The 56,724-nt window shown below is 71.1% G+C and carries 53 protein-coding genes and 2 pseudogenes (1 of these 55 only partly in view); 31 read left to right on the top strand and 24 right to left on the bottom strand.

What is annotated here, in order from left to right; all coding sequences use genetic code 11:
• A protein-coding gene (locus QSK03_RS25375) for an FMN-binding glutamate synthase family protein (protein WP_285657939.1) crosses the window boundary here: on the bottom strand, positions 1-1,073 show its 5' portion. Its footprint begins 502 nt before the window's first position; only the first 1,073 of its 1,575 coding nucleotides appear in the window; it begins with the start codon at positions 1,071-1,073; the stop codon falls past the left edge of the window.
• Between the two features lie 236 nt (positions 1,074-1,309).
• On the opposite strand from QSK03_RS25375, the gene QSK03_RS25370 reads away from it, so the two are divergent.
• From QSK03_RS25370 to QSK03_RS25355, 4 genes are read left to right on the top strand one after another with little or no spacing between them, the layout of a single operon-like run.
• Positions 1,310-1,780 (top strand): peroxiredoxin family protein, encoded by a 471-nt coding sequence (locus tag QSK03_RS25370; RefSeq protein WP_285657938.1) that lies wholly within the window; start codon positions 1,310-1,312, stop codon positions 1,778-1,780.
• 46 nt (positions 1,781-1,826) lie between these two features.
• A complete protein-coding gene (locus tag QSK03_RS25365; RefSeq protein WP_285657937.1) occupies positions 1,827-1,997 on the top strand; it encodes a hypothetical protein in 171 nt (56 codons plus the stop codon).
• The gene (locus QSK03_RS25360) at positions 1,994-3,304 is read left to right on the top strand and encodes an outer membrane protein assembly factor BamB family protein (protein ID WP_285657936.1); all 1,311 of its coding nucleotides are present in this window, start codon (positions 1,994-1,996) and stop codon (positions 3,302-3,304) included. The genes QSK03_RS25365 and QSK03_RS25360 overlap by 4 nt, the downstream gene beginning before the upstream one ends.
• 48 nt (positions 3,305-3,352) lie before the next feature.
• Complete coding sequence (locus QSK03_RS25355; protein ID WP_285657934.1) at positions 3,353-4,708, top strand: mycothione reductase; 1,356 nt, start codon at positions 3,353-3,355, stop codon at positions 4,706-4,708.
• A gap of 25 nt (positions 4,709-4,733) precedes the next feature.
• Here the strand turns inward: QSK03_RS25355 and QSK03_RS25350 are convergent, their stop codons facing one another.
• On the bottom strand, positions 4,734-5,426 hold the full coding sequence (locus QSK03_RS25350) for a TetR/AcrR family transcriptional regulator (protein ID WP_285657933.1): 693 nt from the start codon (positions 5,424-5,426) through the stop codon (positions 4,734-4,736).
• Positions 5,427-5,576: 150 nt separating this feature from the next.
• Entirely contained in the window at positions 5,577-6,152 is a 576-nt protein-coding gene (locus QSK03_RS25345) for a TetR/AcrR family transcriptional regulator (RefSeq protein ID WP_285657931.1), read from the bottom strand.
• Between the two features lie 679 nt (positions 6,153-6,831).
• Between QSK03_RS25345 and QSK03_RS25340 the strand changes: the two genes are divergently transcribed.
• The 3 genes from QSK03_RS25340 (at position 6,832) to QSK03_RS25330 (ending at position 9,373) form a co-directional block, all read left to right on the top strand.
• Positions 6,832-7,515 carry a response regulator transcription factor gene (locus QSK03_RS25340; protein WP_285657929.1) on the top strand — a complete coding sequence of 228 codons (684 nt, stop codon included), beginning with the start codon at positions 6,832-6,834 and terminating at the stop codon, positions 7,513-7,515.
• A complete protein-coding gene (locus QSK03_RS25335) occupies positions 7,512-8,549 on the top strand; it encodes a sensor histidine kinase (RefSeq protein WP_285657928.1) in 1,038 nt (345 codons plus the stop codon). Before QSK03_RS25340 ends, QSK03_RS25335 begins: the two co-directional genes overlap by 4 nt.
• 170 nt (positions 8,550-8,719) lie before the next feature.
• Positions 8,720-9,373, top strand: a complete 654-nt coding sequence (locus QSK03_RS25330; protein ID WP_352232041.1) for a DUF4383 domain-containing protein — start codon at positions 8,720-8,722, stop codon at positions 9,371-9,373.
• Positions 9,374-10,275: 902 nt separating this feature from the next.
• On the opposite strand, the gene QSK03_RS25325 is transcribed toward QSK03_RS25330, so the two are convergent.
• The gene (locus QSK03_RS25325; protein ID WP_285657926.1) at positions 10,276-10,695 is read right to left on the bottom strand and encodes a group I truncated hemoglobin; all 420 of its coding nucleotides are present in this window, start codon (positions 10,693-10,695) and stop codon (positions 10,276-10,278) included.
• 80 nt (positions 10,696-10,775) lie between these two features.
• Entirely contained in the window at positions 10,776-12,446 is a 1,671-nt protein-coding gene (locus tag QSK03_RS25320) for a purine-cytosine permease family protein (protein ID WP_285658110.1), read from the bottom strand.
• Positions 12,447-12,579: 133 nt separating this feature from the next.
• On the opposite strand from QSK03_RS25320, the gene QSK03_RS25315 reads away from it, so the two are divergent.
• On the top strand, positions 12,580-12,975 hold the full coding sequence (locus QSK03_RS25315) for a hypothetical protein (RefSeq protein WP_285657923.1): 396 nt from the start codon (positions 12,580-12,582) through the stop codon (positions 12,973-12,975).
• A 5-nt stretch (positions 12,976-12,980) separates the two neighbouring features.
• Here the strand turns inward: QSK03_RS25315 and QSK03_RS25310 are convergent, their stop codons facing one another.
• On the bottom strand, positions 12,981-14,102 hold the full coding sequence (locus QSK03_RS25310; protein ID WP_285657921.1) for a substrate-binding domain-containing protein: 1,122 nt from the start codon (positions 14,100-14,102) through the stop codon (positions 12,981-12,983).
• A gap of 126 nt (positions 14,103-14,228) precedes the next feature.
• On the opposite strand from QSK03_RS25310, the gene QSK03_RS25305 reads away from it, so the two are divergent.
• The 9 genes from QSK03_RS25305 (at position 14,229) to QSK03_RS25265 (ending at position 22,546) form a co-directional block, all read left to right on the top strand.
• Positions 14,229-14,711: a MarR family winged helix-turn-helix transcriptional regulator gene (locus tag QSK03_RS25305; RefSeq protein WP_285657919.1), complete on the top strand. Its 483-nt coding sequence runs from the start codon at positions 14,229-14,231 to the stop codon at positions 14,709-14,711.
• A gap of 131 nt (positions 14,712-14,842) precedes the next feature.
• On the top strand, positions 14,843-15,877 hold the full coding sequence (locus QSK03_RS25300) for an aliphatic amidase (protein WP_285657918.1): 1,035 nt from the start codon (positions 14,843-14,845) through the stop codon (positions 15,875-15,877).
• A gap of 140 nt (positions 15,878-16,017) precedes the next feature.
• On the top strand, positions 16,018-17,580 hold the full coding sequence (locus QSK03_RS25295) for a hypothetical protein (protein WP_285657916.1): 1,563 nt from the start codon (positions 16,018-16,020) through the stop codon (positions 17,578-17,580).
• 8 nt (positions 17,581-17,588) lie between these two features.
• A complete protein-coding gene (locus tag QSK03_RS25290; RefSeq protein ID WP_285657912.1) occupies positions 17,589-17,888 on the top strand; it encodes a hypothetical protein in 300 nt (99 codons plus the stop codon).
• A gap of 75 nt (positions 17,889-17,963) precedes the next feature.
• Entirely contained in the window at positions 17,964-19,619 is a 1,656-nt protein-coding gene (locus tag QSK03_RS25285) for an FtsZ/tubulin family protein (RefSeq protein WP_285657910.1), read from the top strand.
• A 112-nt stretch (positions 19,620-19,731) separates the two neighbouring features.
• The gene (locus tag QSK03_RS25280; RefSeq protein ID WP_285657907.1) at positions 19,732-20,868 is read left to right on the top strand and encodes a HoxN/HupN/NixA family nickel/cobalt transporter; all 1,137 of its coding nucleotides are present in this window, start codon (positions 19,732-19,734) and stop codon (positions 20,866-20,868) included.
• A complete protein-coding gene (locus QSK03_RS25275) occupies positions 20,869-21,336 on the top strand; it encodes an RNA polymerase sigma factor (RefSeq protein WP_285657906.1) in 468 nt (155 codons plus the stop codon). It abuts the gene before it with no gap.
• Positions 21,333-21,833 (top strand): hypothetical protein, encoded by a 501-nt coding sequence (locus QSK03_RS25270; protein WP_285657904.1) that lies wholly within the window; start codon positions 21,333-21,335, stop codon positions 21,831-21,833. The genes QSK03_RS25275 and QSK03_RS25270 overlap by 4 nt, the downstream gene beginning before the upstream one ends.
• On the top strand, positions 21,830-22,546 hold the full coding sequence (locus tag QSK03_RS25265; protein ID WP_285657903.1) for a (2Fe-2S)-binding protein: 717 nt from the start codon (positions 21,830-21,832) through the stop codon (positions 22,544-22,546). The genes QSK03_RS25270 and QSK03_RS25265 overlap by 4 nt, the downstream gene beginning before the upstream one ends.
• Here the strand turns inward: QSK03_RS25265 and QSK03_RS25260 are convergent.
• Positions 22,478-22,891, bottom strand: coding sequence for an ArsR/SmtB family transcription factor (locus QSK03_RS25260; RefSeq protein ID WP_285657901.1), 414 nt, complete (start codon positions 22,889-22,891; stop codon positions 22,478-22,480). The genes QSK03_RS25265 and QSK03_RS25260 overlap by 69 nt on opposite strands.
• A gap of 88 nt (positions 22,892-22,979) precedes the next feature.
• On the opposite strand from QSK03_RS25260, the gene QSK03_RS25255 reads away from it, so the two are divergent.
• Positions 22,980-24,908, top strand: coding sequence for a heavy metal translocating P-type ATPase (locus tag QSK03_RS25255; RefSeq protein WP_285657899.1), 1,929 nt, complete (start codon positions 22,980-22,982; stop codon positions 24,906-24,908).
• 183 nt (positions 24,909-25,091) lie between these two features.
• Positions 25,092-25,283: a DUF2795 domain-containing protein gene (locus QSK03_RS25250; RefSeq protein WP_285657898.1), complete on the top strand. Its 192-nt coding sequence runs from the start codon at positions 25,092-25,094 to the stop codon at positions 25,281-25,283.
• Positions 25,284-26,280: 997 nt separating this feature from the next.
• Here the strand turns inward: QSK03_RS25250 and QSK03_RS25245 are convergent.
• From QSK03_RS25245 to QSK03_RS25225, 5 genes and pseudogenes are all read right to left on the bottom strand, one after another.
• Positions 26,281-27,495, bottom strand: coding sequence for a PrsW family intramembrane metalloprotease (locus tag QSK03_RS25245; RefSeq protein WP_285657897.1), 1,215 nt, complete (start codon positions 27,493-27,495; stop codon positions 26,281-26,283).
• Positions 27,492-28,124, bottom strand: a complete 633-nt coding sequence (locus QSK03_RS25240) for a hypothetical protein (RefSeq protein ID WP_285657896.1) — start codon at positions 28,122-28,124, stop codon at positions 27,492-27,494. Before QSK03_RS25240 ends, QSK03_RS25245 begins: the two co-directional genes overlap by 4 nt.
• A gap of 60 nt (positions 28,125-28,184) precedes the next feature.
• Complete coding sequence (locus QSK03_RS25235) at positions 28,185-28,892, bottom strand: hypothetical protein (protein WP_352232040.1); 708 nt, start codon at positions 28,890-28,892, stop codon at positions 28,185-28,187.
• Positions 28,813-29,549 (bottom strand): annotated as a pseudogene (locus QSK03_RS25230) (phosphoketolase family protein); the annotation flags it as partial. The gene QSK03_RS25235 and the pseudogene QSK03_RS25230, both read right to left, overlap by 80 nt.
• A 125-nt stretch (positions 29,550-29,674) precedes the next feature.
• Positions 29,675-29,848: pseudogene (locus QSK03_RS25225) on the bottom strand (ATP-binding protein); the annotation flags it as partial.
• A gap of 840 nt (positions 29,849-30,688) precedes the next feature.
• Between QSK03_RS25225 and QSK03_RS25220 the strand changes: the two are divergent.
• A complete protein-coding gene (locus QSK03_RS25220) occupies positions 30,689-31,636 on the top strand; it encodes a helix-turn-helix transcriptional regulator (protein WP_285657894.1) in 948 nt (315 codons plus the stop codon).
• Here QSK03_RS25220 and QSK03_RS25215 read toward each other — a convergent pair.
• Entirely contained in the window at positions 31,633-32,622 is a 990-nt protein-coding gene (locus QSK03_RS25215; protein WP_285657892.1) for an alpha/beta hydrolase, read from the bottom strand. The genes QSK03_RS25220 and QSK03_RS25215 overlap by 4 nt on opposite strands.
• Before the next feature lie 26 nt (positions 32,623-32,648).
• Positions 32,649-33,494, bottom strand: a complete 846-nt coding sequence (locus QSK03_RS25210; protein ID WP_285657890.1) for an alpha/beta hydrolase — start codon at positions 33,492-33,494, stop codon at positions 32,649-32,651.
• Positions 33,495-34,472: 978 nt separating this feature from the next.
• Here QSK03_RS25210 and QSK03_RS33215 point away from each other — a divergent pair.
• Entirely contained in the window at positions 34,473-34,949 is a 477-nt protein-coding gene (locus QSK03_RS33215) for a transposase (protein WP_352232039.1), read from the top strand.
• Between the two features lie 170 nt (positions 34,950-35,119).
• On the opposite strand, the gene QSK03_RS25200 is transcribed toward QSK03_RS33215, so the two are convergent.
• Complete coding sequence (locus QSK03_RS25200) at positions 35,120-35,731, bottom strand: TetR/AcrR family transcriptional regulator (RefSeq protein ID WP_285657888.1); 612 nt, start codon at positions 35,729-35,731, stop codon at positions 35,120-35,122.
• A 426-nt stretch (positions 35,732-36,157) separates the two neighbouring features.
• Here QSK03_RS25200 and QSK03_RS25195 point away from each other — a divergent pair, with 426 nt between their 5' ends.
• The 3 genes from QSK03_RS25195 (at position 36,158) to QSK03_RS25185 (ending at position 38,588) form a co-directional block, all read left to right on the top strand.
• Positions 36,158-36,538, top strand: coding sequence for a nuclear transport factor 2 family protein (locus tag QSK03_RS25195; RefSeq protein WP_285657886.1), 381 nt, complete (start codon positions 36,158-36,160; stop codon positions 36,536-36,538).
• 55 nt (positions 36,539-36,593) lie between these two features.
• Positions 36,594-37,568 (top strand): quinone oxidoreductase family protein, encoded by a 975-nt coding sequence (locus tag QSK03_RS25190; protein WP_285657883.1) that lies wholly within the window; start codon positions 36,594-36,596, stop codon positions 37,566-37,568.
• 171 nt (positions 37,569-37,739) lie between these two features.
• Positions 37,740-38,588, top strand: a complete 849-nt coding sequence (locus QSK03_RS25185) for an alpha/beta hydrolase (protein ID WP_285657882.1) — start codon at positions 37,740-37,742, stop codon at positions 38,586-38,588.
• 17 nt (positions 38,589-38,605) lie between these two features.
• On the opposite strand, the gene QSK03_RS25180 is transcribed toward QSK03_RS25185, so the two are convergent.
• From QSK03_RS25180 to QSK03_RS25160, 5 genes are all read right to left on the bottom strand, one after another.
• The gene (locus tag QSK03_RS25180) at positions 38,606-39,076 is read right to left on the bottom strand and encodes a YflT domain-containing protein (protein WP_285657880.1); all 471 of its coding nucleotides are present in this window, start codon (positions 39,074-39,076) and stop codon (positions 38,606-38,608) included.
• The gene (locus QSK03_RS25175) at positions 39,073-39,324 is read right to left on the bottom strand and encodes a hypothetical protein (protein ID WP_285657878.1); all 252 of its coding nucleotides are present in this window, start codon (positions 39,322-39,324) and stop codon (positions 39,073-39,075) included. Before QSK03_RS25175 ends, QSK03_RS25180 begins: the two co-directional genes overlap by 4 nt.
• Positions 39,321-40,172, bottom strand: coding sequence for an SDR family NAD(P)-dependent oxidoreductase (locus tag QSK03_RS25170; RefSeq protein WP_285657876.1), 852 nt, complete (start codon positions 40,170-40,172; stop codon positions 39,321-39,323). Before QSK03_RS25170 ends, QSK03_RS25175 begins: the two co-directional genes overlap by 4 nt.
• Positions 40,173-40,224: 52 nt before the next feature.
• Positions 40,225-41,067: an alpha/beta fold hydrolase gene (locus tag QSK03_RS25165; protein ID WP_285657874.1), complete on the bottom strand. Its 843-nt coding sequence runs from the start codon at positions 41,065-41,067 to the stop codon at positions 40,225-40,227.
• Between the two features lie 72 nt (positions 41,068-41,139).
• The gene (locus tag QSK03_RS25160) at positions 41,140-43,170 is read right to left on the bottom strand and encodes a hypothetical protein (protein ID WP_285657872.1); all 2,031 of its coding nucleotides are present in this window, start codon (positions 43,168-43,170) and stop codon (positions 41,140-41,142) included.
• Between the two features lie 205 nt (positions 43,171-43,375).
• Between QSK03_RS25160 and QSK03_RS25155 the strand changes: the two genes are divergently transcribed.
• From QSK03_RS25155 to QSK03_RS25145, 3 genes are all read left to right on the top strand, one after another.
• The gene (locus QSK03_RS25155) at positions 43,376-43,852 is read left to right on the top strand and encodes a VOC family protein (protein WP_352232038.1); all 477 of its coding nucleotides are present in this window, start codon (positions 43,376-43,378) and stop codon (positions 43,850-43,852) included.
• Between the two features lie 191 nt (positions 43,853-44,043).
• Positions 44,044-46,818 carry a helix-turn-helix transcriptional regulator gene (locus QSK03_RS25150; protein WP_285657868.1) on the top strand — a complete coding sequence of 925 codons (2,775 nt, stop codon included), beginning with the start codon at positions 44,044-44,046 and terminating at the stop codon, positions 46,816-46,818.
• Positions 46,819-46,891: 73 nt separating this feature from the next.
• Complete coding sequence (locus tag QSK03_RS25145; protein ID WP_285657866.1) at positions 46,892-49,660, top strand: ATP-binding protein; 2,769 nt, start codon at positions 46,892-46,894, stop codon at positions 49,658-49,660.
• Here the strand turns inward: QSK03_RS25145 and QSK03_RS25140 are convergent.
• The 4 genes from QSK03_RS25140 to QSK03_RS25125 are packed head-to-tail and all read right to left on the bottom strand — an operon-like array spanning position 49,651 to position 52,967.
• Complete coding sequence (locus tag QSK03_RS25140) at positions 49,651-50,025, bottom strand: nuclear transport factor 2 family protein (RefSeq protein WP_285657864.1); 375 nt, start codon at positions 50,023-50,025, stop codon at positions 49,651-49,653. The genes QSK03_RS25145 and QSK03_RS25140 overlap by 10 nt on opposite strands.
• Positions 50,026-50,045: 20 nt before the next feature.
• The gene (gene poxB, locus QSK03_RS25135; RefSeq protein ID WP_285657863.1) at positions 50,046-51,794 is read right to left on the bottom strand and encodes a ubiquinone-dependent pyruvate dehydrogenase; all 1,749 of its coding nucleotides are present in this window, start codon (positions 51,792-51,794) and stop codon (positions 50,046-50,048) included.
• Positions 51,791-52,327, bottom strand: coding sequence for a hypothetical protein (locus QSK03_RS25130; RefSeq protein ID WP_285657862.1), 537 nt, complete (start codon positions 52,325-52,327; stop codon positions 51,791-51,793). Before QSK03_RS25130 ends, poxB begins: the two co-directional genes overlap by 4 nt.
• 28 nt (positions 52,328-52,355) lie before the next feature.
• Positions 52,356-52,967 (bottom strand): VOC family protein, encoded by a 612-nt coding sequence (locus tag QSK03_RS25125; RefSeq protein WP_285657860.1) that lies wholly within the window; start codon positions 52,965-52,967, stop codon positions 52,356-52,358.
• 219 nt (positions 52,968-53,186) lie between these two features.
• Here QSK03_RS25125 and QSK03_RS25120 point away from each other — a divergent pair, with 219 nt between their 5' ends.
• The 4 genes from QSK03_RS25120 to QSK03_RS25105 all read left to right on the top strand — a co-directional run bounded on the left by QSK03_RS25120 (position 53,187) and on the right by QSK03_RS25105 (position 56,116).
• Positions 53,187-53,639, top strand: coding sequence for an SRPBCC family protein (locus QSK03_RS25120; RefSeq protein WP_285657858.1), 453 nt, complete (start codon positions 53,187-53,189; stop codon positions 53,637-53,639).
• Between the two features lie 43 nt (positions 53,640-53,682).
• The gene (locus QSK03_RS25115; RefSeq protein ID WP_285657856.1) at positions 53,683-54,330 is read left to right on the top strand and encodes a DUF308 domain-containing protein; all 648 of its coding nucleotides are present in this window, start codon (positions 53,683-53,685) and stop codon (positions 54,328-54,330) included.
• A gap of 65 nt (positions 54,331-54,395) precedes the next feature.
• The gene (locus QSK03_RS25110) at positions 54,396-55,307 is read left to right on the top strand and encodes an alpha/beta hydrolase (RefSeq protein WP_352232037.1); all 912 of its coding nucleotides are present in this window, start codon (positions 54,396-54,398) and stop codon (positions 55,305-55,307) included.
• 32 nt (positions 55,308-55,339) lie between these two features.
• Positions 55,340-56,116 carry an alpha/beta fold hydrolase gene (locus QSK03_RS25105; RefSeq protein ID WP_285657853.1) on the top strand — a complete coding sequence of 259 codons (777 nt, stop codon included), beginning with the start codon at positions 55,340-55,342 and terminating at the stop codon, positions 56,114-56,116.
• Positions 56,117-56,724 lie beyond the last annotated feature (608 nt).

Below are 56,724 nucleotides of genomic sequence, written 5' to 3'. Positions count from 1 at the left end.
AGGCCTTCCGTGAGCGGGGTCCCGACATGGTCGAGGAACTCCAGCGGCGCCGCCCCGGTCCCGCCCTCGGATCCGTCGACGACGACGAAGTCCGGGCCTACGCCCTCGGCCCGCCACGCCTTGACGATCGCGAGCACGTCGCGCCGGGATCCCACGCACAGCTTGATCCCGACCGGCTTGCCGCCGGCGAGATCGCGCATGCGGGCCAGGAACGTCACCAGCTCCCGCGGGGTGGAGAACACGCGATGGAAGGGTGGGGACACCACGGTCTGCCGGGCGGGCACACCTCGGGCGGCGGCGATCTCGGCGGTGACCTTGACGCCGGGGAGGACGCCACCGAGTCCCGGCTTGGCGCCCTGGGACAGCTTGAGCTCCACGGCGCGCACCGTGGGGTGGGCCGCCTGGTCGGCGAAGGCGGCGGGGTCGAACCCGCCGTCGGCGCTCCGGGCGCCGAAGTAGCCGGTACCGAGCTCCCAGATCAGGTCGGCGCCGTGACGCAGGTGGTACTCGGAGAGGCCGCCCTCCCCGGTGTCCATCGCGAACCCGCCGGCCGCGGCACCTCTCGCCATCGCCAGCACCGCGTTGGCCGACAGCGAGCCGAAGCTCATGGCGGAGATGTTCAGCAACGCCATGTCGTAGGGGACCGTGCACTCCGGCCCACCGACGCGCACCCGCGGCGGTGTCGGCGGAACCCGGGCCGGGGTCATCGAGTGGACGAACGACTCGGCGCCGGTCGCGTAGACGTCGCGTCCGCTGCCGAACGGCTCGTGGCCCCTGTTCCCCTTGGACCGTTCGTACACCGTGGTGCGGGTGTCCCGGTCGAAGGGCCGCCCGTCGTAGTCGAGCTCGACGAAGTACTGCTGCAGCTCCGGTCGGATCGCCTCGGCGAGGAATCGCAGGTGTCCCAGTACGGGGTAGTTGCGCAGCACCGAGTGGCGGCGCTGGGACAGGTCAGCCACGGCGAGAGCGGCGATTGCGGCGAACGGCACCGCGACGAGCCACCACCATGGGCCGGCGAGCAGGGCGCCCAGCACCGCCGCGGCGGCGAGTGTCACGAGGGTCAGTGCCGCCACGTACCGAAGGGTCGTGGCGCGAGCGATCCACCGTCGGACGCCCTGTCGGAACGCGAGGGCACTCACGCCGCGACCGCCCGGCTGACGGTGCGGCCGACCGTACGCGCCTCGAGCCCGAGGGGCTGGTCGTTCGGTGTCATCGAGACCCCTCACCCTGGTTTGTACTTGACAGTACATAATTCTCCCAGCGACGCTAGTCGGGCGAGGTCGTACTCGACTCGAGCCAGGTGGTGGCGGTGCTGCAGAACGGTGAGGTGCTCCCGGAGCTCGAGGTCCCGGCGGTGGGTGGTGGAAGGCTCCTGCTTCCCGCGGCGCTGGCCGGGTCGTGGGGGGTGGTACTCCTCTACCGCGGGTCGTGGTGTCCGTACTGCAACGCCCAGCTGGGCCGGTTCGCCCGGGCCTCCAAGACCTTCGCCGAGCTCGACATCAAGGTCGCGGCTCTGTCGGTCGACGATGAGGAGACCAGCGCGGCCCTGGCCGAGAAGCGCCGTCTCGAGTTCCCTGTCGGGCACAGCGCCGACGCCGCGAAGGTGTCCGCGCTGGTAGGCGCCTACACCAACGACGACCCGCCCTACCTGCAGCCGACCGGGTTCGTGCTGACACCGGAGGGCGCCGTGGTGACCGCGGTCTACTCCAGCGGCGCCATTGGCCGGCTGGTCGCCGACGACGTGGCCGGCCTGGTGCGCCACATCCAGGCGCAGTCGTGAAGCTCGAGGCCGCCCGGGTGCTGCTGACCCGTGCGGACAGGTGACGATGAGCCTGCTCGGCAGGGACGTCGCCGACGGGATGCGCCGACTACCGGCCCATCCGGAGGTTCGGCGCGCATTCGAACGATGGCGCGAGGCCGAGCATCGCGCGCTCGGCGCTGACCGCGCCGAGGTCGCCGACGAAGCCCTGCTCGCCGTCGGCCCGTCGTGTCGATGACGCCGGAGCGCGCGTCCGGGATGCACCCGGAGCGCGCGACCGGTCGCCGTGCGGTCGGGCGGGTGCTCCTGGCCGTTGGACTGGCCGCCGTGGTCCTGGTCGGCTGCGGCGCCCCGTCATCTCCGCCCACCCCCGTCCCACCGTCGTCGACGCTGCCCGCGGCGGCCCCGCCCGCGGGCGGCCGGCTGCTCGGTGGGCCGCCCCTCGACCCGGTCCCCGCTGCGGCCGCGGGTACGGCGACCTGGTCGCCGTGGCCTGCGGCGCTGCACGACGCACGGCACAGCTCGGCAAGCAGCGGCGACGGCCCGACGACGGGCACCGTGCGGTGGCGGCGACGCCTCGGCGGTGCGGCCACCGGTGGGCCGGTGGTGGGTCGCGACGGCACCGTCTACACGGCCTCCAACCTCGGAGTGCTCCACGCCCTCGACCCCTCCACCGGGGCCGACCGCTGGACCTACGCCTCGGGCCGGCGGGGTGGCAGCGATCTGTCGACCTCGGCGCTGGTGATGCCCAACGGCACAGTGGTCTGGGGCCCGCCTGGGCGGTCCGAGCTGGTCGGGCTGTCCTCGGCCGGGTCGCTGCTCTGGACCCGACCGTTGCCCGGTCGCCCGACCTCACCGGCGAGCGTGGACGGGCACCGCCTCTACGTGGGCGACACTGGGGGGCACGTCACCGCGCTCGACGTGGACAGGGGACCTCGCGTGGCGTGGACGGTCGCGGTGGGCACGACGTCGTACGGGTCGGTGGTCACTGACGGATCCGGGCGCATCTACACCACCGCCGACTCGGCGCTGATCGCGCTCGACGACCGCGGGGCGACGGCGGGGGTCGCATGGCGCGTGGAACCCCGCGACGACATCACCGAGGTCTCGGCCGGCCTCGCCCCGGACGGCACCGCGCTGCTCGGAACCAACGGATCCCGCGAATGGGCCTATCGACGCGACGGCAGCCCACGCTGGAACACAGCCCGAGTGATCACCTATTCGTCTCCTGCGGTGACGGCGGACGGCCTGGCCTACGTGGCCGACCACTCCGGACGCGTGCGCGTCCTCGACATCGCCGACGGTGCGGAGGTGGCCGGCTACCAGCTCTCCTCGCCCGAGCAGATCTGGAGCTCGGTGGCCGTGGACCGGGCGCACCGGCTGTACTTCGCGACCCAGGACGGCCACGTGCTCGGTGCCGGCCCGGACGGGCGGGTGCTGTTCGACGTCGCCGTCGGCGACCCGGTCGACTCCTATCCGGCGTTGACCGCCGACGGCGTCCTGATCGTGGGCGACCGCGGCGGCGACGTCGTGGCCATCGGGTGATCGGCCGGACCCTCCGTAGACCCCAACCCAGAGCGAGACGGAGTCCCCATGAAGAGTTACGACCTGATCTGTATCGGGGCTGGCAGCGGCAACATGCTCTTCGGGCCGGAGCTCGACGGCTGGCGCAGCGCCATCGTCGAGTCGAGCCGGTTCGGGGGCACCTGCCTCAATCGGGGATGCATCCCGTCGAAGATGTTCGTCGTCGCGGCCGACGCAGCCCGCTCCGTTGCGGACTCCCGCCGTCTGGGGGTGCACGCCACGCTGAACCGGGTGGACTGGCCCGCCATCCGCGAGCGGGTGTTCGGACGGATCGACCCGCTGCACGACCAGGCGGTCGAGTACCGCCGGGCGAACGGGATCGACGTCTACACCGAGCCGGCCCGCTTCCTGTCACCGAAGGTGCTCGAGGTTGCCGGCGAGAAGATCGGCGCCGAGCGCATCGTCGTCGCCGCGGGGTCGCGGCCGGTGGTCCCACCGATCCCCGGGCTCGACTCGGTTCCGTTCCACACCTCGGACACGATCATGCGGGTGGACGAGGTGCCGTCCTCGATGATCGTCGTGGGGGGCGGCTTCATCGCGGCTGAGATGGGCCACGTCTTCGGGGCCTTCGGCGCTCGGATCACGCTGGTGGAGCGCGGCCCCCGCCTGCTCGCGGCCGAGGACGAGCAGATCTCGTCCCGTTTCACCGAGCTCGCCCGGCGCCACCTCGACGTGCGCCTCCACACCGCGGTCGCGGCGGTCGCCCCCAGCGCCACCGGCGTCGCGGTCACCCTCGAGCGCGACGGGCAGGTCGAGGTCGTGGAAGCGGCCGCGCTGCTGGTGGCCACCGGACGGCGGCCCAACACCGACCTGCTCGATGTGGTCGCCGGCGGCCTCGAGATCGACGAGCACGGACACGTCGTCACCGACGACGCCTATCGCACAGCGGTTCCGGGCGTGTGGGCGTTCGGCGACGACGCGAACCACTTCCAGCTCAAGCACATGGCCAACGCCGAGGCGCGGATCGTGGCCCACAACGTCGCCCATCCCGACCGGCCCCGGGAGTTGCGCCACGACGTCGTGCCTCATGCCGTGTTCGCCGACCCGCAGATCGCCGGGGCCGGATTCACCGAGGCTCAGGCCCGCCGGAACGGGTTCGAGCCTGTCGTCGTCGTGCGTGACTACGGGGGCGCCGCCTATGGGTGGGCCCTCGAGGACACCACCAGTTTCGTCAAGCTCGTCCTCGATCCGGAGCGTCGCACGCTGCTCGGGGCCCACATCATGGGCCCGTCGGCCGCGATCCTCCTGCAGCCCCTGGTGCAGGGGATGATGCTCGGCCAGACCGTGGACGAGCTCGCCCACCAGGTCCTCTACATCCACCCTGCCCTCACCGAAGTCGTCGAGCAGGCCCTCCTCGAGGCCTGAGAATGTACCGGTTGGTACATGTCAGTCAGTGATCGGTGGTGTCGGGAACGTTCTCGCCGTCGGACCGAGATGCGCGAGGTCGCGAGGCACTCGGCGTCGTGCGCGCACGAATGTGGGCCAACGCCATGTCCAAGGCGATGGCGAGGCTGTCGGCGTCGCGCTTGGCCTGCGCCAGCAGGAGCCCGCCCTGAAGGGCAGCCATGAGTCCTCTGGCGAGGGCGGCAGGGTCGGCGTCGTCGTCGAGCTCGCCCTTCTCCTGCATGCGTCCGAGCCCGTCGGCGAACAGCGATTCCCACGCGTCGAACCCGGTCGACAGTGCGGTGCGAGCGGGTTCGGAGTAATCGGCGAGCTCGCTGGACAGGGAGCCGAGCGGGCAGCCGTGAGCCCCACGTCGGCTGCGATTGCCGGCCACCACCGCGTCCCGCCAGCGCTCGAGTCCTCGCATCGAGTCGAGGCGCCTCAGCAAGGGGTCCTGGTTCGCGATGACCCGTTCGATCTGGGTGTGGACGACCTCGCCGACGAGTTCGGACTTGTCGGCGAAGTAGTGGTACATCTGGGATTTGCCGGTGCCACTGGCTTCGATGACGTCGTCGAGACTCGTGCGCTCCACACCCTGCACGTACATGAGATCGCTGGCCGTCGACACGATCCGCTCTCGGGTCAGGGCGCCCTTGGCGGTCAGGCGGCGCTTCGACGTCGTCGACTGAGCGCTGGCCACGACCTGCTCCCTCGCTGCGTCACGGAGACCCTGTTCGCCGTGAATTTACACGCTCAACGCGTTGCGGATGAACTCATCAGTCCAGTACCGCGGTGAGTGGGGCCACGCCGCAACCGGAGCGGTCGCGCTCCACCGGTGTCGTCTCGGACGTCAGCTCGTGGCCGAGTGGGCCTGGATGCGGCTCAGGGCGGCATCGAGGGACAGCGCGAGGTCGTCCGCGTCGCGCGTGACCCGAGCAACGATGAGGCCGCCCTGCAGGGCGGCCATGAGGCCGACCGCGAGCGCGTCGACGTCGGCGTCGACGTCGAGGAGGCCCCGCCCTCGCATGCGTCGCAGGCAGGCGCCGAACTCGGATTCCCACACCTCGAATGCGGCGGCCAGGGCTCGTCGGCTCGGTTCGGAGTGCTCGGCGAGCTCCATGGCCAGTGATCCCAACGGACAGCCGTGGGCGCCGTGACGGCGCCTGGTGTCCGCGACCACGCGGTCACGCCACGTCCGCAGGTCGTCCAACGAGCTCAGCCGCCCGATGTCTGAGATCTGCTCGTCGATGACTCGTCGGATCTGGGTGGCGACCACCTGGGCGACGAGAGCGTTCTTGTCCTCGAAGTGACGATCAAGTAGTCCGCGGGTGGTGCCGCTCGCCGTGACGACATCGTCGAGGGTCGTCGGCCCGACGCCCTGGCGGTACATCAGGTCGGCCGACGTGTCGATGATCTTCCTGCGCACGGACCGGTCCTCGCCCGCTGTAGGGCGGCCGTGCTGCAGGGCCTGTTCATCCGGCAATGGGAGCTCCCTCCACGATGTCTTCGCTGTGTCCGGACCAGTCAGCGGCGCGTGCGAGGGCGCGGTGTGCGTTCTCCCGCATCGATGGACGGTCAGTAATACGGACTTGCCCAGCCATCGTGCCCGCGCGCTGTGCGTGGGCGGCGGCCGACCAGCGCATCGTCACCGCGGGATCCTTGATCGGTAAGACCTCGGCGTCGCCGCTGACGCCTCGGTGATCGCGGCGCGATCGGCCGCCCCGCCCATCAGCACCGTGGGCAGCATGGGCGCCTCGTCCGCACCGGGCGGCCCGATGTCTCGCGCCCGGCCGGTCGGAGCTGGCTGCACCCGATCCTCCCAGTGCCGCGGCGCTGATCACGCGTACCGGCACCGGGGGCTCGTCGATGTCCCCGCCTGGGTGGCCAGAGCAGAGACCGAGCCGAGCACCGGCAGCTGCGGTCACACGACGCCCTGGGCTTGACCCCTGACCGGCCCGGCCGGCAGTCGACCCGTGCCGCGGTGTTCCCGAACGAGGCCCTGGGCCGTGCTTCCGCGAAGTTCCGGGGTCTCGATGTGGCCGCCATGTCTTACCGATCCGGGACGATTCAGTGTGGGTGTTCCGCGTCGACCTACGCTCGACGCCATGTCCGCCCTGGTTCTCGTCGTCGACGACGACGCGACCGTGCGCGACGTCGTGGCTCGGTATCTGGGCGACGCGGGATACGCCGTGGACGTGGCGGGGGACGGGCGGAGCGCCCTGGACGCCGCGACCCGCGGCGATCCCGACGCGGTCGTTCTCGACCTCATGTTGCCGGGCTTGTCCGGGCTGGAGGTGTGCCGTGCCCTGCGGATGCGGGAGAGCCCACCGGCCATCGTCATGCTGACCGCGAGGGGCGAGGAGGTCGATCGGGTGCTTGGGCTGGAACTCGGTGCCGACGACTACGTGACCAAGCCCTTCAGCCCTCGCGAGCTGGTGCTACGTGTCGGCTCGGTCCTGCGCCGGTCGGTGCCCTCGACCGCCGGATCGCTGGCTGACGGCGACTTGCGGGTCGACCGCGCGTCGCGCCGGGCGTTCCTCGGCGAGGAGGAGCTCGCGTTGACGACGCGTGAGTTCGACCTGCTCGCCTTCCTGCTCGCTCATCCCGGTCGCGCGTTCACCAGGGTCGAGCTGCTGGCCGAGGTGTGGGGGTGGAGCTTCGGTGACCAGTCCACCGTGACAGTCCATGTCCGCCGGTTGCGGGAGAAGATCGAGCACGACCCGACCCAGCCCCGGCGGCTGGCCACGATCTGGGGGACCGGGTACCGGTACGACCGGGTGGCGCTGTGATCACCGAGGTCGTGCGCGTCGCCCCGGTGGCGCTGGTGGTCACGATCGTCGCCGCGGGCCTGGGGGCCGTGATCCTGCACCGGATGCGGGGCCGGTCGTTGACGGCGGCGATGACGACCCTCGCGCTGATCCCCCTGGGGGCCGCGGTCTCCGGGGTGGTCGCGGTCAGTGGCTTCATGTACACCCCCGTTCTCGCCGGGACCGTCGTCGTCGCCGCTGTGGTCGCGGTCGTGACCGTGCCGGCCGCTCTGCTATTGGGGCGCGCGTTCGCCCGCGAGGCGCTCTGGCAGCACGATGCGCGCGAGGCCGAGCGGCGGGCCGAGACGGCGCGCCGCGAGCTGGTCGGCGGGATGAGTCATGATTTGCGCTCGCCGCTGGCCGGCATTCGCGGGATGACCGACGCCCTGATCGACGGTGTTGTGCGACGCCCCGACGACGTCACCGACTACCTGCACCGGATCGGGCGCGAGACCGACCGGATGACGGCGATGGTGGAGGATCTCTTCCAGCTCTCCCGCGCCACCTCGGCCGCCCTCCGGCTCGAGGTGGCACCGCTGGCCCTGGGAGAAGTCGTCTCGGACGCCGTGGCGGCGGACGCGGCGGCGGCCCGTCACGCCCACGTCGCCGTCACCGCCCACGACCCGCAGTCGTGGCCGACGGTGCGCGGGAGCGACACCGAGCTGACGCGGGTGGTCCGCAACCTGCTCACCAACGCCGTGCGCCACACTCCTGCCGGGGGGACCGTCGAAGTGTCGGCCGGCGTCCGGGACGGACAGGCGTGGCTGGGTGTGCAGGACGCCTGCGGAGGGATTCCCGACGACGACCTCGGCCGGGTCTTCGACGTCGGGTTCCGAGGGACCGCGGCCCGTACGCCCGATCCGGGATCCGGCGCCGGACTGGGGCTGGCCATCGCCCGGGCCCTGATCGAGGCGCACGGCGGTCGGATCGGGATCGTCAACAGCGGCCCCGGATGCTGCGTCACATTGAGCCTTCCACTCGCCGGGCTCGCACCCCACGACGCCGTCACCGCCTGATCCCACCGTCGTTCCCGGCCGCGGCCCTTGCCCGACGGAACGGTGATGCATCTCGGTCGGAATCATGACGATTCCCTGACGAAGCGTCCTCGACCAGAAAGTTCAGAGCATCGTGGGCGGCACACACCGACCGGTCAGACGGTCGGAACAATCTGACGGGAGTCCGCGCGATGGGAATGTTCAGCCCGACTCCGGAAGCACATCGCGTCCATACGATCCACCGCCTCGCCGCCGCGTCGACGGGTCTGTTCCTGGTGGCCTTCGGAGTCCTCGGCTCGTTGCAGGCACCGCGCTTCTTCTCGACGTCCGGGCCGGAGGTCCTGGGCCTGTTCACCAACGGGCTGCTCGCCACCCTGTCGCTGTTGATGGGGGCCGCACTGATCTTCGCGGCCGTGCGCAGCGGCCCGGTGGCCTCCACGATCTCGGTGGCCGCCGGCGGACTGTTCCTTCTGTCGGGCCTGGTCAACGCGATGATCCTCGGTTCGGCCATGAACATGCTCGCGTTCGCCCCGGTCAACGTGCTGTTCAGCCTCGTCGTCGGGGCGATCCTGCTGGTTCTCGGATCGTACGGGAGGTTCAGCGGCGCGCTGCCGTCGGACAGCCCCTACGCCCGCTACCCCGGGCCTGTGGCGCCGGTGGCCGGGCGCGCCGCCCTCCCCGAGGACGAGCGGGCACTGGCCGAGGCCGAGCGTGCGATGGTCCGTCACGTCGCCACCGCCGAGCAGGCCGCCCAGGTGTTCGCCGCGTCCGCGTACCGCACGCACGACGAGCGCCTGCACGCCTCTCTCGCCGCCGTGCCGGCCTCGACGGGGAGCGCGCGATGAGCACTGCCACCCCCGTGCCCACGGTCCCATCCGTCGGGGATCCGGTGGTCCCGGTCCGCGCCCTGCAGGTCGTCGATCCTCCACAGTCGCCGCGCCTTTGGCGACGTCGAGGAGGTCCTGGTCCGGGAGTGGGAGGGCATCGCCGACGACGTCGACCGAGCGCTCGAGCGTCGCGCCGAGCCCGGGTGACCGGATGCGAGTCCTGCTCACCTCAATGTCGAACGTCGGCGCGCGGTAGACCGCTGTGGTTCACCACCTCGGCTCAGATGAAGCTGAATTGGACGATCGCGACGCGCCGGTCCCGTTCGAGGACGTAGTAGATGACCATGCGCGCGCTGCTGGCGCCGATGGTGGCCACGCGTAGGCGGTGGGGTCGGACGGGACGAGTGGCGTGACGGTCCGCGGTGAGATCTCGAGGGCAGCCAGCAGCTCGGCGAAGGCGGCTTGGAGATCGGGTGGGAGCGCGGCGATCGAGTCGTCGACATCTTCGCCGACGGTCTCGACGACGTACACCCACCATGGGCCGGCCTTGGTGATGGTGACGTCGAGAGGCTCGTCGTCGGGGGAGGGCTCGCCGGTGGCGAGTTCCGCGCCGCGTCGCGGGGGATCAGCCATTGGCGGACGGTGGCCGGCGATTCGCCCCGGGCCAGCGGATGCGCTTCGGCTGGTCGCGGGCGGCGGCGGTCAGGGGAGGACGGTAGCGATCCCCACTGACACCGCGCGAGTGACGGGGCGGGCGCGACGGCCTCGACTCGGGTCGTGGCCTTGCCGGCGGATCTGGTCCCCTTCACCGCCGGCGAGGGTGCAGGCGACCGCGGGGAGATGCGGGCCCGCTCCCTGCACCACCGGCGACACTCCGACTGGCTGGACGAGACGCTGGGCCGCAGGTCGTGGGGCGGCGTTCAGCTCGCCGGGGCGAGGGTTCCGGCTTGTTCGACCTTCTTCTGCTGAACCACCTCGGGGCGGTAGTGCTCGATGATCGTCATGAACTCCGCAGTCTCGGCCTGGGGGACGCCGAGAAAACGCAGGGTGGCCTCGATCTCGAAGTAGACCGCGTCGAACTGTTCGTCATTGATCTTCAACGACGTGTGCGCGGCGATCATGTCTTCGCCGGGGTAGCACTTCGGCCCGCCCGCGGCCTCGATCGACCACGCGGTGACGAGGAACTTGTAACCAGGCCCGTTGGCGGGGTTCCCGTGGTGCTCGTGGACGGCGGCGTTCGCGTTGACACCGGCGTTCTCGAACAGCCGGTCGACCAGGACATCGACGGCTCCCGCGATGGCGTACGTGCCCCCGAGCCGCTCGTAGAGACTGTCCGGCATGGTTCCCCCAGGGTGTCTTGGGTGTGATGGTGAACTGTTGGTGCTTCGCCGAGGGCGTCTCCTCGGTTCGGTTCTGCTGATCAGGTTGCGGCGTGCCTGGCCGTCGGCATGGGCAGATCGGCGGCGGTGCCGGCCGGTTTGCACATCTCGCCGCAGTGCTTCTCGAGGGTGCAGCACAGGGAGCACACGACCCCGGTGCTCGCGTGGTAAGGGCAGGAGGCGAGGTCCGGGCGCTCGAAGCTCTGTCCGCAGGCCCCGCAGATCTGCTCCGCGGTCTCGAGGGTGCCGTCGGGCCGCACGAGCGGAGGCTCGAGGTCGTCGGGCCGAGCGAGGTAGTAGCGGCCGCGGGTCGCGAGGCAGATCACGGGCGAGAGCACGAACGCGATGACGATCGCCAGGATCGGGGACCACGCGGCGAGGAAGTCACCGAGCAGACCGAAGTAGGCGACGATCGACACCACCGAGGCGACGGCCATGGAGCCGAAGCCCACCGGGTTCACCGAGCGCAGATGGGCGCGCTTGAACTCGATGTAGCTCGGGGAGAGCTTGAGGATCGGCTTGTTGATCACGAGATCGGCGACGACGGCGCCGATCCAGGCGATCGCGACATTGGAGTAGAACGCCAGCACCGCGTTGAGGAAGCCGAACACGCCGACCTCCATCAGCACCAGGGCGACGCCGACGTTGAGGAAGATCCACCAGACGCGTCCGGGATGGGCGTGCAGCACGCGGGAGAAGAAGTTGGACCAGGACAGCGAGCCGGAGTAGGCGTTCGTCACGTTGATCTTCAACTGGGAGACGACCACGAAGATCACCGCAAGCAGGATCGCCGCCCAGCCCGGCACGATCAGTCCGAGGGAGCGCACGAACTGGGTGATCGGCTCCTCGGCGACGGTCTCCCCGACGGCCGCCAGGACGTAGACCGCGAGCAGGCCACCGCAGATCTGCTTGATGGCGCCGAGGATCACCCAGCCCGGGCCGGCGGCGAGCACCGCGGTCCACCACCGCAGTCGCCCGACCTCCGACTCCGGCGGCATGAAGCGCAGGTAGTCGACCTGCTCTCCGATCTGGGCGATCAGCGAGAGCGCGACGCCGGCGGCGAGCCCGGTACCGAGCAGCTGGACGCCGGGCCCGGCGTCACCGGTGTAGGAGGCGAACTCCCCGAACGCCTCCGGCGCCGCGACGAGGAGGGCGATGATCGGCAACACGAGGACGAGCAGCCACAGCGGCTGGGTCCAGGCCTGGAAGCGAGCGAGCGCCGACATCCCGTAGATCACCAGGGGCAGCACCACCACGGCCGTGATCAGGTAGCCGATCGGCAGCGGGATGCCGAGTCCGAGGTCGAGCGCCTGGGCCATGATCGAGCCCTCGAGAGCGAAGAAGATGAAGGTGAAGCTCGCGTAGATCAACGACGTGATCGTGGACCCGAGGTAGCCGAATCCGGCGCCCCGGGTCAGGAGATCCATGTCGATGCCGTAGCGCGCGGAGTACACCGAGATCGGGATCCCGGTCAAGAAGATGATCACAGCGGCGACCAGGATGCCCAGGACGCCGGACGGGGTGCCGTTGGTCAGAACGACCGACGCGCCGATGGCGTAGTCGGCCAGGTAGGCGATGCCTCCGAGCGCGGCGCCGGCCACCAGTAGCGGGGACCAACGCCGGAACTTCTTGGGCGCGTAGCGCAGCGAGTAGTCCTCGATGCCCTCGCTCGAGGCCCAGCGTCGCAGTCGACTCGAGCCGCCTCCCGCCATCGCCTGGTCGTGGTTCGGCGATGGAGCCCCGGACGGGGCGCTGGTCTCCGCGCTCATGGTGCTGGCCTTCCGGTGGTGGTGGTCGGCCCGTCGAGGACCTTTCCGGATCGGAAGCAAAAGGTAGGCTCCGGTCGTGACAACGGTGTTGCGTCCGTGGGGCGACCGCCGTGCCGGCGCCCCGTCGCCCGCGACGACCGAGGAGGCCGGGATGCCGCTGGACTGGGACTGGGTACGTCAGCGCTACGAGGGCGGCGCGCAGCTGTGGTCGCTCACCGGCTCGGCGCCGGTCCGGGTCGTCGAGATCGACGACGATCGGATCTGCCTGAGCCAGAGCCTGTGGCGCGACTGCGTCGCGCGCAGTGAGCTCGAGGCCGCTGTGGTGCTGCTCAACACCGGCGAGATCGCCACGGAGCCGGTGGCCTTCGCCGAGGCTCTTCGCCGCCGACGTGCCCACGTCGACACCGGCTGCACCCGCGGCCCGAACCTCACGGCGATCGTCCTGCGCGACCTCGGCTACCTCGCGAGCTGACGGTCTCAGCTCTCCACGAACCCCGACGACAAGCGGGCCACGACGTCGAACTCCACGCCCCGGGCCTCGGCGATGTAGACGTCCTGGACCGTGTGGCCCCGCTCGACGTACACCTCCCCGCGCGGACCGTCGTAGTGCAGTCCCTCACTGACCGCGAGGAGGTCCTCCCGCGCGACGGTCCCGGCCCGGCGGACCATCGCGGTGTAGAGGTTCAGGCCCTCGTAGCACGACTCCCCGAGGCTCGACGGCGTCGGCGAGTTCACCCCGTAGCGCCGTGCCCACCGTCCTGTGAAGTCGAGCGCGGCCGCGGTCGTGAGATCCTCGAAGAACCCCGCCGCGACGTAGAGCGAATGCGTGGCCCGTGTCCCGGACGCGAGCAGCATGTTCTCGTCCATCAACGTGGTGAGCCTGGTCTGGAAGAGATCCATCCCGGCGGCGGCGAAGGCCCGGTTGAAGTGCACGGCGTCCTCGCCGACGAGCAGCATGAGGACCCCGTCGGCCCCCGACCGCGCGAGATCGCGCAGGACCGACGAGAAGTCCCGCGTCCCCAGCGGGACGAACAGGTCGGTCGTGATCTCGGCGTGGTGCCGGCGCGCCCAGCGATGGGCGGCTGCTGCGGACGCACGGGGCCAGACGTAGTCGTTGCCGACGATCGCCCACCGGCGGACACGCAGCGCCTCGCGCATCCAGCCCAGCGCAGGACCGAGCTGGTTCTTCGGTGTCTCGCCCGTGACGATCACGCCGGGCGTGCGCTCGCCGCCCTCGTAGAGCGCGGTGTAGACGTAGGGGACGTGGCCGGCGATCCGCGGCGCGATGCGCCGCCGCACCGCCGAGATGTGCCAGCCGACGACGGCGTCGACGTGGCCGGCGCGCACCAGTCGCTGGACCTCGTCGGCGACCGAGGCCGGGTCGGCGCCGCCGTCGACGTGGTGCAGGGCGACGCGACGGTGCAGCAGCCCGCCCCCGTCGTTGATCTCGGAGACCGCGAGCTCGGACGCCATGCGACAGGACAGCCCGAACACACCGGCCGACCCCTGCCACGGGGTCACCAGGGCGACTCGGACCGCGTCGTCCGTCGTAGATGGTCCCTCACACACGAGGGGCGATCGGTCCAGTCCGTTCGCCATGCGAATCCCTCGGCTACGATCAGATCGGCCAGTATGGCGCTCTACCTCGCTGATGCGCGACCCTCGGCCGAGAGGCCGTCGTTCCGTCGCGCGACGTGGGCGGGTGGAGAGAGGGGAGCGCTGACCATGTCCGACCCTCCCCGTCCGAGCCGCATGCGGATCGTCGACATGCTCGACCTGGCGGACCGCACCGTCGGTGCCTGCCTCGCACAGATCACCGTCTCCGAGGGCCTGTCCCGGGAGCAGTGGCGTGCGCTGATGCTCCTCGACGAGGGCACGGCGCCCGACGGCACCGACTCCCCGGGCCACACCATGGGTGAGATCGCGCTCCGGGCCGCCGTGCCGGCGCCGACCGCGACGCGGATGGTCGACAAGCTCGTGGCCGACGGACTCGCCTTCCGTCGCAGCGATCCGTGGGACCGCCGGCGGGTGCTCGTCCACATCTCGACCGAAGGGCATGCCGTCGTCACGCGTGCGGCTGCCGAGCTCGACGAGGCCTTCGGGACGGTCCTCTCCGACCTGCCGGGGACCGACCGGCTCGACCTGCTCGGTCTGCTCGACCGTCTCGGCGCGGCCGCGGGCTCAGCGGAGCGCGCGCGCACCCCCTGAGGGTCCGGCCCGGGGGCGGTGTTTCGGCCTGATTACTTCTGCTCCGGAAATATTGTCTTCCGAGTGGCTGGTCGTACCGTCGGGTGGCGCCGGACACACGTACGGCTCGGGGCCGGAGCAGGAGGGGTGCCATGCGACACGGGGACATCAGCAGCAGCGCGGACGGAGTCGGCGTCGCCGTCGTCAATTACACGATGCCCCGGCTGCACGACGAGGCGGGCATCAGGGCGAACTGCGAGCAGATCGCGTCCATGATCGGAGGCATCAAGCAGGGCTTCCCCGGCATGGACCTGATCGTGTTCCCGGAGTACTCGAGCCACGGGATCATGTACGACCGCGACGAGATGTTCGCGAACGCCGCGTCGTGCCCCGGCTTCGAGACGGAGATCTTCGGGAGGGCCTGCCGCGAGGCCGGGGTGTGGGGCGTCTTCTCGCTCACCGGTGAGCGCCACGAGGACCACCCCGACAAGAACCCCTACAACACCCTCGTGCTGATCAACTCCGACGGCGAGATCGTCAACAAGTACCGCAAGATCCTGCCGTGGGTGCCGATCGAGGGCTGGTACCCCGGCGAGCACACCACCGTGGTCGAGGGCCCCAAGGGCCTCAAGATCGCGCTGATCATCTGCGACGACGGGAACTACCCCGAGATCTGGCGCGACTGCGTCATGAAGGGCGCCGAGCTCGTCGTCCGGCCGCAGGGCTACATGTACCCGGCCAAGGAACAGCAGATCATGATGGCCAAGTCGATGGCGTGGGCGAACAACTGCTACGTCGCCGTCGCGAACGCCACCGGTTTCGACGGCGTCTACTCCTACTTCGGGCACTCATCCATCGTCGGCTTCGACGGTCGCACCCTGGGCGAGTGCGGCACCGAGGAGATGGGCGTGCAGTACGCGGAACTGTCGCTGTCGATGATCCGTGACGCCCGCGCGAACTGGCAGTCGCAGAACCACCTGTTCAAGCTGCTGCACCGCGGCTACACCGGGGTCCACCAGTCCGGGGACGGCGTCAAGGGTGTCGCGGAGTGCCCGTTCGATTTCTACAAGACCTGGGTCAACGACCCCGCCCTCGCGCAGAAGCAGGTCGAGGAGATGACCCGCGAGACCATCGGCACCCGCGAGGCGCCGATCGACGGGCTGCCGAACCAGGACACCCCCGTCTGAGACCCCGGCCCACCGCCGAATTCCTCATCACCGCGCGCCTCGACGGAGCGGCCGCCGGCGGCCCCCGTCGTGGGTGCCGCGCGTCTGCGGGCTCCCGCCCGCTCCCCAGCTCCGACGAACCGTACGCAGGAGGTCCCCACATGGCCGCCGACCATGACCACGACCATGACCACGGCACGACCGACGACATGGCACGTATCGAGGCCCTGAGCTCCGAGGGCGTGCACCGCGCCGGGGACCACGAGGGGCCCTTCTCCCTCCACGTGCTCGGGCTCGGCAAGACCGGTGCCGACCTGATCACGTCGATCCTGCAGAACCCGCCCGAAGGCTTCCTCACCGAGGACGGGACGCGATTCGGGGCACTCGCCGTCGACATCGGGGACGAGGATCTCGCGCAGGTGCGGGACACGGCAGCGTCGATGCCCGCCGAGAAGACGTTCGTGAACACCGTGGCGATGCCGGTCCCGTCGCAGGCCGACCTGTCCTATGCGCTCAACCGCTACCGCGAGTTCCTCAAGATGGAGTACCCGCGGTACTACTGGAACCCGAACTACGAGCCGTGGCTGCCCGCCGACGTCGAGATCGCCCCCTCGGACGGGCACTTCTCCCGAGCTGTGGCGAAGGCCGTCTACGGCGCCGAGTACTACCAGAACAAGGAGATCGCCACCGCTCTCGACACGTTCGCCGCGAACGTGATGGCGAGCGAGGCCACGCCTCTCGTCGTCGTGGCGTTCTCGATGGTCGGCGGGGTGGGCAGCGGCATCGTCGTCGAGATCGCCCGGCACCTGTCGTCGATCAAGCTGGGACGTCGGCCCTGGGTGGTCGGCCTCGGGATCATGCCGAATCCGGCCGATCTTCCCGAGTACGCCGACGGCCGCCTCTTCCCGGTGATCAACGAGCTCGACTGCATGATCGACACCGAGAAGAACAAGGGGGTCATGGCGGTCTGGGGGGATCTGTACAAGAACCCCTTCACGGGCGGCTTCTTCCTCGTCGATCAGGCCGACGTGCAGGAGCTGACCGGGGACCTCGCCGCCACCCACGAGTACGTCGACCGGGGCGTCGGGTCGTTCCTGGCGCGCAACGCGGGCGTCGACCTCTACGAGACCCTCAAGGCGCTCAACTGGCTGGCCGTGCCCGCGGACGCCTGGCACCCGGCGATCCGCGGGGAACAGGGCGACCGGTGGGTCAACGTGCTCACCACGCGGTCGCTGGCGGACCTCGACTCCCTCGGGGCCGCCGGCCTGGTGAAGGGATTCGAGACCGAGTACGTGGAGGCCAGGCTGAGCGGGGGCTCCGACAGCGACCTCCCGAAGGTCGCCTCCGCGGTGGGGTCGATCGTCTCGAGCCGCGTCGACCCTGTCGCCCTCGCCGTGGACGGCTCCGACGACCAGGTCAGCGTGGTCCTGCCGCGGGCGAGCAAGACCGATCTCGCCGCGTTCGTCCCCGCTCGCGACTACTACGACACCCTCGAGTGGGACGACAAGCTGCTCATCCATTCGTGGCTGCTCGACCTGGGAGTGATGCTCTGCGAGCCGTCCATCCGGTTCGACGGCATGGGGGGCGAGTGCATTTGGGGCTGCGCCTGCTGGGTGGTCGTGCCGCATGCGGCGATCCGCGGAGAGGACCCCGTGAAGCCGGCCGCCGCAGTCACGGACGCCTTGGCCGCCAGCGAACCCGTCGCCCCGTTCGCGACCGGCTAGGGGGAGCCGTGGCCATCGCCTGGAGCGAGATCGTCGAGCGCTACAAGGACGGGGCATCGCTGCCCTCGATGCCCGGCGCCCGCACCCTGCAGGTCACGGGCGCCGACGACGAGTACATCTACGTCGCGCACCGGCTCTGGACCGACAAGCTGACCCGGGCCTACATCGAGAAGGCGATGACGCTGCTCGACGAGGGCCGGATGACCCGCGACTACGCGTCGGTCATCGACCACTACCGCACCTTCATCGCCGACGAGCGGCCGACGACGGCCGCCACCGTCCTCAAGGACCTCGGCTACCTCGACTGACCGCACCAGGGAGTCGCGCGCTCGGCCGTCGGCCGTGCGCGCGGTCCCGCACGTCCTCATCAGGAAGGTTCCGTCATGGGAATGTCGCTCTACCACTCCGCGACCGGCAGCCAGTCCCCGCACTGCATCCACGCCGTGGGCATCGGCAAGACCGGCGCCTACATGGTCGAGGCGCTCCTGCGCACCGGGGAGATCGAGGACCAGCTCGACGACCCCCGGGCCCGCTTCACCGGCCTGGCCATCGACATCGGCGAGCAGGACATGCACGAGCTCAAGGAGTACGCGGGCGGCTTCACGCAGCGGCTCGAGGAGCGGGAGATCCCTACCGACCGCCATCAGGTGCGCACGGTCGCGCTCGAGACCCCGAGCTCGGAGGAGCTGCGAACGAGCCTCAACCGGTGGCGCGAGTACCTGAAGATGGAGTACCCGCGCTACTACTGGAACCCGAACTACGAGCCGTGGCTGCCCGCCGACATGGAGATGCCGAAGCCGGGCGAGACGTGCCCGCGCGCCATCGCGAAGGCGATCTACGGGCACTACTACTACGGCGGCGACAAGGTGCTGGAGAAGGAGCTCGACCTCTTCGTCGACTCCATCAACAAGACCAAGCTGCCCTCGATGGTGCTGGTCTTCTTCTCGATGGCCGGGGGTACCGGATCGGGCATGGTCGTCGACATGGTGCGCCACCTCTCGAACGTCAAGCTCGGGCGGCGCATCCCGGTGGTCGGCATCGGCGTCATGCCCTTCTCCGGCGACGAGGAGCACGCGGGCGGTGCCGCGGCGCTGTACCCGACGATCAACGAGATCGACTGCATGCTCGACGACGAGAAGAACCAGGGCGTCATGGCGGTCTGGGGCGATCTGTACAAGAACCCCTTCACCGGCGGCTTCATGGCCCTGCCCCAGGAGCACTCGTGGCAGCGCCTGGGCCAGTACACCAAGACCGGGGTGCCGGCGATCCGCGACGCGCTGCGCAAGGGCGTCACCCGCAAGTTCGTCGACGACTCGTTCACCCGCTTCGTCGTGCAGGACTACGGGCGCCTGCTGTTCAAGATGCTGCGCCCGGCCGGCTTCACCGGGGCCCCGCACGAGCGCAACATCTCCGGGGACCGGGCCTGGACGATCTACGACGTCGCCAAGTACACCCATCCCGGGGTCGAGGTCCTGCCCGGCGAGCCGCGCGGCAAGTGGCGCGAGGTGGTCAGCAAGTGGATCGGCTACATCCCGACGTTCTCCGGGATCAAGGAGGGCTTCAAGACCGACTACATCGAGGTCAACACGGTCGGGCCGCGCGAGATGTGGAACGACACGCTCCAGAAGAAGCTGGAGTCGGTGCTGGGCGAGTACCTGCTCGACGGCGACGACGGCACGCTCGTGACGACCAACGGCGAGTTCTTCGACGAGCTCACCTGCTACTCCAACATCATCATCCCCGGGGTGGCGAAGACGGACCTCACCGCCTTCTACGCGGCGCGGGACGCGTACGACCAGATCGAGGACTGGGACACGAAGCTGATGATGCACTCGTGGCTGCTCGACCTCGGGGTGATCCTCTCCGAGCAGTCGATCCGCTTCGACGGCATGGCGGGGGAGTGCATCTGGGGCTGCGCGTGCTGGGTCGTCGTGCCGCACGCGGCGATCCGGGGTGACGCGCCCGCGTCTTCGGATATCACCGAGGTCCAGGGCGCCCACATTGCGCCGATGGTCCAGACCGTGGTGCCGACTCCCTGAGAATGCCGCCCCTGGATCGGGATCGGCGCCGGGCGCGGCGGCGGCGGGATGACCGTCGTCGCGCCCGGCTCGCCCGTCCTCCGATCCGACCGATCCCGACCGGGAGGACGCGATGACCACTCTCGCCGCGGTTCCCGGAGCCGCCTGGACGCGCTCCCAGCGCGTCCAGCTCTCCGCGATCGTCGCCGCCATCGCCCTGCTCCACATCGTGGGGTGGACGCTCTACCTGTCGTTGACGTCCGGTCCTGTGGGCGCCGGAGCGTTCGCGGGCGCCGGGGTGCTGGCGTACGTGCTCGGCATCCGGCACGCCTTCGACGCCGACCACATCGCCGCGATCGACGACACCACCCGACTCATGGTGCAGCGCGGACGGCGGCCGGTCGGCGTCGGCTTCTTCTTCGCGATGGGCCACTCGTCGGTCGTCGTGCTCCTGTCCCTGGTCGTCGCCGCGGCGGCCGGCGTCGCGACCACGTCGCAGATCGACGGCTTCCGTGAGATCGGCGGGACCGTGTCGACGGTCGTGGCCATGGTGTTCCTCGCGCTGGTGGCGGTGCTCAACCTGATGGTGCTCGTCGGCATCGTCGGGTCGTGGCGGCAGTTGCGCGCCGGGCGGCTCGACCGTGACGAGCTCGAGCGCCAGCTGCTCAACCGCGGTCTGGTGAACCGGATCCTCGGCGGCCGGGCGCGGACGCTGATCAAGCACTCGTGGCACATGTACCCCCTGGGCTTCCTGTTCGGTCTCGGGCTGGAGACCGCGTCGGAGGTCACGCTGCTGACCTTGTCGGCCTCGACCGCCACGGCCGGTGCGGGCGGGACGGGGCTGGTCGCCGCGCTGACGTTGCCGCTGCTGTTCGCCGCGGGCATGAGCGCCTTCGACACCGCCGACGGGCTGATCATGTCCGTGGCCTACTCCTGGTCGAACCGCAACCCGGCGCGGCGGCTCTTCTACAACATCGCCACCACCGCGGCGACGGTGACGGTGGCGGGGTTCGTCTCCAGCGTCTACCTCGCCGGTGTGCTCGCCGACGACCTCGGCGTGGCGTGGCTGGAGGGCTACGCGGGTCTCGCGGACGACTTCGAGCTCCTCGGCTACGTCATCGTCGGGTTCTTCGTCGTGGTCTGGGGTGGGGCCGCCCTGATCTGGCGGCTCGGTCGTTTCGAGGACCGGCACGCCGCCGTCGCCGTGGTCGAGGCCCCGCATGACGCCCCGGCGACGTCTCCTCCGGGGACAGCTGCGGCGGAGGCCTGAGTGTCGGGGCCGGTCTCCCCGGAGGCCACCACGCCGTTCGCCGAGTGGGTGCGGCGGGTCGCGACCACTCACGACGCGGTCGCCTACACCTGCCGCGTGCGTCTCGGCGACGCGGCGGCGGGGGAGGCGGTTGCGGCCCACGTCGTCGCCGGGCTCGTCGCGCGCCCGGCCGTGTTCCGGTACTGGGGCCTGCCGTTCTCGGGCCGGATCGCGCGGCTCGCGGAGGAGGCCATCGCGGCGGTCGGCACCGGCACCCTGAGCCCGCCGCCCTGGCCCGCGCTGCGCCGTGAGCTGGAGGCCCTGCCCGCGGACGTTCAGCAGGTGCTCGTGTGGATCTGTGTCGACGGATGGAGCGACGCCGAGCTGGCCGCGGCGCTGGGCTGCGGCGAGTCCGAGGCCGGGGTGCACCGTGAACGCACCGTCGCGCGGCTGCGCGCCCTCGTCGGGGCCGATGTGGGCCGTCGGTGATGCGGTACGAGCTGCACGCCATCATCGCTGGTCCCGAGGCGCTCGGACCCATCGTCGAGCAGTGCCGGCATGCGCGGGCCGTCCTGCTCGACGGTGCCGATCTCGCCATGGTGCCGCTGTGTGAGGAGCTCTACGGCTCGATCGACCTCGCCGGCTTCCGGGTGGATCCCGAGAGCGGTTTCGACCGACTGTCCTCGGGTGTGGCAGCCATGATCACCGCGGCGTCCCGGCACGGCGTGGTGGTCTACCTGGAAGCCGACTACCGCGGCGACGTGGGCCGGCAGACCGCGGCGGTGTGGCTGGACTGTCAGGTCGTCTACGGACCGCGCCTGCTCGTGCCGACCGAGCGGTTTCCCGACGACGGGAGCAGCCCGTTCTGCGAGGCCCTGCGCTACCTCGGGGTCCAAGCCGTCGCCGGGGCCGACGAGTTCGTGATGCTCGGCCTCGGCCGCCATCGGAGCACCGAGCAGTGGTGCGCGGCGGGCATCCGCCTGTGATCGGAGGGCGGGCCCTGCTCACCGACGTCGCCCACCTGGGGCGGGCCTTCGCCGTCGAGACGGGGCCGCGGCACGAGGCCGAACTGGCGGGGTGGCGTCCGCTCACCGCCCTGTCGGCCGACCCCGCGGTGCTGGGTCGGGCGCTCGGGGCGCTGGTGGACCGCCTGGGTGTGACCGACCGGCGGGTCGCTGCGTCGGTGCTGTTCAGCGGTCTCGCCGCTCGGGTCGTCGCGCCGGTGCTCGCCGTCGCCGTGCTCCACGACCGCCTCCTGGTGGCTCTCCCGGACACCCTGCACTGGCGCGCGTGGGACGGCGGACTGATGCCGTTGTGGATGGCCGACCCCGCATCCGTCCCCATGGGCGACGATCGTCTCCACGAGGCTCTCGTCGAGCCCCTCGGCGCGCTCGTTGCGGCCGTGCGGGCGGAGTGCTCGATCTCGCAACGGCTCCTGTGGGGGAACGCGGTCGCTGCCGTGGGCGGGGTGCTGCGAGTGATCTCCCGCGAGCGGTCCTCCGCGCGCGACCGGGCCGTGAGCTGCGCCGAGGAGCTGCTTGCGCGACCGCCCTGGGCCGGGACGGGTCGGGTCCTCGTCTCGCCGACGGGTGCGACGGTGGCGCGCCGGACGTGCTGCCTCGTGTGGCGACTACCGGGAGCGACCACCTGCGCCGACTGCGTTCTCGGACCCGGCCGCCGCCCCGGCACGACCGGCTGACGACACCTCACCGGGCAGCCGGAGGTGCTCCACGTGGTAGATCGCCTCGTCGAGCAGTTGGGCCACGTGACCGTCGTGCAGCTCGTAGGAGATCGACCGCCCCGCACGGGTCCCCGTCACGAGGCCCAGGTGGCGCAGGACGCGCAGCTGGTGGGACACGGCCGATTGCTCCATCGCCACGGCCGAGGCGAGCTCCCCGACGGTGGCCGCACCTTCGCGGAGCCGCAGGAGGATCCGCAGCCGGCTCGGCGTCGCGAGCGCTTGCAAGGTCTGCGCGACGGCGTCCACGGCCTGGGGGTCCAGGCGCGCGACCGGTGGCCCCGTCGCCGACACCCCGTGACCCATGCGGCCAGCGTAATCGATGGGCCGGAGGCCCGATTACATACATGTCGGAGTGTTCACATGTACGGGTATGCTGGCTATCGTGCGACGGATGCTCCTCCTCCCGGAGGTTCGTTGGGCGGCCGGGTCTCTCGCCGGGTTTCTTCTCGCCGCAGCGCTCCACCTCGCGGGAGCTCCGGCGGTGCTGTGGGGGCCGCCTCTCGCGGCCTGCTATCTCACCGGCGGATGGCGTTCCGCGCGCGACGGCGTCGCGGCGCTCCGGGCGCGCTCGCTCGACGTCGACCTGCTCATGGTCGTGGCGGCGCTCGGTGCGGCCGCCATCGGCCAGGCGTTCGACGGGGGCCTGCTCATCGTCATCTTCGCGACGTCGGCCGCGCTCGAGGGTTGGGCGACGGCACGCACGGCGGATTCCGTTCGGGGGCTGCTGGACCTGACGCCCTCGCGCGCCGTCCGCGTCGCTCCGGGCCACGGGGAAGAGATCGTCGAGGTCGACGACCTCGCCGTCGGCGATGTGATCGTCGTCCGGCCCGGTGAGCGCGTCCCAGCGGATGGTGTCGTCGCCGCGGGTGCGAGCGAGACCGACCAGGCGACCGTGACCGGTGAATCACTGCCCGCGCCCACGGGCGTCGGCGACGAGGTCTACGCGGCCACGGTCAACGGTTCGGGGTTGCTCCGTGTCACGGTGTCCCGCGAGGCGAGCGGCTCGGTGGTCGCGCGCATCGCGGCCCAGGTGGAGGAGGCGTCGTCGACGACGGCGCCGACGCAACGATCGATCGAGCGGATCGAGCAGCGCTACTCGGTCGTGGTGGTGACCGCGACGGTGGTGCTGTTCGTGGCGCCCCTGCTGTCCGGCGAGCTGCTCGTGGACGCCCTCTTGCGGGCGATGACGTTCATGATCGTCGCCTCGCCCTGCGCCCTCGTGCTCGCCACCATGCCGCCGCTGCTCGCCGCCATCGCCACCGCGAGCCGTCACGGCGTGCTCGTCCGCTCGGCCGAGGTGATGGAACGGCTCGCGTCGACCACCGTGGTCGTCGTCGACAAGACCGGCACGCTCACCACGGGCGCGCCGGAGATCACGGCCGTCCACGGTGCGCCCGGCTGGTCGCGGGACGACGTCCTCGCCCTCGCGGCGGCCGTCGAGTCCGGGAGCGAGCACCCGCTCGCCGGGGCCATCCTCGCGGCCGTCCCGGAGGCCGCTCTCGCCACGCCCACCGGTTTCCGAGCCGTACCGGGCACGGGTGCCTCCGCATCGGTCCGCGGCGTCGAGGTCGTGATCGGTCGTCCCGACCGCGTTCTCGCGGACCGGGGGGACGACGAGTCCGACGACGGGTGGGCGAGGCGTGCCGTCGCCGAGGCGGAAGCCCTCGGCGACACCGTCGTCGCGGTCGTCGCCGACGGACGGACGGTCGGCGTCGTCGTTCTCTCCGACCATCCCCGGCCGAGCGCGGTGCGCGCCGTCGCCCGGTTGCGCTCCCTCGTCGGGCGGGCGCCGGTGCTCCTCACGGGCGACCAGCCGCAGGCGGCACGGCGCGTCGCCGATGCCGTGGACATCGCGCAGGCCCACGCCGGGATGTTGCCGGAGGACAAGGTGGCGGCCATCGACGATCTCCGCCGGGTCGGGGACGTCGTCCTCGCGGTCGGCGACGGCGTCAACGACGCCCCGGCCCTCGCCGCCGCGGACGTCGGGATCGCCGTCAGCCATCGCGGCAGCTCCCCGGACACCGCCGTGACGCTGCGCAGCGCGGACGTCGTCATCGTCGGGGACGATCTGGACGCCGTCCCCGCCACGCTCGCGCTCGCACGCCGTGCCCACCGGCTCGTGCGGGCCAACCTCGTCGCCGCGGCCGCCGTCGTCGTGGGGCTCGTGATGTGGGACGTCGTTGGGCACCTGCCGCTCCCGCTCGGCGTCGCGGGCCACGAGGGCTCGACGATCCTCGTCGCCCTCAACGGTCTGCGGCTGCTCCGGCGCAGCGCATGGCCGGCGGACACGTGCCGGGAAACCGGCGGTCTGCAGCGATGAGATCGACCACGGCGGCGGTGGGCCCGACGCAGTTCCTCCATCGCCGGACTTGTTCATCCCGTGGTGAACTCGCCGTTTCATGCTGCGTCCATGCTCGACCAGGTGCCGCGGTTGTCCGAGCCTGCAGACCGTCGTGTGGCGGTCGCCCATCATCCTTCCCGGGGCGACGCCACGCCCCGTTCGGTGTGGGCCGCGGTGTTCGACGGCCTCGAGTGGCCCCTCGAACGGTGGCAGCTTCTCGTCGCCGCCGACGAGTACGGAATCAGCCCGCGCATCTGTGACCGGCTCGCCCGCGTGCCCCACCGTCGGTACGAGGACCTCACCGAGGTCGAGGACGCCCTCGGCATCGACGAGCCGTCCGTCGAGCAGGCGTGAGATCTCTGCTCGAAGGCGCGGTCGGACGAGGCCGCCGACCAGTCGCGGGGGCTCGTTCGGGGGTGTGGAAGGCGTCGACGCAGACGTCGCCAGTGTGTTGGGTTTTCGGCGCCTTCGCCGTCGTCGGAGCGGTTACGAGCGAGGTCGCAGGAGGACCCTGATGTAGGCACCGGCGATGTAGGCACCGGCGGTTCGGGCCCGCCGGTGAGGGTGACGTTGCCGTCGAAAGACTGCTGAATCCGATCGGCCAGTCCTCACACTGAAGGATCTGGAAGTGAACCAAGCGGTGTCCGGAGATCTCGGGGCGCCCCTACATGCCGGGAAACCGAGGACGACGTGCGTACGCGTCGCAAACCCCGCCCGATCACCAGAGCGAAGGCCAGCGAGACCACCAGCCAGAGACCGCACATCGCCGGTATCGTCAATCGTCCCCCCGGCGAATCACGAACGTTGCCCTCCTTGAAGATCTTACCTCACGGATCGACTCCCGCTCTTGCTGTCAGGCCTCAAAGATTCGCATCCCAGGTGAGGTCGCCCGGCGGTGCGCCGGATCGCACACTGCTGCACCGTGTGGTGGCTCGAGCATCGGGGAGCCAGAGTTGGCGTCGCTCCCCGACGCCGAAGGCCCCGTCCCGCCCGCGACAGCATCCGCCGGTGCCAGTCCCAGCCCTCGGTGCCGCCGCCGGGCACGTACCGGGACTGCCGATCGGTCTTCACAGGCTGGCCGACCTGGGATCGGCGTCGACGGACGAGAACGCTTCCGCCCGCGGGACTCGTGGACCGTACGCCTGGCGCGCTGCCGGATCTTGTCTCTGACCTTTCCGCGTTGCCCGGCACGACGACCACCCTCCCGTGGGATGGCTGCCGACACCAGGTCCGGGAACCTCGCCGGTCGCCAGCCAGCACTGACCGGCTCAGTTCGACCGCTGGTCAGGCGCGCAGGACTGATGATCGCGGTGGGTGGTGCCTGCGCGCGTAGATGGGCACGCTCCGTGGGTCAGCCGCGGATGCGGTGGAGCTCGGAGCGGGCGTGCTGGACCTCCTCGTCGTCGTGCCCGCCGGAGCGCGACAGGTCTTCGGCGAGGTCGCCGATGGCGTGCAGTATGTGCTTGCGCCGGCGTCGGGTCGCGCGGTCGCCCGCGGAGCGCAGGAAGGTCCGGCGTTCACGGCGGTGTCCGGCGGCGGCCTCGAGCTCGACGTCACTGATGGTGCCGCGGGCCTGTTCGGGGGCGAGGATCGCGCGCATGAACTCGCTCTCGCGGCGCCCTCCGACCCGGATCGCCCAGAACAGCACCACGACGGCGACGACGGTGGTGAGCACCAGCACGACCGATACGAGCGGGGTGCCGTCGGCGATCGCCCCGGAGCTGTCCCACACGCCGTGGATCACCACCGCGGCGAGGACCAGCGCCACCCCGCGCCCGACCCGTCGGGGTTGGGCGACCGTGCCGATCAGATAGATCAGGCCGGCCGCGAAGAGCGCGGTGTAGAGCGCGTGGGAGGCGACGCCGGTGAGCGCGCGCAGGACGAAGGTGCTTGCGACGTTGCCGACCTGGTCGGCGCCGAACTTCTCCAGGGCGCTGTTCTGGCCGTAGAGGGCGTCCTCGAGCACCTGGAAGCCCAGGCCGACATAGGCGCCCACGATCAGGCCGTCGTAGGCGGTGCGGATGACCACGGGGGCCAGGCCGAGCAGGAGCAGGAAGCAGATGCCCTTGGCGCTCTCCTCGACGAACGGGGCGGTCAGACCCGCCTTCCAGTCGACAGCCCAGGCCTGCCCGAACAGTTTGGTGTAGATGCTCATGAGGGGGGCGTTGCCGGGCAGGGCGACGGCGAACGCAGCACCGAACCCGCCGAGGACGAAAGCGGACGCGACGAGGCGACCGGGGGTGCGTTCCCAGCGGTCGGAGCGGTGCAGGAAGTAGAGGAAGACCAGCGCGAACAGCCCGCTGGTGACCAGCGAGGTGATGTCGGCGGCGGCGAAGACACCGAAGGTGTTGACGTAGCTCGGGACGAAGTTCCACAGGCCGAGGGCGATGAGCGCCAGCGCCACCCAGAAGCAGGCGTTGTGCGGCTGGAACAGCCGGAACGGCGCGCCCCACCCCGAGACGCGGATCGCTGCGGCGCGCCCGGCCAGCAGCTCGTCGTAGGAGGACTCGGCGGTGGTGTCGGGGCCGGCGCCGGCGCCGGGGCTGGTGTCGGGGGTGGCGCTCACGAGCCGCTCCGGGAGATCGAGGTGAGCATGCGGCGCACGGGCTCGGCTGTGGCGCGGACCTGATCCGGCGGCCCCTTCACGGTCACCTCGACACCGGTGCCGCCGACCACGACCGCGGCGAGCAGACCGTCGGCTCGCGGTGAGGACGTCGAACGGACCAGGCCTGGGAGCCCGGCCAGGGTCGTGAAGTTCTGGGGGTCGCCCAGGCTCAGGGAGCCGCCGGCCTGTCCCACGCTGATGCCGCTCGCGGAGTCGAGGAGATCGGCCGTGGATCCTGACCAGGCCGCGGACCGGACGAGGATCTGGACGCCCTCCTGGCCCAGCAGGATCGGGGGTGCTGTCCCGCCGGCCGCGCGAGGACGGTCAGTGGTCCGCAGACCGCTCTGCAGGCCCCATCCCACCGGAGGTACCACCGTGACTCCTTCCCGCGCGACGAGCAGGACGTCACCGGGCCGGGTCTGGTCGCTCCACGCGATCGCGTCGTTGACGGCGGGGACCAGGAGGACCCACAGGGCCCATACCGCGGCGGCCACAACCGCCCACGGCAGCGTCCGGCGGTCGATCCCGAACCATCGGTGCTCGACGGGCACCCGGCGGTGCCGTGCGTGATCCACCGTGGGTGTGCTCATCGGCCCCTCCGTTTCCGTCGACCATGATTCTCACACCAAGTCCTCGCCGGACGCCGATGATCACCTGGTCTCCCTCGATGGGGGAATGACCGCGCGGACCCCTCGAGCGATCTCCAGGTCTTCTCGAGCGGGCACGACGAGGGTCCGGATGGGCGCTCCGGGCGCGCTGATGTCGCCGTCGACGGTGGTGGCGTTCGCGGACGGATCGATCCTGACCCCGAGGAAGGCGGTCCGCTCGGCCACCGCGGCGCGGATCGGTCCCGAGTTCTCCCCGACCCCGCCGGTGAAGGCGAGCGCGTCGATGCCGCCGGCCGAGGCCGCCATGGCGGCGATTCCGCCGGCGATGCGGTGCACGTAGACCGCGACGGCCAGGCGGGCGTCGTCGTCGTCGCGCTCGAGGATCGCACGGAGGTCGGCCGTGCCGGCCAGGGCGAGCAGACCGGAGTGCTGCTCGAGCGTCTCGGCGACCTCGTGCGGGCTGAGGCCCTCGTGCTCGGAGAGCCAGAGCACGAGGCCCGGGTCGACGGTTCCGGAGCGCGTGGCCATGACCAGACCCTCGAGCGGGGTGAAGCCCATGGTCGTGTCGACGCTGCGGCCCTCCACGACGGCGCACAGCGAGGCGCCGGCGCCGAGGTGCGCAGTCACGATCCGCCGCGCGCCGGGCACGCCGTCGTCGACCACCACCGGGTCACGGAACCGCGTCCCGCCGTGCACCACCCGATGGCCCACGGCGTCCGGCGTCGGCCATTCCGGGGTCGCCGAGGCCACGTCGACCCCGGGGGCGACGTCGGCTGTGCGCTCGACGGTGTCGTCCGGCGCGAGCAGGCGGGGCTTGAGACTCGAGGAGCCAGCGTTGACGACCAGGACTCGCCCCGCGATCTCCGGGTCGTCCTCGCCGTGACCCGCGCACGTGCAGGTTCGCGTGGTTGCGGCGCGAGTAGGTGAGCCGGTGGATCAGCCACGGGTAGCCGTGGAAGGCGAAGATCACCGGCTTGTCTGGGGTGAACAGCGCGTCGAGCTCCTGGTCCGACAGCCCGTGCGGGTGTTCCTGCCCGGGCTGCAGCCGCATGAGGTCGACGACGTTGATCACGCGGACCTTGAGCTCGGGCAGTGCTCGCGCAGCAGCTTGGCCGCCGCGAGGGTCTCGAGCGTCGGGACGTCGCCGCAGCAGGCGAGCACGACGTCCGGCTCGCCGTCGGTGGTTCCCGCCCACTCCCAGATACCCAGGCCTCGCGTGCAGTGCGCGACCGCCTCCTCCATCGACAGGTAGGTCAGCTGCGGCTGCTTGCCGGCCACCACGACGTTGACGTAGTGCCGCGACCGCAGGCAGTGATCCATGGTCGAGAGCAGGGTGTTGGTGTCCGGCGGCAGGTACACCCGGACGATCTCGGCCTTCTTGTTGACCACGTGGTCGAGGAAGCCCGGGACGAGAAGCCGGGGGCCGGCGAAGAAGCGCATGCAGGTGTTCCACCGGCCCTTCCAGGGCGGCCTTGTGGCTTGGCGGCGAGGTCGGCGGCGGTGGTGAAGTAGACCCGCGCCCCGGCCTCGGCCGTGCCGCGGGCCAGGGCGGTGGCGAGCATGGTCTTGCCGACTCCGGGTGGGCCGACGAACAGGACATTGGCGGCGTCGTCGAGGAAGCGCAGCGTCGCGAGGTCGCGGACGAGCTTGATTGGCGTTAGCTCCGGTGTTACGTCGGGGTCGGGTCCGCTACGCGTTTCGACCACCCCGACGCCCCGGCCAACGGGCAGGCCACCGCCCACCTGAAGATCTTCGGCGCGGGAGGCGTCCCCGGCCGGGCGTCGGGTCTTGCGCCGACACGGTGGGGCGTCGCTGGACTCGGCCAGCACGCGGCTCTCCGGCTGGCCTCGCGGTTGCGGTTCGCCTGCCTGCCCGGGCCCTGGACCATCGGCGACTTCGATAGCGGCGGGCCTCGCTGGTCGGGCTGGTGGTCACCGGCTCTCACCGGCATTCGTGCTGGTGGCGCGGGCGGCGGCGGGGACCAGGGCGGCGGGCCGGTAGGAGAGGCCCGGAGTCACCTCGAAGAGATTGCTCCGCAGAGCTGTGACCAGCGAAAAGAGTGCGCCGTCAGGGACTCGAACCCCGAACCCAATGGACAGGAGTCACGTCGGTGATGGTGACGTCCGGTGCTCGTTCGTGCTGGTCAGTGGACGTGCCGGCGAGCGTCGATCATCAACGGTGACCCCCCGAGGGCGGCCGTGGTGTGACGTAAGCGGTCCCCTGAGCGGGCTGTCGCAGCCGCTGCCGTTGCCGAGCCTTGCGCCGTTCGTCCAGCTTGAGGTGGAGTCGTTCGGGGAAGGACGGCCGCGGGGGAACTCGGCGGCGGCCACCCGGGCCGTCGGCGATGCCGCGCCCGCCGAAGTGCCAAATGACCTCTTGATCACCGATATGTTGTCACCCGCGGCTCGGGTGGCTGGCGCGTTCGGGGGTGCCCGCTGGGCGCGCCGGCGCTGCGTGGCTCGGCCGGCGAGTTCTGCCTCGACACGGCTCCGGTCGAGGAGTCTGATTGATCCATTCCGTACACCAAAGTCTTCGTGGTGAGGGTCGTGGCCATCGTTCTCGACACTGCTCAGCATCCGCCGTCCGATCGGCTCGACCTCGTGCACGAGGTCATCGGCCGTCGGGGCGTGCCGACGCAGGTCGTCCTCGACCGTGACCTGCCGAGCGTGGGGCTACGGATGGAGGCCTGGCAGCTGGGACCCACCCATGTCCTGCGTACGAAGGGCACGGCGCTCCGTCTGCGACGGTCCGAACGTGACCTCCGCGGCGGTGCACCCGAGATCTTCGCGCTCTCGCTGGCCTTGAGCGAGAGTCTTCACACGGCCTGCGGGGTCACCCAGCATCACCGGGCGCACGATTGCCACCTCAACGACCTGACGGGGGAGACGGACATCGCGCAGATCGGGCCCGAGGGTGGGACGCTCATCGTGCACGTTCCCCACAGTGAAGTCGGCCTGACTGTCGACACAGTGCGGGCCGCGCTGCCGCGCCTGCGCGCGAGCCCGCTCTATTCCTTGGTGGCGGGCCATCTCAGAGAGCTCAACGCGTGCATCGACGACGTCGCGGCCGAACCACACCTGGCGCGGGCCTTGAGTGCGACGACCAAGGACCTCACCCGTGCGCTGGTGGTCACGGCCGCGGGCGATGTCCAGGCCCGCGGGGTGCTGCACGAGACGTTGCGCTCTCGCATCGTCAGCTACATCCGATGCCACCTCACCGAACCCGACTTGACGGCGACGCGCGTCGCGGCGGTCCATCACATCTCGCTGCGCACGCTCTACACCGTCTGGGGATCGGCACAGGAGCCGTTGATGGAGTGGATCTTCCGTCAACGTCTTCACGGCGCAGCCCGGGAACTGCGCGACCCGGCCGCGCGACACCGCACCGTCGCCGATGTTGCCCGCTGCTGGGGTTTCGTCGATCCACGGCACTTCCGGCGCCGCTTCGCCGCCGTGCATGGGATGCCCCCGGGTGAGTGGCGACGGCTCCCCTAGGACCTGGACAGTGCGCCAGCGAGGAAGCCCACGGCCTGGGCGATCGCCGTATCGGCGGCGTGCGTCTCCCGTAATGCGTTGAGCATCACGAAGTCGTGGATCACCCCGAGGTAGCGGGTCGCCGTGACCGCGACCCCGGCCGCGCGCAGGTGTGCCGCGTAGGCCTCGCCCTCGTCGCGCAGCACGTCGGCCTCGGCCGTGATCACCAGCGTCTCGGGGAGCCCGGCGAGCTGTTCGGTGCTCGCGCGCAGCGGGGACACCGTGATCTCCCGGCGCTGGTCCTCGTCGGTGGTGTACTGGTCCCAGAACCAGCGCATGCCCTCACGCTGCAAGAAGTAGCCCGTCGCGAACTGCGCGTAGGAGCCGGTGTCGAACGCGGCGTCGGTCACCGGATAGAACAGCACCTGACCCGCGAGAGGGACATCGCCGCGGTCCTTGGCCAGCAGCGCGAGCGCGGTGGCCATGTTCCCGCCGACCGAGTCCCCGGCCACCACCATCCGGGTCGGGTCGAGTCCTCGTTCGGTGCCCTCGGCGATCACCCATCGCGCGACCGCGTAGCTCTGCTCGAGCGCGGTGGGGTAGCGCGCCTCGGGGGATCGGTCGTACTCGGGGAACACGACCGCGGCCCCGGCGCCGACCGCGAGCTCGCGGACCAGCCGGTCATGGGTGGCGGCGTCGCCGAACACCCATCCGGCGCCGTGGATGTAGATGATCACGGGTAACGGGCCCGACGATCCGGCGGGTCGCACGATGCGGGTCGGCACGGTCCCGGTGGGCCCGCCGGTCACGGTGATCCACTCATCATCGACGGCGGGCTTGGCGATCTCGCCGGACTGGACCTCATCGACCGCGGCCCGGCCTTCCTCGGGCGGCAGCTCGAAGAGGAAGGGCGGTGTCGCGGTGGCGTCGGCGAAGGCCTGGGCGGCCGGTTCGAGAACCGGTACGGCCGGGGCGGGAGAGGTGGTCGGTGTGGTCGGTGTGCTCATCGATGGGCTCCTCGGCTCGGTCGGGGTCAGACGAAGCGCCGGACGAAGGTCAGTGCGGTCTCGGCGACCTCGCGCCAGCCGTGGTCGATGGTCAGGGCGTGTCCTCGCCCCGGGATCTCGATGATCTCCGTAGTGGCCGGGTTGTCGGCGTACTGCTGGTACGCCGCGTGGGTCAGGGCCCACGGCACGGTGTTGTCCCGCTCGCCGGAGATGATTAGCAAGGGGCCGCGGTCGGGGTTGTCGGCGTCGACGGCGGCCTCGGTGCGGGGGTTGATGTTGGCCGTGGCCGCCTGCCATAGCGGCAGGCCCGGGGCCGGCACGGCGAACTCGTCGTAGAGCGCGCGGGCCTCCTGCTCGTCCACCGCGTTGGCGAAGGCGTAGCGGAACTGGTCGTAGGTGAGGGGCACGGCTCGGTGGCGCGTCGTCGGGTGGGCGAGGACCGGGCTTCCGGCCTTCAGCGCCGAGAGGGGCAGGGGGAGGACTCCGCGAAATGGTGCGGGGTCGATGGCCACTGTGGCGGACGAGAGGCCTCGTCCGGCGAGGATCTGGGCGAACAGACCACCGAAAGAATGTCCGATCACGGCCGGTGTGTGGTCCAGGCGCTCGATCAGGGCGGTGTAGTGCTCGACGACCTGGCCAATGCTCTTGTCGGCGAAGACCTCGGGGTCGGCGTTGGCCTCGGGCACCGTCTCGGGGTCGTCCGGCCAGCCCGGCGCCAGTGGTGCGTAGCCGGCCTCGCGGAACACTGTTGCCCAGCGATCCCAGCTCGAGGGCAGCAGCCAGAGCCCGTGGACGAACACCACGGGACGCCGTCCGGAGGCGTTCGCCTCCTCGACCAATTCCTGGTCGTGTTCCATCAGCTCGGAGTCCATGTCCTCGCGCTCCTCGACGCTCGCGGTTGCACGACGAGCACTCTGGGCGAGACCGGGAGGAGACAGCAGGGCTGAGCGTGCAGCCCGGCGGGCCGAGCGTGCGCCGTCGTCGCCGGACCAACTTCTCGGGAAGAGCTGGGGCTCAGGCCACACGGCCTCGCCGCGCCTCGGGGTTCCTCGGGACGGCGCCGACCGCGTCGGGCTGCAATGGACGTCACGCGTGTAAGTCCGGCGAGGAGGCTCAGTGGCGAGCGTCGGCGGATGGCGGGCGATGCTCGACGCCAGCTCCCTGTGGAGCCGACTCGCGGTCATGTCCCAGCTCGTCGAGCGGACAGCGACGTTCAGTCGTTGACGATCGAGGCTTCATGGCTGCGGGGGAGACCCGAGCCGACGTCCCGCGAAAGGATCCACGATCGGACCTAAGATCGCTCCGTAGAGCTGTGACCAGCAGAGAAGGGTGCGCAGTCAGGGACTCGAACCCCGAACCCAGTGGACAGGGGTCAGAAACCCGGCGGTGCTTCGAGGTGTGCGTTTGTGCTGCTCAGCAACGCTGTCCTCGCGGAGCCGATCATGAGCGGTGGGCCGCCGGGCGCAGTCGTGGCCGGACGTAAGCGGACAGCTAAGCGGACAGCTAAGCGGACGGCCGAGCGGTCGGGCCGGAGTCGGCCGGTCCGGGTCATTCCGGGTCGGAGAGCGTCTGGGAGAGCTGGGCGCGGGAGGTGACACCGAGCTTCGGGTAGCCCAGGTGTAGGTGGTGGCCGATTGTCCGCGGCGGGGGTGGTGCAGGAGCTGACCACGGCGTGGGGCGGGGCGATGATGTGTGGCGGACCACGGCATGAGCCTCCGAGATGAGTTCCCGCTCATGGTCGAGGAGATCGACGCGATGGCCGCGCACCCGAGTATCGACTCTGCCCGATTCGTCCACGAACACCCGGCCCGGGCGAGCCCAGAGCCCTGCTGGGCTCGCTGCTCACGACGATGATCGACACCCTGATGCCGGACGAGGAGGACGCGCTCCGCGGCGCTGCGCACAGCGAGCGCAGCGAGGCGCGGGCCCATCAGCGCAACGGCTACGCCCTCGCGACTTCGGCGCCCGCGCCGGCACGCTGGACGTGGCGATCGGAGAAGCTGCGCCAGGGCTCGTACTTCCCGGACTGGCTGCTCGAGCGCCGCCGTCGCGTCGAAGCGGCTGACCTCGGTGGTGGCCACCTGCTCGGGCCAGCAACGCATGGTGGATGGTCGGGATCTACCTGCTCACCCTCGCGGTCCTGCTGCCGGTCGGCGGTCGACTGCGCGAGGCCCGGGGCCGGCGCGGACCTTGGCGATCGGGCTGGTCGCGTTCACCACCGCTTCGCTGGGTGTTTGGCTGGCGGACCGGGCGGCCCGAGATCGTGGTCTGCCGGGGCTCCGCCGGGTGCGCCGCGGCGCTGCTCGTGCCGGTCGCCCTGGCGCTGATCTACGCCTCGGCATGTCGGCCATGACACGATCCCCTATCGTCGGAGAAAGGCTCCTCTTCAGCAGCAAGAGTCTCCGGAGAGTCACTCGAACGAGGAATCAATGCGGTCGACGACGGCGGGGCCACTGATCGTGTGGTCCGGTGTTCTCTCGCGGAGTGCTCGTCCTGCTCACAGGGGTGAGGTGACAGGGGCAAGATTCGTACCGCGCAGGTGGGCAAGGAGCACGTCGAACATCGCTTCGAGATGGTCGATCGATCCCGTGACCCGCAGCATCTGCACGCCGCCTTGAATGCCGGTGATGAAGGCGATTGCCGTCCGTTCGGCGTCGACGTCGTTCGTGATCTCCCCGGCGGCCTGCATCTCCCGCACGCCCGCGGCGATGAACCCCTGCCATCGGGCGAGTAAGGACTGTGAGACCTCGGCGGCGCCCGGAGTATTTCCGACGGCGTCCATCAGCGTTCCCAACGGGCAATTGGCGCCTTGGAGGCGGTAACGCGCGAGGACTGATTCGCGCCAGCGTTCCCACGCCGACCATGACCGTAGTGCTCCGAGGTGTGGTTGCTGGTCATCGAGGACTTGATCGGCTTCGTGGCGGGCCACCGCGAGGAGCAGCTCCTCTTTGCCGCCGGGGAAGTAATGAAATAGCTGCCCCCGACTGGTGCCGGTGATCGACTGCACGTCCTCCAAGGTCATGGTCCCGGGCTCATCACTACGTAGATGGGTGGCTGCGCCCTTGATGATGCGATTGCGGGTGGCCTTGCCTTTCGACGTGAGCTTCACGACTTCAGTGTCACGGTTCTGGTCCGGAAGGTCCAGCCTCGCGCCTCGCCGAGGGACGCAGCCGTCGGACGCTGCGACGCGACCGTCAGAGCGCACTAGATGACTGTGTCTCGTACTGCTTGGACGAGCGCCGCGGGTGGTGTCGCTGAGCCGGCCCGGGAACCCCCGATCACGGGCGAGACCAGCGCCGCCGAGCAGTCCGGCCGCAGAGCGACGCACCCGCCGAGCGGCGCGGGACCCTCGACCCCAGGTCTCGAAGATTGGACTTGTGGGTCCAAAAAATTCTCCCTACCTTCGCCGACGCGAACGGTCGGCAGGGCCCGACGTCAGCGAGAACGGCGTCGAGGGTCCGCCGCTGCCGGCGCACTTCACCGGTCCGGTGACACCGCAGACGATCGAGCCCCAAACCCGAGAGAAGCCACTCCAGTGCCTGCCTACGACAACGACACTCTGGTCCGCGACTTCGTCGAGACCTTCAGCAGCAAGAACGCCGACGCCTTGGGCTCGTTCCTGACCGAGGACGTCTCGTTCCTCGCCTACGGGGACAGCGAAGTCAGGGGCAAGGACGCCGTTGTCGAGCTGTGGCGCGGCGTCTTCAACAACTTCGAGCAGGTCGAGTTCGAGACCGTTCATCAGGCTGTCAACGGCGACATCGTGATCGCCGAACAGGTCCACGGGCTCGGTCTTCCCGGCGGCACGCCCGCCCCCATCATGAACGTGGCCGTCTACGAGATCCGCGACGGCAAGATCGCGGTGTGGCGCGACTACACCAACCCCACCTACGCAAGCTCGCTGCTGCAAGCCTAGTCCCCACCCACTGTCAAATCACTATCCCACCTGTTGAATTGGAGATCGCTGCGCCGTGCGTGCTGTAGTCATCGCAGAGCTTGGCGACGTCGATGTGATCCAGCTCGAGGACGACTGGACCGACCCGATCCCCGGCCCGTCGGATCTACTGGTAAATGTCGAGTTCGCGGGTGTCAACTTCATGGACACCGCCGCGCGTCGCTGGGGTGCCCCTCACGGTCGCCTGCCCCTCATTCCCGGGGTGGAGGCAGCCGGCACAGTCGTCGAGCTGGGTAGGGACGTCACCGACTTCGCGGTCGGCGACCGTGTCGCGTGGGCGACGGTGTGGGACAGCTACGCCGAGCGTCTGGCCGTCCCGGCCGAGCAGGCAATCCCGCTGCCCGACTACATCGCCACCGACGTCGCCGCGGCGACGATGATTCAGGGGCTCAGCTCGCACCACTTCGTCAACGAGATCGCCCCCCTCACCGAGGGCCAGACCGGCTTGGTGCACGCCGCAGCCGGCGGCGTCGGCCGAATGGTGAGCCAGCAGCTCAAGCTGCGGGGCGCCCGGGTCGTCGGCCTGGTTTCACGTGAGGAGAAGGTGCCGGTCGCCAAGGCGGCGGGGGCGGACGAGGTGCTGATCTCCACCGACGGTGATTTCGCCGACCAGGTCAAGGACCTGACCGACGGCGAAGGCGTCGACGCGGTCTTCGACGGCGGAGGCGCGAGCACCTTCTGGCCGTCGTTGAACTCGCTCGCCGTGGCCGGCACGCACGTCTGGTACGGACCCCTCATCGGTGAGATCCCGACGGTGTCGATGTTCGAACTACCCAAGAGCGTCCGGCTCTCCTACGCCGTCTACTCCGATCACATCCGCACTCGCTCGCTGCTGTTGAAGCACTCCACCGATCTGTTCGAGAAGATCCGAGACGGCAAACTACATATCGATATCTCGCACCGCTATCCGTTGGGTGAAGCAAAGCAATCCCACATCGCTCTCACCTCACGAGCCACGACAGGCAAGCTGCTGCTCGACACGGCCCGCTGACAGCGGTCCGAATCGACGCGCCTACGGCGCCAATAGGTCATCGCACGTACCGCCGGAAAAGAGACCGCCGTGTCGTATCCTATCGACTCCGAGCTGGCTCCACTGCTCGGGAGTGTCCCCAAGTACAGTCTCGCCGACTACGCGTATGCCCGCGAGGTCTCCGAGAGCCTCATGAGCGGCGCGACGGCGTGCGAGTCCGCCAGCCCCCTGGCAGTGCGCGACGTCATGATTCCCGGACCCGACGGTTCACCTGAGGTCCGTGTACGGATCTTTGCCCCGGAGGGTTCCGCCAACCCGCTGCCCGGGTTGGTGTACATTCACGGCGGTGGCTGGATCACCGGCAATATCGAAGCCTTCGATAACGACTGCCGGCGGATCGCCGACCAGGCTCGCGCTGTCGTGGTCTCCGTCGGATACCGACGCTCTCCTGAGCACCGCTTCCCGGCGGCCATCGAGGACTGCTATGCGGCGTTGGAGTGGGTCACGAAGCGGGCTGGGGAGCTGCGGATCGACCCCACCCGGTTGGGCGTGGGCGGCGAGAGCGCCGGTGCCGGGCTGAGTGCGTGCCTGGCGATCCTGGCCCGTGACCGTGGTGGCCCATCTCTGTCTTTCCAGTACCTCGGCGTACCGGTTCTCGACGACACTCTCGATCACAGCTCCGCGGTGCAGTTCGTCGATACGCCGCTGCTGTGGCGCAACGAGGTCCGGATTGCCTGGTCGTCCTACCTCGGCGACCTCTACGGCACCGAGGACGTCCCACCTCACGCGGCCGCGTGGCGGGCCACGGATCTGACCAGGCTCCCCCGAACCTACATCTACGTGGCGGAGTTCGACCCGTTACGTGATGAGGGCTTGGCCTACGCACAACGATTGATCCACGCCGGTGTGCATGTCGAGTTGCGGCACTACCCGGGGACTTTTCACGGCGCACACCTATTCCCTTCCGCGGTCGCGAACCGCATGGTCGCCGACTCCATCGACGCCATATCCCGCGGCCTGCATGAGCACGCCACCCGCTAGGTACCAGCGGGGACCATTCACGGACCGTCCATCACCTCGAGGGGCGGACGGGGGTTCAGCAGGCCCCGTGCTCGACCGGCGAGCTCGGCGTCGACCTGCACCTCGTAGCTGCTCGCCTCCAGTCGACGCACCGAGGCGAAGTCGCGACGCCCGCGTGTTGCCGCGTGCGCGACGGCCCCGAAGATCCCCCCGAAGATCGCGCCGAGGACGATCCCGGCGGCGACCGGGAGGAGAAAGTTCGGCGTGAAGAGGAAGAAGACCACACCGATCAGCAGGCCGAACCACGCGCCACTCGCGGCGCCCGCGGCCGCTGCGCGTGGGACGGTCAGCCGTCCGGTGACGGTCTCGTCCAGCCGCAGATCGCGACCGACGATACTGGTGCGATCGACCGGGAAGAGCGCGTCGGACAGGGTGTCGACGTCGTGCTGCGCCTCCTCGTACTCGGCGTGGACGCTGATGGTCTCTCGCGCAGAGCGTGTCCGTGTCATGGTGTCTCCTGGCGTGGTCGTGTTGTACCTGTCACTGCGCCGGCAGCGGCAAGGTGCCGGAGGGCCTTCTCTTCGTCGGACGGGTCCACGAGCACGCGAACCCCCTGCAGCTGCAGTTGCGGCACCTGGCCCCCGGCGTCGTCCGCAGCGACGGCGGCCCGAATGCCCCGGCTACGCAGGAAGCGGGCGACGAGATCGGCCTCGGTCCGGCTCGCGACGATCATGACCGGCGTGGTGCGGACGTTCATGGCGTATCCACGGTCGTCGGCGGGCGCAGCGGCAGCGGCGTCGCTCGGCGGGCGGGCAGGTACCAGTTGCCGTCGAGCCTGATCGTGGTGCCAGTCAGGTAGTTCGCTACCGGACTCGCCAGGTAGACGACGGCGGATCCGACTTCTTCGAGACGGGCGATGCGGCCGATGTCGTTGGGGGCGAGGGAGTGGACGACTGCCGTTTCCATCTCGTCCCAGGTGTTGCCCATGGTGTTCGCTCGTCCGAACTCGACGAGCGTGTCCTTGCCGGCGTCGGTGAGTATTCCGCCCGGTGCGACGGTGTTCGCGGTGACACCGGTTTCTCCCAGTTCCCGCGAGAGCGATCGGGACAGGTAGTCGCGGGCCGCGTTCGTCGCCCCGTAGTGTGGCTGCGCCGCGGTCGGCAGCAGCCCGGTCACACTGCTGATCTGGATGACCCGACCCCACCGCCGCTCTCGCATGGGCGGCACGAGACGCCGGATCAACCGAACACTCGAGAGGACGTTCACGTTGTAGATGTCGGCCCAGCCGCTCGACGTGAGATCGCTCCAGGTTCGTTGTGGCTCGAAGTAGCCCACGTTGTTCACCAGGATGTCGACGTGTCCGTCGGCGAGCGCGGCGCCGGCGACGGCGTCCGCCTCCTCATCGGTGTCCAGATTTCCGGTGACGGCGGTGGCCGCTCCCTCCTCGTCACGGATGGCCTTGACGACCAGCGAGGTCCTCTCCTCGTTGCGCCCGTGCACGACCACCTCAGCGCCTTCACGCGCGAGAAGTGTTGCGATGGCCGCGCCGAGCCCCGAGCTCGCCCCCGTCACGAGCGCCCGCTTGCCTCTCAGTTGGAAATCCACGTCCGTCTCCTCATGTCGAGAATCGAAATATGATCGGGCGCGCGACGTGCGCTCAGCGGGCGAGGAAGTCGAGGAGCGCGGCGTTGACCTCCTCGGGGAAGGTCCAGCCAACGTTGTGGGGCCCGTCGGGGATCTCGACGACGGTCAGGTCGGCGATCAGCTTCTCGTCGCGGAGCCGGCCGGCGGTCGCGTCGAACGGCAGGATCCGGTCCGCGGTCCCGTGGACGACCAGGGTCGGCACGTCGATGCGGGGCAGGTCGGCGCGGAAGTCGCTGAGCCACGAGTCGACGCAGGCCAGGGTCGCGTACGGGCCGCTCCGAGCCGCGGTCTGGAAGTTCGCGCGCAGCGTCGCCTCGCCGATGCGCTTCGGGGCCAGGACGTCGGTGTTGTAGAAGTCGGTGAAGAACTCGTCGAAGTAGGCGTACCGGTCGGCGAGAATGGCGGCCTTGATTCCGTCGAAGACCTCGCCGGGCACGCCTCGGGGGTTGTCGCCGGTCTGGAGCAGGAACGGCGGGATCACGCCGAGCATGATCGCTTTGGACACTCCGGACGAGCCGTAGGCGCCGAGATATCGGGTGACTTCGCCGGTGCCCATCGAGAAGCCGGCCAGCACCACGTCCTGGTCGAGGGCGAGGTGGTCGAGCAGCGCCTTGAGGTCGGCGGCGAAGGTGTCGTAGTCATAGCCCGCAGTCGGCTGGCTGGAGGCCCCGAAGCCGCGGCGGTCGTAGCTGATGCAGCGGTAGCCGGCCTCGAGCAGGGCGCGTTCCTGGCGTTCCCAGGAGTTGCCGTCGAGGGGGTAGCCGTGGATCAGCACGATCGGGTGGCCGCTGCCGTGGTCGTTGTAGTGCAGAGAGATGTCGGCGCCGTTCTCGCGGCCGACGGTCACGAAGGACATGGGTCTTCTCCTTGCCGGTTGGTGGGTGGGGTGGGCGATGTGGCCGGTCACTCGCCCTATGTCTGGTGTGCTTCAGGTCAGGCGGGTGGACCGTTCCTCGACCATGGCGATCAGGACTCGCCGGACCAGGCGCGCGATCGGCGAGGTGTCCGACGGCGCGCGCTCGGCCACGGCGATCAGCGCGCCACGTGTCGGCTCGCCTCGGGCGGCCGCTTCCGCGAGGAGGGAGGCCATGTCGGTGATCGCCTCGTCCAGCCGGGGCGTGGGCGGCTCGAGTCCGAGCTCCTTGCGCCACGCGGCGTCCGCGCGGGCCTCCGCCACCACCCCGGCGGTGCGCTCCGGCGCGTAGGCGAGGGCTTCGGCGACCGCTTCGGCCCAGCAGGTGAGGACGGTGAGCTCGTGGACGTCGAGCGCGGCCGAGGCGGCCGACGCGGCGGAGCCGGCCGCCGGCGGGCGCGAGTCCGCTCCCGCGGCCCGTGCCCGGACCTGGTGGATCGCGGCAGCGAAGCACTCCGTTCCGTTGTTCGCGGGTGCTCGGCCGTCGGCGCTGCGCCGGGTCGCGCGGTCCATGCACACGGTCAGGAGGACGGCGTGGGCGCCGGCCTCGAGGGGGATCTCGTGGAAGCCGCCGGTCGAGTCCTTCCACAACGCGACGACGGGTGCCACGGCCCGGTCGTTGGGGCGGGAGCGCGCGACCATGCCGTAGGACGTCAGCGTCAGCACGGCCGAGCCGGGGTCGTCGGCCAGGCCGCTGGCGTAGCGCGACGCCCACCGCGAGCCCAGCTGGGGTCCGTCGAGCAACGCGGGGAAGACGATGGTGGGGCCGACCGCCCGGATGAGCTCGGCGACGTCGTCGTTCTGGGCGAGGTCCTCGCAGACCAAGCAGGCGAGCGTGAGCTCGGCGACCTCCACGAACTGGACCGCCTGGCGTGGGACGTCGACCGCCTCCCACCAGCGCACCTGGGGGTGCAGCTGCCCTCCCAGGTGGTACTGGTCGATCTGGGCGCGGTCGAGTGACCAGCGGTGGTGCTTGCCCTGTCGGATGTGCCACCAGGGCGGTGCCGGCTCGTCGGTGCGCGAGGCGCCCTTCTCGAGCAACGGGTTGATCCCGATGTGGATCGCGCTGCCGGGGAACCGAGTCGGGTCGGGGGAGTGCTCACGGACCCCGGCCTGCAGGAACACGACCCCGTGGCGGTGGAGCAGGGCCTCGAGGCCCGCGATCTCGGTGGCATCGACGGCGCTCTCGGGCAGGTAGACGACGTCCACCCCGCCGGCCTCGTCCCGGGCGGAAGTGAGCACCCGGTCGAGGAGGTCGAGGTCGAGGGCCTCTCGGGGTGCGAACTCGAAGAAGGCGTAGGGCTCCCGGTCCGGTCGCCGGACGCCGCCGTCGGCCGGCCGGAAGTCGGAGGCCCGGACACGCAGCGGCCAGGGCAGCAGCAGGATCCGGGCGAACTCGGAGCGCACGTCGCTGCCGCGGTGACGGGCCGGGACCTTGTGCCAGCACGCGTCGGGGACCCCGTCCTGCACGCAGGCGTAGCGGGAGTGCGCCGCCCGCCCCGTCGGGGGCGTCCGCACCTTGGGCAGCACCCGTAGCAGGTGCGGGTCGAGACGAGCCATCGATCCCGTTCTGACCAGCAGCTCCCGCCCGCGTGCCCGGTACACCCCGGCGTCGGCGTCGCTGCTGTCCAGAGCGACTCCGAGGCCGGCGCACGCCTCGTCGGCGACGGCGTGCAACGTCAGCAGCGCCTCGCACACCACGGGTTCGCGTCCCTGGGCCAGGTGCTCGAGGGGCACGTCGGCGTGTCGCGCGATGAGGTGCCACGCCTCGACCACGAGATCGGGGGGCGCGTCGGATCGCTCCGCGGCCGTTCGCCACAGGGTGGCCGCACGCTCGACCTCCTCGGCCCAGCCGGGGCTGCCCGCGGGAGGCCACTCGCCCGGTGGGCCGAGGGTGAAGCGGAACGCCTCCGACCGGTGCAGGAGGACGTCGGTCAGGGCGAACACGTCGGGCGGCCAGGTCAGCAGCCCGTCGTCGATCGTCGAGCCCACGACCGCTCGCCACGTCGAGGCCAGGGTCAGGCTGTCCGTCCCGCCGTTCGTCATGGTGTCGACGGTGATGTCGGCGGAGGCCGCTCGCCCCAGTACAACGCACTGGCCCCGTCCCTGGTGGGCACCGAACACGCGTCCGCGACGCAGGCCAGGGTGTCTCACGGGCGCGAGGGTCATCGGGTGGCGCGATGCTCGTCGCGACATCGCTCGGGACGGGCCGGGCGGACCGGGGCCGCAGTCGGGAGCTGACCTGATGGACATGGGGCTCGAGGTCGTCGTCGTGCCGGTCACCGATGTAGACCGGGCCAAGGCGTTCTACACGCGTCTGGGGTGGCGGCTCGACGGCGACACCAGCGGCGACGAGCTGCGGTTCGTCCAGATCACCCCGCCGGGGTCCCGGTGCTCGATCGCCTTCGGTAGCGGCATCACCACCGCCGTCCCCGGCACCGCCCAGGGCCTCCACCTGGTCGTCGTCGACATCGAAGCCGCTCGTGCCGACCTGCAGGAGCGGGGGGCCGAGGTCAGCGAGGTGTTCCACGACGGCGGCGGGGTCTTCCACCACGGCGGGCACCGGGAGCGTGTTCCCGGCCTGGATCCAGGCCGCCGAAGCTATGCCTCCTTCGCCTCCTTCGCCGATCCGGACGGGAACGGCTGGCTGCTGCAGGAGGTCGCGAGCCGGCCTACGGCGGCAGCTCTGCAGCACGAAGCCCCACAGGAACGATGGAGGACGCCATGAGCAGCGCGGCACCGCCCCTGTCATCGGGCGATCGGCCCCCGCCCGCCGCGCGGCGGGCCCCGTCGTACCACGCGGCGGCGACCGACGGTCGACGGTCGCCCGGGTGGCTACCATCGCCACGGGTCGTCGCACCGGCGGGCACGTCGCCGAGCCGACGGTGGGCGCCGTCGCGAGCGGGCGGAGTGACTGAGATGCCCGACGAGGTGGAGCCGTCGCGGGGCCGGTTGGTGGGCCGTCGCCGGGAGCTCGATGCCCTCGACGATCTCGTGAGCCACCTCCGCGAGGGGCGGAGCACCGCGCTCGTCGTGCGCGGCGAGGCGGGTGTGGGCAAGACCGCCCTGCTGCAGCACCTCGCCGCGCGCGCACCGGGATGCCGCATCGCCCGGGCGTCGGGCGTCGAGTCGGAGATGGAGATCGCCTTTGCCGGCCTGCACCAGCTCTGCGCCCCGGATCTGGACCGGCTCGACCGCCTCCCCGGGCCCCAACGAGATGCGCTCCGGACCGCGTTCGGGATGCTGGCCGGTCCTCCGCCCGACCGCTTCCTGATCGGGCTGGCCGTACTGAGTCTGCTGGCCGAGGCGGCGGGCGACCAGTCGCTCATCTGCGTGATCGACGACGCCCAGTGGCTGGACCGGGCGTCGCTGCAGGCGCTCGCCTTCGCGGCACGCCGGGTGGACGCCGACGCCCTTGCCCTCGTCTTCGCGGTGCGGGAGCCCAGCGACGAACCCGAGCTCGCCGGGTTGCCCGACATCGTGGTGGACGGCCTGTCCGACACGGAGGCGCGTGCCCTGCTGGACGGCGTCGTCACCGGGCCGCTGGACGAGCAGGTGCGCAGCCGGATCGTCGCCGAGACGCGCGGCAATCCGCTGGCCCTGCTCGAGGTGGTGCGCGGGTCGACACCGGAGCAGGTGGCCGGGGGGCTCGGCCTGGCCGGCGCTCCGGCCCGCGCCGTGTCGGGGCGGATCGTGGAGAGCCTTCGCCGCCGCCTGGAGACCCTGCCCGCCGCGACGAGACGTCTCCTGCTGCTCGCCGCTGCCGAGTCGGGCCAGGACGCCGCGCTCGTCCGGCGGGCGGCCGACCGCTGGGGCATCACCCCGGAGGCCGCCGAACCGGCCGCCGCCGAGGGGCTCATCGGAGCCGGCAGCGACATGCGCTTCTGCCACCCGCTCGCGCGCTCCACGGCCTACCGGTCCGCGCCACCGCAGGAACGACGCAACGCCCACCGGGCCCTGGCCGACGCGACCGACCCTGACGATCCCGACCGCCGCGCCTGGCACCGGTCCCAGGCCACCCTCGGACTGGACGAGGACGTCGCCGCCGAGCTCGAGCAGTCGGCCGACCGTGCCCGAGCCCGTGGTGGCGTGGCCGCGGCGGCGGCCTTCCGCGAGCGCGCCGCCGAGATCACCCCCGACCCGGCGCGGCGCAGCGCGCGGGCGCTCGCCGCCGCCCAGGCGAAGTACCACGCGGGCGCACCGGACCGCGCCCTCCGGCTGCTCGCCATCGCCGAAGCGGGTCCGCGGGACGAGACGGCCGCCGCACGCGCGGACCTCCTGCGGGCCCACATCACCACCGCGTCGGCCCCGGACCGGGCGGCCGGTCTCCTCCACGCGGCCGAGCGCCTGCAGACGCTGGACGTCGACCTGGCTCGCGAGACCTACCGCGACGCCTTCTACTCCGCCCTGAGGGCCGGCCGGCTCGCGTCGTCGGGCCGGGTGCGGGACGTGGCCGCTGCCGTGGGAGCGGCGCCGCCGACGACGCGCCGGCCAGACGCCTGCACACCTCTGCTCGACGGCCTGGCGCGCCTGATCAGCGACGGCTACGCCGCCGGCGCGCCGAGCTTGCGCACGGCGCTGCACGCGTTCCGGGACACCGAGGTCCGTACCGACATGCTCCTGCGCTGGCTCCCACTGGTCAGCCGGGTGTCCCACGACATGTGGGACGACGAGAGCTGGCACGTGCTGTCCCGGTTGCTGACGGACCTGGCCCGCGACCGCGGCACGTTCAGCGTGCTGCCCGTGGGCCTGAACCTGCGCCTGGCGGAGCGGCTGTTCGCCGGTGACGTGTCGAGCGCCGTCGCGATGGCCGAGGAGGGTCAGGCCATCGCGGAGGCGACGGGCGCCACCTCCGCTCCCTACGGCGCCCTCGTCGTCGCTGCGTGGCGAGGCGAGAAGTCCAGGACCGAGGAGCTCGCTGCTGCCGCGACACCTGAGACCACCGCGCGCGGCGAGGGGCAGTGGTTGACGGCCGTCGCCTGGGCGACCGCACTGCTGCACAACGGATCGGGCCAGTACGAAGCGGCGCTCGCAGCCGCAGAGCGCGGCAGCGAGTATCCCGAGGAGCTCGGCCTGGCCAACTGGTCCATGGTCGAGCTGGTCGAAGCCGCCGCCAGGACCGGCAAGCCCGAACGTGCCGCCTGTGCCGCGCGTCGACTCACGCAGATGGCCGACGCCTGCGCGACCGATTGGGCGCTCGGGACCGCGGCTCGGGCCCGCGCGCTGCTGGCGGAGGGAGAGGCGGCCGAGCGTGCCTACCGGAAGGCGATCGATCACCTCGGACGTACCCGGGTCCGATCCGCGCTCGCTCGGGCCCACCTCGTCTACGGCGAATGGTTGCGGCGGGAGCACCGACGGGTCGACGCCCGGCGGGAACTGCGCCTCGCCCACGAGATGCTCGCCGCGATGGGCGCCGAGGCGTTCGCCGAGCGTGCCCGTCACGAACTGCTGGCCACGGGGGAGACGGTGCGCAAGCGGACGGTCGCGGCGACCACCGAGCTGACCGACCAGGAACGGCACATCGCTCGCCTCGCGGTGGCCGGGTACACGAACCCGGAGATCGGTGGCCAGCTGTTCATCAGCCCTCGCACCGTGGAGTGGCACCTGCGCAAGGTGTTCTCCAAGCTCGGCGTCGGCTCGCGGAGGGAGCTGCGCCACGCGGTCGATGCCGCAGCGCTCGTCCCCGCCCGCTGAGCCGGGCCGTCGCCGTCACCGACGGACGCGCGAGCACCGGTCACGGCCCTCCCGGACGCGCTAGCCTGCCGCCATGCGGGGAGGTGACGCCCCTCCCGAGCTGCGTGGCCGGCGCCGCGAGCGCGACCACCTCGATCGCCTGCTCGCAGGGGTCCGGGCCGGGCAGAGCGGGGTCCTGGTGCTGCGCGGGGCGCCGGGGATGGGCAAGACAGCGCTGCTCGACCACCTCTGTCGGCACGCGTCGGGCTGCCGGGTCGCGCGTGTGGCGGGCGTCGAGTCGGAGATGGAGCTGCCCTTCGCCGGTCTGCACCAGCTCTGTGCGCCGTTCCTCGACGGCCTCACGCGGCTCCCGGAACCCCAGGCGGACGCGCTCGGGGTCGCGTTCGGACTGCGGACGGGCGACACCCCGGATCGCCTGCTCGTCGGACTCGCCGTCCTGACCCTGCTCTCCGAGGTGGCGGCCGAGCGGCCGTTGATCTGCGTCGTCGACGACGCGCAGTGGCTGGACCGGGCCTCGGCGGAGGTGCTCGCCTTCGTCGCCCGTCGCCTCGCCGCCGAGGCCGTCCTCCTGCTGGTCGCGATGCGGGAGCCCAGTGACGAGCAGTACCTGGCGAGCTCGCCCGCGCTGATCCTCGAGGGCCTGCGCGACGACGATGCGAGAGCCCTGCTCGCGTCCGTCCTCACCGGTCCGCTGGACGAGAGGGTGCGCGAGCGCATCGTGGCCGAGGCGCGCGGCAACCCGCTGGCGCTCGTCGAGCTGCCACGGCGAGTGACCTTCGACGAGCTGGCCGGCGGCTTCGGGCTGTCCGGCTCGCACGGCGTCGCCGGCCGGATCGAGGAGGGCTTCCGTCGCAGCGTCGAGCCGCTCTCTCCGGACGTGCGCTCGCTCCTGCTGATCGCGGCGGCCGAGCCCCTCGGCGACCCCCTGCTGCTGTGGCGGGCCGCCGAGCGGCTGGGCCTGGCGGTGTCGACGGCCGACAGCCCGGAGACGGACGGCCTGCTCACGATCGGCGAGCGTGTGACGTTCCGTCACCCCCTCGTGCGCTCCGCCGTCTACCGAGCCGCGGACGCGGCGGAACGTCGAGCGGTGCACCTCGCGCTGGCCGAGGTCACCGACCGCGACGCCGCCCCCGATCGCCGCGCGTGGCACCTCGCGGCGGCCACGGTCGGCCACGACGACGACATCGCCACGGAACTGGAGCGTTCGGCGGAGCGGGCGCGGACGCGAGGCGGGCTGGCTGCGGCCGCGGCCTTCCTGCAGCGCTCGTCCGCCCTGACCAGCGACCCCGAGCGTCGTGCCGAGCGCGCACTGATCGCCGCCGAGGTCAGCGTCCAGGCCGGGGCCTTCGAGGCGACCGTCGAGCTCCTGGCCACGGCCGAGGCCGGACCCCTCGACGAGCTGGCGCGTGCGCGATCCGGTGTCCTGCGGGCGCAGGCGACCTACCTGCGGGGTCGGGGCGGTGACGGGCCGGCGATGCTGCTCCGGGCGGCCGGGACGCTGGAGCCGCTCCATCCGCGCCTCGCCCTCGAGACCTACCTCGACGCCTGGGGGGCGGCGCTCTACGCCGGACCGCTCGCCCACGAGGTGAGCCTCTCGCAGATCTCGCGGCAGGCGCTGGCCGCACCGCGGACCGCTAGTTCCCCTCGCCCCGCCGACCTCCTGCTCGAGGGGTTCTCCCTGGCCGTCACCGCCGGGCGGCGCGCCGCGGCACCCGTTCTGGCGCGAGCGGTCGCGGGCTTCGACAGCAGCGAGGCCACCGTCGACGAGGTGCTGCGCTGGGGATGGCTCGCGACCGCGGCGGCCGTGATGGTGTGGGACTACGACAGGTGCCTCGCCATCACGGCGCACGAGGTGGCGGTCGCCCGCGGCACGGGCGCGCTGAGCGTGCTCGCGTCCGGGACCAACGTCCTCGCGCAGGCGGTGGCGCTGGGTGGAGACCTGCGACGGGCGGCATCGCTGGCGGCCGAGGCCGGCGCGGTCACCGAGGCGACGGGCACCCGGCACGCGCCCTACGGCGCGCTGCTGGTCGCCGGCATGAGGGGGCGGGAGGCCGAGGCCGTGCCCCTGATCGAGGGCACCGTCCGGGAGGCCACGGCCGGAGGGCAGGGCATCGCCGTCCAGTACGCGCGGTGGTCGCAGGCGATCCTGGGCAACGGTCTCGGGCGCTACGACGAGGCGCTGGTCGCGGCACAGGATGCCAGCGAGGACACACCGGAGCTGTTCGTGTCGACGTGGTGCGTCAGCGAGCTCGTCGAGGCCGCGGTCAGGTGCGGACGTCCCGATCGGGCCCACGACGGGCTCGAGCGGCTCGTCGAGGCCACCGAGGCATCGGGGAGCGACTGGGCACTCGGGATGCAGGCACGCTCACGCGCGCTGCTCGGCGCCGGCCGGGAGGCCGAGAGCCTCTACCAGGAGGCGGTCGCGAGGTTGTCGCGGACGGGGGTGCGCCCCGAGCTCGCCCGTACCCACCTGCTGCACGGCGAGTGGCTCCGCCGCGAAGGTCGCCGTGCCGACGCCCGGGCGCCCTTGCGCACCGCCCACGAGATGCTCGGCGCGATCGGGATGCACGCCTTCGCCGACCGCGCGCGTCACGAGCTGGCTGCGGTGGGTGAGAAGGTGTCCCGTCCCGACGTGCAGCCGTCCGACACCCTCTCCGCCCAGGAGGCAGAGATCGCCCGACTGGCCGGTGCGGGGCACAGCAACCCCGAGATCGGCGCTCACCTGCTCCTCAGCCCGCGGACCGTGGAATGGCACCTGCGCAAGGTGTTCACCAAGCTCGGTGTCACCGGGCGCAAGGAGCTCCCCGCGGCGCTCGGCCCCGCAGGGACCGGTCACCCCTGAAGCAGAGTGGACGCGAAGGTGGGGTTCGTGTAGTCGCGCCACGCGGCGATCTTGCCGTCGCGGAGCTCGTAGACGGCCATGTTCCTGATCGGGGCGAGTGGTCCTCCGGGTAGGGCGAGCCCGTGAACCTGCTCGGCGATGACGACGTCTCCGTTCACCGCCTGGTGGATCGTCTCGAACTCGACCCGTTCGAAGCTGCTGAACACGTTCTTCCACACCTGGACGACGGCGTCGCGGCCCCGTACCTCGTCGTCGCCGTAGCTGGTGAAGACCACATCGGGGTGGAGGTACTCGCCGAGGCGCTCGGCGTCCTTGGTGGTGAAGGCCGCCACGAAGTCCCGGACAAGGGTGTCGTTGTCGTTCATGAGCTCTGATCTCCTCTCGGTCAGGCTTTCTCGAGTGCGAGCTGGTGCAGGTTGGACGCCGCCACGTCGAGCACCGTGCTGCCGTCGCCGCTCAGGACGCTGCGCGTGGCCCAGAGGGCGAAGCCGCCCGCCTCGTGGAGCCCGACCCTCGGCGGGACGGCGAGCTCGTGCCGCGCGGTGACGACGTCCACGAGGACCGGGCCGGGGTGGGCGAAGGCATCCCGCAGGGCGTCGTCGAGCTGGTCCGGGTGGTCGACGCGGATGCCGTGGAGGCCGATGGCGCGGGCAAGCGCGGCGAAGTCGGGATTGTCGAGATCGGTGCCGTGGTTGACGATGCCGGCCGCCTTCATCTCCAGCTCCACGAACGCGAGCGCACCGTTGTCGAGGACGACCACCTTCACCGGCAGTCGGTGCTGGCGCAGGGTGAGCAGCTCGCCCATCAGCATCGCCAGGCCACCGTCGCCGCAGAGGGCGACGACCTGCCGATCCGGGAGGGCGGCCTGGATGCCCAGGGTCTGGGGGAGGGCGTTGGCCATGGTTCCGTGGTTGAACGAGCCGATCAGCCGGCGGCGCCCGTTCGTGCCGATGTACCGGGCGGCCCACAGCGTCGGGGTGCCGACGTCGGGAACGACGACGACATCGTCGGCGGCGTGGTGGTCGATCGCGGTGACGACGTGCTGGGGGTGGAGCCGGCCCGGACCTCCCTGTGCGGCCGCGAGTGCGGCGAAGCGGGCCCGGGTTCGCCGGTAGTGGGCCGTCATCCGGGTGAGGTGCTCGTCGTCCCGGTCGGCGCGTAGGTGCTGGATCAGGGCCTCGACGGTGTCCTTGACGGTGCCGACGAGGGCGACGTCGACGGGCACGCGTCGACCGATGTTCTCGCCTCGGATGTCGACCTGCACGATCCGCGCGTCCGGCGGATAGAAGGGTCGGTACGGGAAGTCGGTACCGAGCATCAGCAGGGCGTCGCAGTGCTCCATCGCCCGGTAGCCGGAGGCGAAGCCGAGGAGACCGGTCATGCCGACGTCGTAGGGGTTGTCGTGCTCGACGAACTCCTTGCCGCGCAGGGTGTGGACCACCGGGGCCCGGAGTCTCCCGGCGACCTCGAGCAGCTCGCGGTGCGCGCCCTCGCAGCCGGCGCCGGCGAGGATCGTCACCGATCCGGCGGCGTCGAGCACCCGCGCCGCGGCGACGATCTCGTCCTCGCTCGGGCGGACGATCGGCGTGGTCGGGCGGGCGACGGTCGGCGTCGACGCGTCCGGCGCCCGATGCAGGAGGAGCTCGCCGGGGATCACGACGACGGCCACACCGCGCCGTTCGATCGCGCTGCGCATGGCGATGTGCAGGACACGGGGCAGCTGCTCGGGGCTGCTGACCAGCTCGGCGTACACGCTGCACTCGCGGAAGAGCTCGGGCGGGTGGGTCTCCTGGAAGTAGCCGCTGCCGACCTCGGATAGCGGGATGTGGGCGGCCAGCGCCAGCACGGGGACGCGGCTGCGCTGGGCGTCGAACAGGCCGTTGATCAGGTGCAGGTTCCCCGGCCCGCAGCTCGCCGCGCACACCGCCAGCTCACCGGTGATCGCGGCCTCACCGGACGCCGCGAGAGCCGCCGACTCCTCGTGCCGGACGTGCTGCCAGGCCACCTCCGGATGGCGGCGCAGCGCGTCGGTCAGACCGTTGAGCGAGTCGCCGGGAAGCCCGTGGACGCGCCGGACTCCCGACGCCTCGAGGGTGGCGACCACGACGTCGGCGAGCGTGCGGGCGGGGCTCATGTCCGCACCGCGGCCGCGGCCAGCAGCCGGAACGCTGCCGCGGTGCCGAGCCCGTACACGAGGTGGGCGCCCAGATCCCGAGCGAGGGTCCGCCGGTCGTAGCGCCAGATCGGTTCGTACAGCCCGGTCGGGGGCAGGACGGTGTAGCTCAGGCCCCACACCCCGGAACCGAACGGCACCCCGAACCAGGTGCGTGGCGTGCGCACCGAGCCGGCCAGGAGGCCGTACTGCGCCCCGGTCACCGTGCCGTAGCCCCAGTGGATGAGGTTGTTGACCAGAGCTGCCCGGCGCTCGGGGAGCTCGCGGCGGAACAGGCCCTCGACCAGCCGCCTGCCGACCTGGGCCGGCGCCGGCGCCTCACCCCAGCTCTCCAAGCCCGCCGACAGATCCCAGCTCCGGAAGCCGCTCGTCCCGCCGCCGTGCCGGTAGAGCGCGAACCAGTACAGATCCATCGCGAGCGTGCCGGCCGCTCCCGCAGCCAGACCTCGCGCGACGGCGCCGAGGGGCGTGACAGCGCCCCGATCGCTTCTCATGGCTGTCGATCCCTCCGCCCGTGTTCTCTCAGGTCCGGGACGGCTCGAGCCCGGCCGCGCGAGTCATGTGGGCGGCGTACCAGGCCGGCCACTGCGGGTCCTCGTGCCCGATCTCGGCCTCGTGCCGGCCGTGGGCGATCGCGGCGTTCCGCAGCGCCCGCTCCACGTCGTCGGCCGAGCGGTAGACCACCGCGTCGATGCGGCCCGGGATGCGGTCGGTGACCTCCTGGACGACGAAGCCGTTGCCGTCGGGGTCCTCGAACGACAGGAACGAGCCGTAGGACCGCCGGTCGGGATGAGGTCCGGCGACCCGGTCGATCATCCCGGCGTGGTGGAACAACCCTCCCGCGTCGTGGAAGATCTCGCTCGCGTCGACGCCGCGCGCGACGAGCTCCTTGCGCATCGCGACGATGTCCTCGACGACCAGGTGGATGCCCCGCGCCGAGCCGGGGACGGCGTCGGTGACCCCGTCACCGATGACGATGGACGCCGGCGAGCCCGGCGGCGTGAGGTGCACGATCCGGAATCCCTCCGCACCGGCGTGGTCGAGGTCCTTCCGGAAGCCGAGCCCGGTGTAGAAGTCCGCAGCGCGGTCCACGTCCGAGACCGGCAGGACCACGAGCTCGAGTCTGATGTCCATCGTCAACCCCTCCTGGGTGCGTCGCCTGCCGTGTGGCATCGACGACGACCGTCGACCCGCCGGCCCGGACCTCGCCCCAGGGGTTGTCCCTGGTGAACCCCCTGGTACTCGCCACCACCGCCGAGCCCCGTGCCTCCACCAGGGTCTTCCACGGGGGCGAGGGCGGCGTCGGCTGCGCAGGCTGGACATGGCGCCAGAACCCGATCAAGGAGGCCCGCCGTGTCCACGATCCACCTCGCCACGAGCACCGTGGCGACGCCCGAGCAGTTCGTCGCGAGCCTGACCGACTTCGGTCCGGGCCGCTCCGAGCTCTTCAGCAACAGCGCCGACGACTACCTGCAGGTGCACGACAAGGGGCCCGACCACGCTGACGTCACCGAAGGGTCCGGCGGGATCTGGGAACGCCTGAACTACGACTGGTCCGACCCGCGCCGTGTCGTCATGACGACCACCGACTCCAACGTCTTCGGCGGCGCGTCGGGCCACACCTACACGCTCACCCCGCAGAGCGACGGGACGACCGCGGTGGACGTCGTCGTGGTGCGCGACGGCAAGAACCTCAAGGGGCGGGTGGTCGGAGCCCTCCTCGGCACCGTCGGGAAGGGCGTCCTCTCCAAGGCCCTGCAGAACACCGTCCGGACCGTCGAGGCCCGTTGCGGCCTGGCGACCTGATCCCGGACCACGACACCGATCCGACCGAACGAGAGGCCCCACCATGACCGGCACCCGTGGGGGAGCGGAACGCTCCCTCAACTCACCCCCGGCCGACACCGCCCCCGAGCCGACGGTCGCAGCCGGCACCTCCCCGCGCCGGCTCTACCTCGTGCGCGGGCTGGTCGCGATCGCCTGGGCGGTCGCGTTCATGGCGTTGGCGGACTCGCTCACCCCCGTGGCCGCGGTCCTGCTCGTGATCTACCCCCTGATCGATCTGGTGGCGGTCCTCGTGGACGCGAGTCGCCCGCACCGCAGCTCCGAGCGCAGGGTCCTGTACGGCAACGCCGTCACCAGCGCTCTCGCCGCGGTGGCGGTGGCGGTGGCCGTCGCGACCTCCGGTGGGAGCCGCGCCGTGCTCGCCGCCTTCGGGGTCTGGGCCACCCTGTCGGGCATCGCCCAGCTCGTCGTCGCGCTCCGACGGCGTGGCCCGCAGAGCGGCGGCCAGTGGCCGATGCTGATCGCCGGCGCCCTCTCGACCCTGGTGGGCATCGTCTACAACGTCACCGCCGCCACGTCGCTCGCTCCCACGTTCGACCCGCTGGTCGCGTACGCCGCCGCCGGCGGAGCGTTCTTCGTCATCCAGGCCGGGCTCCTGACCTGGCGCGCGCGCCGCCCGGCCACCGGCCGACCCGCTCGGTCGAGTCGATGAGGAGCATCAGGCCGCACCCACCGTTCGACCCCGAACTGGCTGCCGTTCTCGCGGCGGTGCACGAGGTGAACCCTCCGACCATCACTCCGGACGGGATCGCGCACCTGCGCACCATCACGAACGAGTACGGCGTCCTCGCCCGGGACGCGCTTGTCGACGTCGCTGTCGAGGATCACGTCGTGCCCGGCCCGACCGGTGCGCCCGATGTCGTCGTCACGGTGCTCCGTGCTGAGGAGAGCGGACGCGCTGAGCCGCGTGCGGGCCTGCTGCACATCCACGGCGGGGGCATGGTCGCCGGACACCGCATGGTGGGGCTCGACTGGGCGCTCGAGTGGATGGGTGCCGTCCCGATGGTCGTCGCGTCGGTGGAGTACCGGCTGGCGCCCGAGCATCCGCATCCCGCTCCAGTCGAGGACTGCTACGCCGCGTTCACCTGGCTCGCCGACCACGCGGACGAGCTGGGCATCGACCCAGGTCGGATCGTCGTCGAAGGAGGCAGCGCCGGAGGCGGCCTCGCCGCCGGGCTCTCGCTGATGGCACGCGACCGCGGCGTCCCGCCACCGGCGGCGCAGATGCTGATCTGCCCGATGCTCGACGACCGCGCCCGCACCCCCTCGAGCACCGAGCTCGACGGTGAGGGTCTCTGGGACCGCACGTCGAACGCCACCGGCTGGTCCGCGCTGCTCGGGCCCGCCGCGGGCGGACCCGACGTACCGTCCTACGCAGCACCCGCGCGGGCGGACTCGCTCGCCGGGCTCCCGCCGGCCTACGTCGACGCCGCCTCGGTCGAGACGTTCCGGGACGAGGCCGTCGAGTACGCGACCCGGCTGTGGCACGCCGGCGGTCAAGCCGAGCTCCACGTCTGGCCGGGCGGCTTCCACGGCTTCGACTCCGTCGCGCCCACCGCGGTGCTCTCGCGCGACGCCCGAGCGGCCAGGGTGAACTGGATCCGGCGAACGATCGGACGGCAGGCATGACGGTGCAGCGCCCCGGAGGGAGGCGTGACGAGATGACCTATCCGACGACGGCCCGGCCAAGCCTGGTGCTCGTCCACGGCACCGGCAGCACGGGGCTGGGCAGCTGGGGACCCGTGCTGGATGCTCTACGGCAGCACTTCACCGTCCTCGCGCCGGATCTTCCCGGCTCCGGGTCCGCCCCGCTCCCCGACGGCCCGCTGCACCTCGACCTGCTCGCCGACCACGTCGTGGCGGCAGCGCACGACGCGGGAATCGACGAGTTCGCGCTCGCAGGCACGTCCCTCGGGGCGGCGGTCGCCGTCCGAACGGCGACGCGACACCCCGAGCGGGTGAGGTCGCTGGCGCTCGTCGTCGGCTTCGTCCGGCCGAGACCGACCTTGGATCTCGCCCTGCGCGTGTGGGCCGGCCTGGCCGCGGCACGGGCCCCGGAGACGGGCGCCTTCCTCGCGGGACTCACCTTCGCCGAGCCCTACTTCGCGGCGCTGCCGCGCGAGGCGCGCGAGGCGATCGTCACCGCCTTCGGAACCGTCTCCGGACCAGGAGTCGAGGCGCAGATCGCGGCGGCGCGCTTCGTGGATGTCGCGGAGGATCTCGCGCTGATCACGGTTCCGACGCTCGTCGTGTCGGCGACCGGTGACCGCTTCGTCGCGCCCGAACACTCCCACGAACTCGTGCAGGCGCTTCCGCATGCAGGCCTGGTCGAGATGCCCGGAGGGCACGCGGCCATGCTCGAGGACCCGGGCCCGGCCGGTGAGGCACTGGTGGAGTTCCTCGCCGAACAGGGACGCAGCTCTGCTCCCACCACGTGACGCGACCGTCTGCGCCAGCCTTTCCACGAAGCGCGTCGTCGCACATCAATCAGGAGGACGACATGTCACGATCGGCTCTCGAGATCGTCGGCTGTCCCGGATGCACCTCCCCTGCAGAGGTCGTGGACCGGTTCGTGCTGAAGAGCGCCAAAGGACCTATCGAGCACGTCCTCCTGGAATGCCTCGAGCGGCACCGATACACGGTGCTGGCCGAGCGTCTGGACCGTCCATGGTCCGCGGCCTCCGGCCTTCAGGACCGGTCGCCCAGCCCCGACGAGGGGACGGCATGGCGGCACCCCTGAGCCTCGCAGCCGCCGCGGCTCGGGCCGGCCGACGCCCGTCGTGACGTGGAGTACGTGTTCGGCGATCTGAACGCCGACGACCTACAGCAACCCGACTCTGCGAGCCGCGGTGCCCGGGCACTACCCGAGTCGGTATGGAGCTTCGCAGGTGGTCTGCGCATCTCGCAGTGATCGAGCAGTGAGGTTGGCCCCTGACACCGGACACGTCGTCTGAGGTGGACCCGGTCCGCCAGGGAGGATGTCGTTCGTGCCTGCACCTCACCCGCCGGAGTTCCGGCGTCGCGCCGTGGATCTCGCTCGTGCCGG

Source organism: Actinomycetospora sp. NBRC 106375, assembly GCF_030269665.1.
Classification (GTDB): Bacteria; Actinomycetota; Actinomycetes; order Mycobacteriales; family Pseudonocardiaceae; genus Actinomycetospora.
Note: the sequence above shows the minus strand (reverse complement) of the source record. Positions and strands in the feature narration are given on the sequence as shown.

Coding starts and splice junctions, on each gene's coding strand:
- QSK03_RS25365 (WP_285657937.1), top strand. CDS start 1,827: ATGAGCCTGCTCGGCAGGGACGTCGCCGACGGGATGCGCCGACTACCG.
- QSK03_RS25360 (WP_285657936.1), top strand. CDS start 1,994: ATGACGCCGGAGCGCGCGTCCGGGATGCACCCGGAGCGCGCGACCGGT.
- QSK03_RS25355 (WP_285657934.1), top strand. CDS start 3,353: ATGAAGAGTTACGACCTGATCTGTATCGGGGCTGGCAGCGGCAACATG.
- QSK03_RS25340 (WP_285657929.1), top strand. CDS start 6,832: ATGTCCGCCCTGGTTCTCGTCGTCGACGACGACGCGACCGTGCGCGAC.
- QSK03_RS25330 (WP_352232041.1), top strand. CDS start 8,720: ATGGGAATGTTCAGCCCGACTCCGGAAGCACATCGCGTCCATACGATC.
- QSK03_RS25325 (WP_285657926.1), bottom strand. CDS start 10,695: ATGCCGGACAGTCTCTACGAGCGGCTCGGGGGCACGTACGCCATCGCG.
- QSK03_RS25320 (WP_285658110.1), bottom strand. CDS start 12,446: ATGGCGGGAGGCGGCTCGAGTCGACTGCGACGCTGGGCCTCGAGCGAG.
- QSK03_RS25310 (WP_285657921.1), bottom strand. CDS start 14,102: ATGGCGAACGGACTGGACCGATCGCCCCTCGTGTGTGAGGGACCATCT.
- QSK03_RS25305 (WP_285657919.1), top strand. CDS start 14,229: ATGTCCGACCCTCCCCGTCCGAGCCGCATGCGGATCGTCGACATGCTC.
- QSK03_RS25300 (WP_285657918.1), top strand. CDS start 14,843: ATGCGACACGGGGACATCAGCAGCAGCGCGGACGGAGTCGGCGTCGCC.
- QSK03_RS25295 (WP_285657916.1), top strand. CDS start 16,018: ATGGCCGCCGACCATGACCACGACCATGACCACGGCACGACCGACGAC.
- QSK03_RS25285 (WP_285657910.1), top strand. CDS start 17,964: ATGGGAATGTCGCTCTACCACTCCGCGACCGGCAGCCAGTCCCCGCAC.
- QSK03_RS25280 (WP_285657907.1), top strand. CDS start 19,732: ATGACCACTCTCGCCGCGGTTCCCGGAGCCGCCTGGACGCGCTCCCAG.
- QSK03_RS25260 (WP_285657901.1), bottom strand. CDS start 22,891: ATGGGTCACGGGGTGTCGGCGACGGGGCCACCGGTCGCGCGCCTGGAC.
- QSK03_RS25255 (WP_285657899.1), top strand. CDS start 22,980: ATGCTCCTCCTCCCGGAGGTTCGTTGGGCGGCCGGGTCTCTCGCCGGG.
- QSK03_RS25240 (WP_285657896.1), bottom strand. CDS start 28,124: ATGAGCACACCCACGGTGGATCACGCACGGCACCGCCGGGTGCCCGTC.
- QSK03_RS25215 (WP_285657892.1), bottom strand. CDS start 32,622: ATGAGCACACCGACCACACCGACCACCTCTCCCGCCCCGGCCGTACCG.
- QSK03_RS25210 (WP_285657890.1), bottom strand. CDS start 33,494: ATGGACTCCGAGCTGATGGAACACGACCAGGAATTGGTCGAGGAGGCG.
- QSK03_RS33215 (WP_352232039.1), top strand. CDS start 34,473: ATGATCGACACCCTGATGCCGGACGAGGAGGACGCGCTCCGCGGCGCT.
- QSK03_RS25185 (WP_285657882.1), top strand. CDS start 37,740: ATGAGCGGCGCGACGGCGTGCGAGTCCGCCAGCCCCCTGGCAGTGCGC.
- QSK03_RS25180 (WP_285657880.1), bottom strand. CDS start 39,076: ATGACACGGACACGCTCTGCGCGAGAGACCATCAGCGTCCACGCCGAG.
- QSK03_RS25175 (WP_285657878.1), bottom strand. CDS start 39,324: ATGAACGTCCGCACCACGCCGGTCATGATCGTCGCGAGCCGGACCGAG.
- QSK03_RS25165 (WP_285657874.1), bottom strand. CDS start 41,067: ATGTCCTTCGTGACCGTCGGCCGCGAGAACGGCGCCGACATCTCTCTG.
- QSK03_RS25160 (WP_285657872.1), bottom strand. CDS start 43,170: ATGACGAACGGCGGGACGGACAGCCTGACCCTGGCCTCGACGTGGCGA.
- QSK03_RS25155 (WP_352232038.1), top strand. CDS start 43,376: ATGGGGCTCGAGGTCGTCGTCGTGCCGGTCACCGATGTAGACCGGGCC.
- QSK03_RS25150 (WP_285657868.1), top strand. CDS start 44,044: ATGCCCGACGAGGTGGAGCCGTCGCGGGGCCGGTTGGTGGGCCGTCGC.
- QSK03_RS25145 (WP_285657866.1), top strand. CDS start 46,892: ATGCGGGGAGGTGACGCCCCTCCCGAGCTGCGTGGCCGGCGCCGCGAG.
- QSK03_RS25140 (WP_285657864.1), bottom strand. CDS start 50,025: ATGAACGACAACGACACCCTTGTCCGGGACTTCGTGGCGGCCTTCACC.
- poxB (WP_285657863.1), bottom strand. CDS start 51,794: ATGAGCCCCGCCCGCACGCTCGCCGACGTCGTGGTCGCCACCCTCGAG.
- QSK03_RS25130 (WP_285657862.1), bottom strand. CDS start 52,327: ATGAGAAGCGATCGGGGCGCTGTCACGCCCCTCGGCGCCGTCGCGCGA.
- QSK03_RS25125 (WP_285657860.1), bottom strand. CDS start 52,967: ATGGACATCAGACTCGAGCTCGTGGTCCTGCCGGTCTCGGACGTGGAC.
- QSK03_RS25115 (WP_285657856.1), top strand. CDS start 53,683: ATGACCGGCACCCGTGGGGGAGCGGAACGCTCCCTCAACTCACCCCCG.
- QSK03_RS25105 (WP_285657853.1), top strand. CDS start 55,340: ATGACCTATCCGACGACGGCCCGGCCAAGCCTGGTGCTCGTCCACGGC.